This window comes from Streptomyces sp. NPDC028305 (assembly GCF_055569495.1).
Genome location: NZ_JBVHTN010000006.1, coordinates 390,286 through 447,956, shown reverse-complemented (window position 1 = coordinate 447,956; position 57,671 = coordinate 390,286). Strand labels below are relative to the sequence as shown.

The 57,671-nt window shown below is 69.6% G+C and carries 50 protein-coding genes and 3 tRNA genes (1 of these 53 running past the window's edge); 32 read left to right on the top strand and 21 right to left on the bottom strand.

What is annotated here, in order from left to right; genetic code table 11:
• The first annotated feature begins 12 nt into the window (after positions 1-12).
• The 3 genes from ACZ4WQ_RS27425 to ACZ4WQ_RS27415 all read left to right on the top strand — a co-directional run bounded on the left by ACZ4WQ_RS27425 (position 13) and on the right by ACZ4WQ_RS27415 (position 3,289).
• Positions 13-741, top strand: a complete 729-nt coding sequence (locus ACZ4WQ_RS27425; RefSeq protein ID WP_311726004.1) for a PadR family transcriptional regulator — start codon at positions 13-15, stop codon at positions 739-741.
• 50 nt (positions 742-791) lie between these two features.
• Positions 792-1,874: an inositol-3-phosphate synthase gene (locus tag ACZ4WQ_RS27420; protein WP_311726003.1), complete on the top strand. Its 1,083-nt coding sequence runs from the start codon at positions 792-794 to the stop codon at positions 1,872-1,874.
• 83 nt (positions 1,875-1,957) lie between these two features.
• Entirely contained in the window at positions 1,958-3,289 is a 1,332-nt protein-coding gene (locus ACZ4WQ_RS27415; RefSeq protein ID WP_311726002.1) for an MFS transporter, read from the top strand.
• Between the two features lie 4 nt (positions 3,290-3,293).
• Here the strand turns inward: ACZ4WQ_RS27415 and ACZ4WQ_RS27410 are convergent, their stop codons facing one another.
• A complete protein-coding gene (locus tag ACZ4WQ_RS27410) occupies positions 3,294-4,784 on the bottom strand; it encodes a CCA tRNA nucleotidyltransferase (RefSeq protein WP_398376213.1) in 1,491 nt (496 codons plus the stop codon).
• Between the two features lie 179 nt (positions 4,785-4,963).
• On the opposite strand from ACZ4WQ_RS27410, the gene ACZ4WQ_RS27405 reads away from it, so the two are divergent.
• The 7 genes from ACZ4WQ_RS27405 (at position 4,964) to trxA (ending at position 14,800) form a co-directional block, all read left to right on the top strand.
• On the top strand, positions 4,964-7,324 hold the full coding sequence (locus ACZ4WQ_RS27405; RefSeq protein ID WP_468022492.1) for a DUF6049 family protein: 2,361 nt from the start codon (positions 4,964-4,966) through the stop codon (positions 7,322-7,324).
• Between the two features lie 48 nt (positions 7,325-7,372).
• The gene (gene murJ, locus ACZ4WQ_RS27400; protein ID WP_398376216.1) at positions 7,373-9,736 is read left to right on the top strand and encodes a murein biosynthesis integral membrane protein MurJ; all 2,364 of its coding nucleotides are present in this window, start codon (positions 7,373-7,375) and stop codon (positions 9,734-9,736) included.
• A 110-nt stretch (positions 9,737-9,846) separates the two neighbouring features.
• The gene (locus tag ACZ4WQ_RS27395) at positions 9,847-11,586 is read left to right on the top strand and encodes a protein kinase family protein (protein ID WP_361189462.1); all 1,740 of its coding nucleotides are present in this window, start codon (positions 9,847-9,849) and stop codon (positions 11,584-11,586) included.
• A gap of 28 nt (positions 11,587-11,614) precedes the next feature.
• Complete coding sequence (sigM, locus tag ACZ4WQ_RS27390; protein WP_361189460.1) at positions 11,615-12,304, top strand: RNA polymerase sigma factor SigM; 690 nt, start codon at positions 11,615-11,617, stop codon at positions 12,302-12,304.
• The gene (locus tag ACZ4WQ_RS27385) at positions 12,301-13,305 is read left to right on the top strand and encodes an anti-sigma factor family protein (protein ID WP_468022491.1); all 1,005 of its coding nucleotides are present in this window, start codon (positions 12,301-12,303) and stop codon (positions 13,303-13,305) included. Before sigM ends, ACZ4WQ_RS27385 begins: the two co-directional genes overlap by 4 nt.
• 174 nt (positions 13,306-13,479) lie before the next feature.
• Positions 13,480-14,433 carry a thioredoxin-disulfide reductase gene (gene trxB, locus ACZ4WQ_RS27380; RefSeq protein WP_311725995.1) on the top strand — a complete coding sequence of 318 codons (954 nt, stop codon included), beginning with the start codon at positions 13,480-13,482 and terminating at the stop codon, positions 14,431-14,433.
• 37 nt (positions 14,434-14,470) lie between these two features.
• A complete protein-coding gene (trxA, locus tag ACZ4WQ_RS27375) occupies positions 14,471-14,800 on the top strand; it encodes a thioredoxin (protein ID WP_311725994.1) in 330 nt (109 codons plus the stop codon).
• A 91-nt stretch (positions 14,801-14,891) separates the two neighbouring features.
• Here the strand turns inward: trxA and ACZ4WQ_RS27370 are convergent, their stop codons facing one another.
• From ACZ4WQ_RS27370 to rpmH, 9 genes are all read right to left on the bottom strand, one after another.
• A complete protein-coding gene (locus ACZ4WQ_RS27370; protein ID WP_055545947.1) occupies positions 14,892-15,509 on the bottom strand; it encodes a GNAT family N-acetyltransferase in 618 nt (205 codons plus the stop codon).
• Positions 15,510-15,817: 308 nt separating this feature from the next.
• Positions 15,818-16,945: a ParB/RepB/Spo0J family partition protein gene (locus ACZ4WQ_RS27365; protein ID WP_311725993.1), complete on the bottom strand. Its 1,128-nt coding sequence runs from the start codon at positions 16,943-16,945 to the stop codon at positions 15,818-15,820.
• Positions 16,942-18,036 (bottom strand): ParA family protein, encoded by a 1,095-nt coding sequence (locus ACZ4WQ_RS27360; RefSeq protein WP_311726193.1) that lies wholly within the window; start codon positions 18,034-18,036, stop codon positions 16,942-16,944. Before ACZ4WQ_RS27360 ends, ACZ4WQ_RS27365 begins: the two co-directional genes overlap by 4 nt.
• A 280-nt stretch (positions 18,037-18,316) precedes the next feature.
• Positions 18,317-19,030 carry a 16S rRNA (guanine(527)-N(7))-methyltransferase RsmG gene (rsmG, locus tag ACZ4WQ_RS27355; protein ID WP_014177963.1) on the bottom strand — a complete coding sequence of 238 codons (714 nt, stop codon included), beginning with the start codon at positions 19,028-19,030 and terminating at the stop codon, positions 18,317-18,319.
• Between the two features lie 157 nt (positions 19,031-19,187).
• On the bottom strand, positions 19,188-19,697 hold the full coding sequence (locus tag ACZ4WQ_RS27350; protein ID WP_311725992.1) for a Jag family protein: 510 nt from the start codon (positions 19,695-19,697) through the stop codon (positions 19,188-19,190).
• Positions 19,698-19,711: 14 nt separating this feature from the next.
• Positions 19,712-20,866, bottom strand: a complete 1,155-nt coding sequence (gene yidC / locus ACZ4WQ_RS27345; protein ID WP_311725991.1) for a membrane protein insertase YidC — start codon at positions 20,864-20,866, stop codon at positions 19,712-19,714.
• Positions 20,867-20,869: 3 nt separating this feature from the next.
• On the bottom strand, positions 20,870-21,187 hold the full coding sequence (yidD, locus tag ACZ4WQ_RS27340; protein ID WP_065962016.1) for a membrane protein insertion efficiency factor YidD: 318 nt from the start codon (positions 21,185-21,187) through the stop codon (positions 20,870-20,872).
• The gene (gene rnpA, locus ACZ4WQ_RS27335) at positions 21,184-21,567 is read right to left on the bottom strand and encodes a ribonuclease P protein component (RefSeq protein WP_352130617.1); all 384 of its coding nucleotides are present in this window, start codon (positions 21,565-21,567) and stop codon (positions 21,184-21,186) included. The genes yidD and rnpA overlap by 4 nt, the downstream gene beginning before the upstream one ends.
• A gap of 24 nt (positions 21,568-21,591) precedes the next feature.
• Positions 21,592-21,729, bottom strand: coding sequence for a 50S ribosomal protein L34 (gene rpmH, locus ACZ4WQ_RS27330; protein WP_003956500.1), 138 nt, complete (start codon positions 21,727-21,729; stop codon positions 21,592-21,594).
• Positions 21,730-22,187: 458 nt separating this feature from the next.
• On the opposite strand from rpmH, the gene dnaA reads away from it, so the two are divergent.
• The 11 genes from dnaA to ACZ4WQ_RS27275 all read left to right on the top strand — a co-directional run bounded on the left by dnaA (position 22,188) and on the right by ACZ4WQ_RS27275 (position 36,668).
• Positions 22,188-24,089 (top strand): chromosomal replication initiator protein DnaA, encoded by a 1,902-nt coding sequence (gene dnaA, locus ACZ4WQ_RS27325; protein WP_468022490.1) that lies wholly within the window; start codon positions 22,188-22,190, stop codon positions 24,087-24,089.
• A gap of 895 nt (positions 24,090-24,984) precedes the next feature.
• Positions 24,985-26,115: a DNA polymerase III subunit beta gene (dnaN, locus tag ACZ4WQ_RS27320; RefSeq protein ID WP_311725988.1), complete on the top strand. Its 1,131-nt coding sequence runs from the start codon at positions 24,985-24,987 to the stop codon at positions 26,113-26,115.
• Positions 26,116-26,205: 90 nt separating this feature from the next.
• Complete coding sequence (gnd, locus tag ACZ4WQ_RS27315) at positions 26,206-27,084, top strand: phosphogluconate dehydrogenase (NAD(+)-dependent, decarboxylating) (RefSeq protein ID WP_468022489.1); 879 nt, start codon at positions 26,206-26,208, stop codon at positions 27,082-27,084.
• 45 nt (positions 27,085-27,129) lie between these two features.
• Positions 27,130-28,332 (top strand): DNA replication/repair protein RecF, encoded by a 1,203-nt coding sequence (recF, locus tag ACZ4WQ_RS27310; protein WP_358846720.1) that lies wholly within the window; start codon positions 27,130-27,132, stop codon positions 28,330-28,332.
• On the top strand, positions 28,329-28,862 hold the full coding sequence (locus tag ACZ4WQ_RS27305) for a DciA family protein (RefSeq protein WP_311725985.1): 534 nt from the start codon (positions 28,329-28,331) through the stop codon (positions 28,860-28,862). Before recF ends, ACZ4WQ_RS27305 begins: the two co-directional genes overlap by 4 nt.
• Positions 28,863-29,207: 345 nt before the next feature.
• A complete protein-coding gene (gene gyrB, locus ACZ4WQ_RS27300; RefSeq protein ID WP_398375639.1) occupies positions 29,208-31,250 on the top strand; it encodes a DNA topoisomerase (ATP-hydrolyzing) subunit B in 2,043 nt (680 codons plus the stop codon).
• Positions 31,251-31,294: 44 nt separating this feature from the next.
• Positions 31,295-33,910 carry a DNA gyrase subunit A gene (gene gyrA, locus ACZ4WQ_RS27295; RefSeq protein WP_398375641.1) on the top strand — a complete coding sequence of 872 codons (2,616 nt, stop codon included), beginning with the start codon at positions 31,295-31,297 and terminating at the stop codon, positions 33,908-33,910.
• A gap of 144 nt (positions 33,911-34,054) precedes the next feature.
• Entirely contained in the window at positions 34,055-34,645 is a 591-nt protein-coding gene (locus ACZ4WQ_RS27290) for a DUF3566 domain-containing protein (RefSeq protein WP_311726192.1), read from the top strand.
• A gap of 61 nt (positions 34,646-34,706) precedes the next feature.
• Positions 34,707-34,780: transfer RNA gene (locus ACZ4WQ_RS27285), tRNA-Ile, on the top strand.
• 186 nt (positions 34,781-34,966) lie between these two features.
• Positions 34,967-35,101, top strand: coding sequence for a DLW-39 family protein (locus tag ACZ4WQ_RS27280; protein WP_003958712.1), 135 nt, complete (start codon positions 34,967-34,969; stop codon positions 35,099-35,101).
• A gap of 178 nt (positions 35,102-35,279) precedes the next feature.
• Positions 35,280-36,668 (top strand): hypothetical protein, encoded by a 1,389-nt coding sequence (locus ACZ4WQ_RS27275; protein ID WP_358846723.1) that lies wholly within the window; start codon positions 35,280-35,282, stop codon positions 36,666-36,668.
• A gap of 40 nt (positions 36,669-36,708) precedes the next feature.
• On the opposite strand, the gene ACZ4WQ_RS27270 is transcribed toward ACZ4WQ_RS27275, so the two are convergent.
• Both ACZ4WQ_RS27270 and ACZ4WQ_RS27265 read right to left on the bottom strand, forming a co-directional pair.
• Positions 36,709-38,310, bottom strand: a complete 1,602-nt coding sequence (locus tag ACZ4WQ_RS27270; protein ID WP_468022488.1) for a serine/threonine-protein kinase — start codon at positions 38,308-38,310, stop codon at positions 36,709-36,711.
• 48 nt (positions 38,311-38,358) lie between these two features.
• Positions 38,359-38,904 carry a helix-turn-helix domain-containing protein gene (locus tag ACZ4WQ_RS27265; protein WP_014177978.1) on the bottom strand — a complete coding sequence of 182 codons (546 nt, stop codon included), beginning with the start codon at positions 38,902-38,904 and terminating at the stop codon, positions 38,359-38,361.
• Positions 38,905-39,021: 117 nt separating this feature from the next.
• On the opposite strand from ACZ4WQ_RS27265, the gene ACZ4WQ_RS27260 reads away from it, so the two are divergent.
• Positions 39,022-39,094 (top strand) — tRNA-Ala (locus tag ACZ4WQ_RS27260).
• Between the two features lie 275 nt (positions 39,095-39,369).
• On the top strand, positions 39,370-40,515 hold the full coding sequence (locus ACZ4WQ_RS27255; protein ID WP_311725980.1) for a response regulator: 1,146 nt from the start codon (positions 39,370-39,372) through the stop codon (positions 40,513-40,515).
• Between the two features lie 10 nt (positions 40,516-40,525).
• On the opposite strand, the gene ACZ4WQ_RS27250 is transcribed toward ACZ4WQ_RS27255, so the two are convergent.
• Positions 40,526-41,236 carry a DUF5324 family protein gene (locus ACZ4WQ_RS27250; protein WP_398375645.1) on the bottom strand — a complete coding sequence of 237 codons (711 nt, stop codon included), beginning with the start codon at positions 41,234-41,236 and terminating at the stop codon, positions 40,526-40,528.
• 302 nt (positions 41,237-41,538) lie between these two features.
• Here ACZ4WQ_RS27250 and ACZ4WQ_RS27245 point away from each other — a divergent pair, with 302 nt between their 5' ends.
• Together ACZ4WQ_RS27245 and ACZ4WQ_RS27240 are read left to right on the top strand one after the other, a co-directional pair.
• On the top strand, positions 41,539-42,072 hold the full coding sequence (locus ACZ4WQ_RS27245) for a peptidylprolyl isomerase (RefSeq protein ID WP_311725978.1): 534 nt from the start codon (positions 41,539-41,541) through the stop codon (positions 42,070-42,072).
• Positions 42,073-42,204: 132 nt separating this feature from the next.
• Positions 42,205-43,092, top strand: a complete 888-nt coding sequence (locus tag ACZ4WQ_RS27240; protein ID WP_311725977.1) for a rhomboid family intramembrane serine protease — start codon at positions 42,205-42,207, stop codon at positions 43,090-43,092.
• Between the two features lie 319 nt (positions 43,093-43,411).
• On the opposite strand, the gene crgA is transcribed toward ACZ4WQ_RS27240, so the two are convergent.
• The gene (crgA, locus tag ACZ4WQ_RS27235) at positions 43,412-43,669 is read right to left on the bottom strand and encodes a cell division protein CrgA (protein WP_311725976.1); all 258 of its coding nucleotides are present in this window, start codon (positions 43,667-43,669) and stop codon (positions 43,412-43,414) included.
• Positions 43,670-43,814: 145 nt separating this feature from the next.
• Here crgA and ACZ4WQ_RS27230 point away from each other — a divergent pair, with 145 nt between their 5' ends.
• The 6 genes from ACZ4WQ_RS27230 to ACZ4WQ_RS27205 all read left to right on the top strand — a co-directional run bounded on the left by ACZ4WQ_RS27230 (position 43,815) and on the right by ACZ4WQ_RS27205 (position 48,741).
• Positions 43,815-44,582: a DUF881 domain-containing protein gene (locus ACZ4WQ_RS27230; protein WP_311725975.1), complete on the top strand. Its 768-nt coding sequence runs from the start codon at positions 43,815-43,817 to the stop codon at positions 44,580-44,582.
• A gap of 62 nt (positions 44,583-44,644) precedes the next feature.
• On the top strand, positions 44,645-45,331 hold the full coding sequence (locus ACZ4WQ_RS27225; RefSeq protein ID WP_468022487.1) for a class E sortase: 687 nt from the start codon (positions 44,645-44,647) through the stop codon (positions 45,329-45,331).
• Between the two features lie 52 nt (positions 45,332-45,383).
• The gene (locus tag ACZ4WQ_RS27220) at positions 45,384-45,575 is read left to right on the top strand and encodes a hypothetical protein (RefSeq protein ID WP_352130763.1); all 192 of its coding nucleotides are present in this window, start codon (positions 45,384-45,386) and stop codon (positions 45,573-45,575) included.
• Positions 45,572-46,222 carry an aminodeoxychorismate/anthranilate synthase component II gene (locus ACZ4WQ_RS27215; protein ID WP_311725973.1) on the top strand — a complete coding sequence of 217 codons (651 nt, stop codon included), beginning with the start codon at positions 45,572-45,574 and terminating at the stop codon, positions 46,220-46,222. The genes ACZ4WQ_RS27220 and ACZ4WQ_RS27215 overlap by 4 nt, the downstream gene beginning before the upstream one ends.
• Before the next feature lie 371 nt (positions 46,223-46,593).
• On the top strand, positions 46,594-47,925 hold the full coding sequence (locus ACZ4WQ_RS27210; protein ID WP_468022486.1) for a class E sortase: 1,332 nt from the start codon (positions 46,594-46,596) through the stop codon (positions 47,923-47,925).
• 75 nt (positions 47,926-48,000) lie between these two features.
• A complete protein-coding gene (locus ACZ4WQ_RS27205) occupies positions 48,001-48,741 on the top strand; it encodes a class E sortase (protein WP_398375652.1) in 741 nt (246 codons plus the stop codon).
• 123 nt (positions 48,742-48,864) lie between these two features.
• Here the strand turns inward: ACZ4WQ_RS27205 and pknB are convergent, their stop codons facing one another.
• The 6 genes from pknB to ACZ4WQ_RS27175 all read right to left on the bottom strand — a co-directional run bounded on the left by pknB (position 48,865) and on the right by ACZ4WQ_RS27175 (position 57,037).
• Entirely contained in the window at positions 48,865-50,889 is a 2,025-nt protein-coding gene (gene pknB / locus ACZ4WQ_RS27200) for a Stk1 family PASTA domain-containing Ser/Thr kinase (protein ID WP_311725970.1), read from the bottom strand.
• Between the two features lie 168 nt (positions 50,890-51,057).
• Positions 51,058-52,527 carry a peptidoglycan D,D-transpeptidase FtsI family protein gene (locus ACZ4WQ_RS27195; protein ID WP_385346715.1) on the bottom strand — a complete coding sequence of 490 codons (1,470 nt, stop codon included), beginning with the start codon at positions 52,525-52,527 and terminating at the stop codon, positions 51,058-51,060.
• Positions 52,524-53,948, bottom strand: coding sequence for an FtsW/RodA/SpoVE family cell cycle protein (locus ACZ4WQ_RS27190; RefSeq protein WP_311725968.1), 1,425 nt, complete (start codon positions 53,946-53,948; stop codon positions 52,524-52,526). The genes ACZ4WQ_RS27195 and ACZ4WQ_RS27190 overlap by 4 nt, the downstream gene beginning before the upstream one ends.
• A 22-nt stretch (positions 53,949-53,970) precedes the next feature.
• Entirely contained in the window at positions 53,971-55,593 is a 1,623-nt protein-coding gene (locus ACZ4WQ_RS27185; RefSeq protein ID WP_311725967.1) for a PP2C family protein-serine/threonine phosphatase, read from the bottom strand.
• Between the two features lie 75 nt (positions 55,594-55,668).
• Positions 55,669-56,193, bottom strand: a complete 525-nt coding sequence (locus tag ACZ4WQ_RS27180; protein WP_311725966.1) for an FHA domain-containing protein FhaB/FipA — start codon at positions 56,191-56,193, stop codon at positions 55,669-55,671.
• Between the two features lie 10 nt (positions 56,194-56,203).
• Entirely contained in the window at positions 56,204-57,037 is an 834-nt protein-coding gene (locus ACZ4WQ_RS27175) for a DUF3662 and FHA domain-containing protein (RefSeq protein WP_358846731.1), read from the bottom strand.
• A 325-nt stretch (positions 57,038-57,362) separates the two neighbouring features.
• On the opposite strand from ACZ4WQ_RS27175, the gene ACZ4WQ_RS27170 reads away from it, so the two are divergent.
• Positions 57,363-57,449 (top strand) — tRNA-Leu (locus ACZ4WQ_RS27170).
• A gap of 175 nt (positions 57,450-57,624) precedes the next feature.
• Here ACZ4WQ_RS27170 and ACZ4WQ_RS27165 read toward each other — a convergent pair.
• Positions 57,625-57,671 carry the 3' end of an FMN-dependent NADH-azoreductase gene (locus ACZ4WQ_RS27165; protein WP_361189423.1) on the bottom strand. 607 nt of this gene lie beyond the right edge of the window, so the window shows 47 of its 654 coding nt (coding positions 608-654); its start codon lies beyond the right edge, outside the window — the gene reads right to left on this strand; it ends in the stop codon at positions 57,625-57,627.

The window sequence follows — 57,671 nt, the reverse complement described above, 5'->3', positions numbered from 1 at the left end:
GAGGAGGCGGGTGTGGGCAGACGCTCGGGTGTGCTTGAGTTCGCCGTCCTCGGCCTGCTCCGCGAGTCCCCGATGCACGGCTACGAGCTGCGGAAACGCCTGAACACCTCGCTCGGGGTGTTCCGTGCGTTCAGCTACGGCAGTCTCTATCCCTGCCTCAAGACGCTGGTCGCCAACGGATGGTTGATCGAGGAGCCTGGCAGCGCGCCCGAGGAAGCCCTCGCGGCGACGCTCGCCGGCCGCCGCGCGAAAATCGTCTACCGGTTGACGGCGGAGGGGAAGGAGCGCTTCGAGGAGCTGCTCGCCCACACCGGCCCGGACGCGTGGGAGGACGAGCACTTCGGCGTCCGCTTCGCCTTCTTCGGACAGACGTCGCGGGATGTGCGGATGCGGGTCCTTGAGGGGCGGCGCAGCCGCCTCGAGGAGCGCCTGGAGAAGATGCGGGCCTCTCTCGCCCGCACCCGTGAGCGGCTCGACGACTACACCCTCGAGTTGCAGCGGCACGGGATGGAGTCGGTGGAACGTGAAGTCCGCTGGCTCAACGAGCTGATTGAGAGCGAGCGGGCCGGGCGCGATCAGCGCGGCGGCCCCGCGGGCCAGGACCGGCCCCAGAAGCTGGAGCAGGGCCGGTCCCCCGAGCTGGCCCCGTCAGGAGAGCAGGACCAGTCAGAAGATACGGGCGGCCTGCCCCGGCACCGGGGTGGTTCCCGGCCGGATCCGTCCGATGACACCACCAAATGAGGCCCCGCACCCCGCAGGGCTTCGTCGAGTACACACAGGGAGCAACCGGAATGGGTTCGGTTCGCGTAGCCATCGTCGGCGTGGGCAACTGCGCCGCCTCGCTGGTGCAGGGCGTCGAGTACTACAAGGACGCCGACCCGGCCACCCGCGTGCCGGGTCTGATGCACGTGCAGTTCGGCGACTACCACGTGCGTGACGTGGAGTTCGTGGCCGCCTTCGACGTGGACGCGAAGAAGGTCGGCCTCGACCTCGCCGACGCGATCGGCGCCAGCGAGAACAACACCATCAAGATCTGCGACGTGCCCTCGACCGGTGTCACCGTGCAGCGCGGCCACACCCTCGACGGCCTGGGCAAGTACTACCGCCAGACGATCGACGAGTCCGAGGAGACTCCGGTCGACGTCGTCCAGATCCTCAAGGACAAGCAGGTCGACGTCCTGGTCTGCTACCTCCCGGTGGGTTCCGAGCAGGCGGCGAAGTTCTACGCCCAGTGCGCCATCGACGCCAAGGTCGCCTTCGTCAACGCGCTTCCGGTCTTCATCGCCGGCACCAAGGAGTGGGCGGACAAGTTCACCGAGGCGGGTGTCCCGATCGTCGGGGACGACATCAAGTCGCAGGTCGGCGCCACGATCACGCACCGGGTCCTGACGAAGCTGTTCGAGGACCGCGGTGTGGTGGTGGAGCGCACCATGCAGCTGAACGTCGGCGGCAACATGGACTTCAAGAACATGCTGGAGCGCGAGCGCCTGGAGTCCAAGAAGATCTCCAAGACGCAGGCCGTCACCTCCCAGATCACGGACCGCGAGCTGGGCGAGGACAACGTCCACATCGGCCCGTCCGACTTCGTGGCCTGGCTGGACGACCGCAAGTGGGCCTACGTCCGGCTCGAGGGCCGCGCGTTCGGCGACGTCCCGCTGAACCTGGAGTACAAGCTCGAGGTGTGGGACTCCCCGAACTCCGCGGGCGTCATCATCGACGCGCTGCGCGCCGCGAAGATCGCCAAGGACCGCGGCATCGGCGGCCCGATCCTCTCGGCCTCCTCGTACTTCATGAAGTCGCCCCCGGTGCAGTACTTCGACGACCAGGCGCGGGAGAACGTGGAGAAGTTCATCAAGGGTGAAGTCGAGCGCTAGCGAGACAGAGTGCTGAGCGCGGCTTGATCACGGGCCTCCGGGTAATCCACCCGGAGGCCCGTGTGGTGTGTGAGGCTGGCGCCATGCCCGTTGTGCGTGATCTCCGCGTACTGCTACAGCTGCGCGACTTCCGGCGTCTCCTGGCCGTTCGTCTGCTGTCCCAAACGGCCGACGGCGTCTATCAGGTCGCGCTGGCCGCGTACGTGGTCTTCTCCCCCGAGAAGGAGACCTCGGCCGCGGCGATCGCCTCTGCCATGGCGGTCCTTCTGCTCCCCTACTCCCTGCTGGGCCCGTTCGCCGGCGTGCTGCTGGACCGGTGGCGCCGCCGACAGGTCCTGCTCCATGGCAACGCCCTGCGCTCCGCGCTGGCCGCCGGCACGGCGGTTCTGGTCCTCGCGCAGGTTCCCGACTGGCTCTTCTACGTCTCCGCGCTGTCGGTCACCGGCGTCAACCGTTTCGTCCTGGCCGGGCTCTCCGCCTCGCTGCCGCGAGTCGTCGACAGCCAGGAGCGCCTGGTGATGGCCAACTCCCTGTCCCCGACAGCGGGAACGCTCGCGGCCACCGCCGGTGGCGCCCTGGCCCTCGTGGTGAGCATCGCGGTCCCGGACGGCTCATCGTCCGACGCCGTGGTGGTCCTGATGGGGTCGGCGCTCTATCTCAGTGCCGCGGTCGCGGCACTGAGAATGCCGCCCGGACTTCTGGGACCCGATCCATCCGCGCTCCAGCCGCGCCTGGGCGCGGCCCTGCTGAGTACCGTGCGCGGCCTGGCCGCCGGTCTGCGTCACCTGTGGGAGCGCCGGGATCCCACTGTGGCTCTGGCGGCGATGACATCGATGCGCTTCTGCTACGGCGCGCTGACGGTGATGGTGCTGATGCTCTGCCGGTATGCGTGGGCACGGACCGAGTCGGAGGGCCTGGGGCTTCTGGGGCTCGCCGTGGCCGTCTCGGGGGCGGGATTCTTCGCGGCGGCGGTGATCACTCCGGGGGCGGTGGCCCGGCTGAGCCCCACCTCACACCCGGACGGCAGGCTGCGCTGGATCACGGTGTGTGCCGCGTCCGCGGCCGTGCTGGTGCCGGGACTGGGGCTGCCCTTCGAGCTCACTCCGATGCTGGCCGCCGCCTTCGTCCTCGGTCTCATCACCCAGGGAGCCAAGATCGCCACCGACACCGTGGTGCAGTCCTCGATCGCCGATGACTTCCGCGGCCGGATCTTCTCCCTGTACGACGTGCTCTTCAACGCGGCCTTCGTCGGGGGAGCCGCGATCGCCGCACTGACGCTGCCGCCCGACGGCCGCTCGGCCACCCTGGTGATCCTGGTGGCCACGCTCTACGCGGCGACCGCCCTCGGCGTCATGTTTCACGTGAAACATGACGAGCGCGAGGCCGCACAGGCCGATGTTTCACGTGAAACCTGATGGGTCAGCCCTGAGGCTCAGCCGCCCACCACTCCTGGAGTGCCACGACCACGGCGTCCCGCTCCATGGGGCCGTGCTCCAGCCGCAGCTCCAGCAGATGCTTGTACGCCTTACCGACCTGCGGGCCCGGCCCGATGCCGAGAATCTTCATGATCTCGTTGCCGTCCAGGTCCGGCCGGATGGCATCGAGCTGCTCCTGCTGCTGCAACCGCCCGATGCGCTCCTCCAGCCCGTCGTACGCGCGCGACAGAGCGGCCGCCTTGCGCTTGTTGCGCGTGGTGCAGTCCGAGCGGGTCAGCTTGTGCAGCCGCTCCAGCAGGGGGCCCGCGTCCCGTACATAGCGCCGGACCGCCGAGTCCGTCCACTCACCCGTGCCGTAGCCGTGGAAGCGCAGATGCAGCTCGACCAGGTGGGAGACGTCCTTCACCAGCTCATTGGAGTACTTGAGCTTGATCATCCGCGACTTGGCCATCTTGGCGCCCACCACCTCGTGGTGATGGAAGGAGACCCGGCCGTCCTTCTCGAATCGGCGCGTGCGGGGCTTCCCGATGTCATGCAGCAGAGCCGCCAGCCGCAGCACCAGGTCGGGCCCGTCCTTCTCCAGGGCGATGGCCTGCTCCAGCACGGTCAGCGAGTGCTCGTACACATCCTTGTGGCGGTGGTGCTCATCACGCTCCAGGCGCAGCGCCGGAAGCTCCGGGAGGACATGGTCGGCGAGCCCGGTGTCGACGAGGAGCCGCAGCCCCTTGACAGGATGGGCGGCCAGGATCAGCTTGTTGAGCTCCTCGCGCACCCGCTCGGCCGAGACGATCTCGATCCGGCCGGCCATCGCCTTCATCGCGGCGACCACCTCGGGCGCCACCTCGAAGTCGAGCTGGGCCGCGAAGCGCGCGGCGCGCATCATCCGCAGCGGGTCGTCGGAGAAGGACTCCTCAGGGGTGCCGGGTGTACGCAGCACCCTCGCGGCGAGGTCCTCCAGACCGTCGTGCGGGTCGATGAACTCCTTCCGCGGGAGCGCGACGGCCATGGCGTTCACCGTGAAGTCCCGACGGACCAGGTCCTCGTCGATGGAGTCGCCGTACGAGACCTCGGGCTTCCGCGACGTACGGTCGTACGCTTCCGACCGATAAGTCGTGATTTCGATCTGGAACCCCTGATTCGCCCCGTCTCCGTTCCGGCCCTCCTTGCGGCAGCCGACCGTGCCGAAGGCGATGCCGACCTCCCAGACCGCGTCGGCCCATGGGCGGACGATCTTCAGCACATCCTCCGGCCGCGCGTCCGTGGTGAAATCCAGATCGTTACCGAGACGGCCCAGCAGCGCGTCCCGCACCGATCCGCCGACCAGGGCAAGGCTGAACCCGGCCGCCTCGAAGCGGCGGGCAAGGTCATCGGCTACGGGAGAAACTCGCAGAAGCTCGCCCACGGCGCGACGCTGCACCTGGCTGAGCTCGTTGGTCGACTGCGAGTGGTTGCTGTCAGTGTTGGCGTTCGGCACAACAGAACAGGGTACGTGGCCACAGGCCCCGGAGCCTCCTCGTCGATCCAGGCATCGAACCGGTGACGATCTTGTGGAGCCCTCCACAGCACTTCATCACAGCGAGCATCGTTACCATTTCGTGGACGCATATTGCGGTGACCACTGACGACTACTGACGACGAGGGACGGGCGAGCGCGTGGCCGAGCCGGCAGAGCTCCAGGGGACAACTTCCGCTCGCGCCCGCCGGTGGCTGCGGCGCTCAGGGGCGCTGCTCGCCGCGGCGCCCCTGCTGGCGGGTGTCCTACAGATCCCGGCGGCCCCCGGCGCCCACGCCCAGCCCGCCCCGGCCCAGGCCAAGGCCACCGGTTCGCGCACCGTCGACGTCGCCATCGACTCGCTCACCCCGACCACGCCGTCGAAGAGCGACACGCTCACCATCGCCGGGACGGTTACCAACAAGGGCCGCTCGACGATCAACGCCTCCTACGTCAGCCTCCGGGTCGGCCCGACCATGAACGGCCGCAACGACATCGACACGGCCGCCAAGCGCAAGGACTACACGGTCGGCCTCGACGGCACCGAGGTCGCCGGCAAGTACGAGCAGAAGATCGGCAACCTGCCCGCCGGCATCAGCCGTGACTTCACCCTCTCCATACCGGTGAAGGAGCTGAACCTCGGCGGGAGCGGCGTCTATCAGCTCGGTGTCTCCCTCACCGGCCAGACGCGGAGCCAGCCCTGGCCCCAGGTGATGGGCATCGAGCGGACCTTCCTGCCCTGGCAGCCGACCGCGGCCGCCAAGAGGAGCAAGCTCACCTTCCTGTGGCCGCTCATCTCCTCCACCCACCTCACCGCCCGCACCGGCGCCGATGAGCAGCAGACGCCGATCTTCCAGAATGACGACCTCGCGGCGGAGCTCGCCCCCGGCGGACGGCTCCAGCAGCTCGTGGCCCTGGGCAAGAACCTGCCCGTCACCTGGGTGATCGACCCGGACCTGCTCGCCACGGTCGACGCGATGACCAAGCCGTACGAGGTGCAGGGCCAGACGGAGGACGAGACGACGGACGGCCGGGGCCAGGCCGTGGCCAAGCAGTGGCTCAACGACCTCCAGCAGGCCATCGAGGGTCACCAGGTGGTGGCCCTGCCCTTCGCCGACCCGGACCTCGCCTCGCTCGCGCACCGCGGCAAGGCCACGGGCGCCCTCAGGCACCTCCAGACCGCCACCGCGCTCGCCTCGATGACCGTGGACACTGTTCTGCATGTGAAGCCCCGTACGGACTTCGCGTGGCCGGTGAACGGCGCCGTCGACTCCTCGATCGTGGACGTCGCCACCTCCGCCGGCGCACACAACATCATCGCCCGCAGCGACAGCCTGCGCGAGACCGGCGATCTGCCCTACACGCCCACCGCGGCCCGCCAGATCGGCGGGGGCAATACGGCGGTGGTCGCCGACGCCCGGCTGTCCACCGCCTTCATGGGCGACATGACGAGGGCGGAGAACGCCACCCTCGCCGTCCAGAAGTTCCTCGCCCAGACCCAGATGCTCACCCTCCAGGTGCCGGACAAGCAGCGCAGCGTCGTCGTGGCCCCGCAGCGCATTCCCACCACCAGCCAGGCCCAGGCGATGGCGGCGGCCCTGGGCGGGCTCTCCGGCCGCTGGACGCAGCCTGCCACTCTGGGGGAGGCCGCCAAGGCCCAGCCCGACCCGCGCGCCACCCAGCGGGTGCCCTCAGCCCGCTCGTACCCGGCCGCGCTGCGTCGCCAGGAGCTGCCGACCGACGGATTCCGCAAGATCCAGCAGACCCAGGCGACCCTCGACCGGTTCGAGGAGATCCTCACCGCCAAGGACCGCGTGGTCACCCCGTTCGGCAGCGCGATCACGCGGGAGATGTCCACCTCGTGGCGCAACGACCCACGGGGCGCGACCGGCTTCCGTGACTCCGTCCAGGCCTACCTCCAGGGGCTCACCGAGAAGGTGCGCCTCGTCAAGAAGACGGACATGACCCTGTCGGGGCGCAGCGCCACGATTCCGGTGACCGTCCAGAACAACCTTCTGCAACCGGTCCAGCTGCGGCTGGTCCTGCGGTCCGGCCAGGGCAACCGCCTGGCGGTCGGCGACCCCCAGGTGGTCACGGTCCAGGGCGGGCACAGCCAGTCGGTGAAGTTCGGCACCACGGCCAACGCGAACGGACGTGCCTGGGTGACCGCCCAGATGTACACCGTGGACGGCCAGGCGTACGGCCCCGAGATGTCCTTCACGGTGAATGTCACCGAAATCACGTCCACGGTCATTCTGGTGATCGCGGGTGGGGTCCTGCTGCTCGTCCTCGCCGGGATCCGGATCTACCTCCAGCGCAAGCGGTCCGCCGCCAGGAGTGATGGAGACGCAGCGGGGAACGGCGAGAAGCAGGACGGAGAGGCGGCCGAGGGTGAGCGGGCCGAGCCCGGCGAGGACGAGCGTCCGCGCGCCACGGTGCCCGGGCAGCCGAGTGACCCGGTGCCGGACACCGGATCGCAAAGCGCTGGCCCATCCGGCTCGGGTGAGAAAGTGGACCATTGAGCAATGGCGTGGCCGGCCGGCCGCAGCGGACGATGAGGTGGGGTAGCGATGAACGCGCCGTATGACGGTGATCGCGGCCAGGGCGCGGGCAATGACCCCGCCGGCCGGGTACCGCCGCCGCAGAGCGGCCCGCACGCCCACCAGAGTCCTTACGAACCGGAGCCGCACCAGCAGGATCCGTATCTGGGGGACCCCCGCGACATCTCCTACAGCCAGCTGCCGTACGTGCAGGACCCCTATATGCAGGATCCGTACGTCACCGGCTCCTTCACGCCGTACCCGTACGCGGCGCAGGACTCCTACGCCCATGACCCGCTGACGGATCCGCTGTACGACCGGGGCGGGTACCAGGCGCCCCCGTCCGGCGGGTACCAGCAGCAGCCCTACCAACAGCCGCCCGCCGCCCCGCACGGACACGACCCGCGCCTGTGGCCGGCCGAGCCGGCAGCCGCCGCTGACGGCCCCGCCCACCAGCCCTATGGCGGCAACCTCGACGCCACGCAGTACCTGGGCACCGGCCCGCAGGCCGGCTACGCCGCCGAGGAACAGCAGCAGCCGGACGCGTTCGCACACCTCTTCCGCGACCAGCAGCCCTACGAGCCCCAGCGCCCCCAGCAGCCCGCGGCCGGGTATCCGCCCGCGGGATCACCGCAGGGGCAGGCACCGGCGCCCGAGCCGACCGGCCCCGTTCCCGCCCAGCCGGCCGCCCCCGCGGGGGCGGCCGCGGCGGTGGCCGAGCCGGAGACGGCCGAGCCGGAGAAGAAGCGCTCGGGCGGCCGAGCGGGAAACCTGCTGAAGTCCAGCGCGGTGATGGCGGCCGGAACGCTGGTCTCCCGGCTCACCGGCTTCGTCCGCCAGCTGGTGATCGTCGCCGCCATCGGCGCCGCCACCCTCGGCGACACCTACGCCGTCGCCTACCAGCTGCCCGCGATGATCTACTTCCTCACCGTGGGCGGCGGCCTCAACTCGGTCTTCGTCCCGCAGCTCGTCCGCTCCATGAAGGAGGACGAGGACGGCGGCGACGCCTACGCCAACCGCCTGCTGACCCTCGTGATGGTCGTCCTCGCGGCCCTCGTCGCCGTGTCCGTGTTCGCGGCCCCCACGCTGGTCCGCACGCTCTCGCCGTCCATCGCGGGCAATCCCCACGCCAATGCGGTGGCGATCACCTTCGCCCGCTACTGCCTGCCCACCATCTTCTTCATGGGCGTGCACGTCGTGGTGGGCCAGATCCTCAACGCCCGGGGCAGCTTCGGCGCCATGATGTGGACCCCGGTCCTCAACAACATCGTCGTCATCGCCAGCTTCGGCCTGTTCATCTGGGTCTTCGGCACCGCCAGCACCTCCGACATGGGGGTCACCAACATCACCCCCGAAGGGGTCCGGCTGCTGGGGATCGGCACCCTCCTCGGCCTCACCGTCCAGGCGCTGGCGATGTTCCCCTATCTCCGGGCCGCCGGCTTCCGCTTCCGGCCCCGCTTCGACTGGCGCGGCCACGGCCTGGGCAAGGCCGCCAAGCTCGCCAAGTGGACCGTCCTGTTCGTCCTGGCCAACCAGGCCGGCAACGTCGTGGTGACCCGGCTCGCCACCGCGGCCGGCGCCAAGGCCGACAACCAGGGCTTCCCCGGCACCGGCCTCATCGGCTACCAGAGCGCCCAGCTCATCTGGGGCATGCCGCAGGCGATCATCACGGTCTCCGTCATGGCCGCCCTGCTGCCCCGGATCTCCCGCGCGGCCCACGACGGGGACACCGGCGCGGTCCGCGACGACATCTCGCAGGGCCTGCGCACCTCCGCCGTCGCCATCGTCCCGCTCGCCCTCGGATTCGTCGCGCTCGGCATCCCCATGTGCACCCTGATGTTCGGCTCCTCCGGCACCGAACAGGCCCGCTCCATGGGCTACATCCTCATGGCGTTCGGCCTCGGACTCATCCCGTTCTCGGTGCAGTACGTCGTCCTGCGCGGCTTCTACGCCTACGAAGACACCCGCACCCCCTTCTACAACACGGTGATCGTCGCCGCCGTCAACGCCGCCGCCTCCGGGCTCTGCTACGTCATCCTCCCCGCCCGCTGGGCCGTGGCGGGCATGGCCGCCTCCTACGGCCTGGCCTACGCCATCGGCGTGGGCGTGGCCTGGAAGCGGCTCCGCAAGCTCCTGGGCGGCGATCTGGACGGGCGGCACGTCGTCCGCACCTACACCCGTCTGGTGGGCGCCGGCATCCCCGCCGCCGTCCTCGGCGGCGTGGCCTCCTACGCCATCACCGGGGCGCTGGGCGCCGGCCCGACCGGCTCCCTAGCGGCTCTGGCGGGCGGCGGTCTCGTTCTTATCGCGGTCTTCTACATTGCGGCGAAACGGATGCGCGTTGCGGAGCTGACCGCCATGGTCGGTATGGTCCGCGGACGACTTGGTCGCTGATCGTTCAGCACAACCATCGTCTGCCATCGTGTGTCGTGCATAGCGGCGGACTGTGGGCACAATTGTCTTGGCTCGGAGTAGGCGCAACGGATGGGGAGGCAGGAACGACGGTGGCGGAACGGAGCACGGCTGCCGTCGACGTGGCCGACAACAGCGGAGATGAAGCGCTGACCGCCGAGGCGGGCAAGGCCACGTCCGACGGGGTGGGAACCGAAACGAAAGCCGACACGGAAGCGAAGAAGGCCGCGGGCACCGACACCAAGGGCGCCGCGGCCGACACAAGCAGCCCAGAGCTGCACAGCGGCCACAAGTTGGCCAGACGCTACCGGCTGGAGGAATGCGTCACCCGTCTGGACGGATTCAGCAGTTGGCGTGCCGTGGACGAGAAACTCCGCCGCGCCGTCGGAGTCCATGTCCTGCCGGCCGACCACCCGCGGGCGCGCCCGGTGCTGGCCGCCGCCCGTTCGGCGGCGCTGCTCGGCGACCCCCGATTCGTCCAGGTCCTCGACGCCGTCGAGGAGAACGACCTCGTCTATGTGGTCCACGAGTGGCTTCCCGACGCCACCGAGCTCACCGCCGTGCTCGCCTCCGGGCCGCTCGAGCCGCATGAGGCCTACCAGCTCGTCAGCCAGGTGTCCCAGGCCATGGCCGCAGCCCACCGCGAGGGCCTGGCGCATCTGCGGCTCAACCCGGGCTCCGTCCTGCGCACCGAGTCCGGCCAGTACCGCATCCGCGGCCTCGCCGTCATGGCCGCCCTGCGCGGCATCACCTCCGACCACCCGCAGCGCACCGACACCGAAGCCATCGGCGCGCTGCTGTACGCCGCCCTGACCCAGCGCTGGCCGTACGAGAGGGACGCCCACGGCCTCTCCGGGCTGCCCAAGGGCGTCGGCCTGATCGCTCCCGACCAGGTCCGCGCGGGGGTCCACCGCGGTCTGTCCGAGCTGGCGATGCGCGCGCTCGTCAATGACGGCGCCACGGCCTCCCGGCAGGACCAGCCCTGCACCACCCCCGAGGAGCTGTCCAAGGCCGTCGCCGCCATGCCGCGGATCCGCCCGCCGGAGCCCGTCTTCACGACCCCCGACGCCTTCCAGCGCACCACCTACCAGCAGGGTGCCTACGGCCAGCCGCCCCACCGCGGCCGCCAGCCCCTCGCCCCCCGCCCGGCCGCTCCCATGCCGCCCCCGCCCCCGCTTCAGACCCGCACGGGCAAGGCCCTCAAGTGGACCGTCTCCGCCCTGCTGATCGCGGCCCTCGGCCTCGGCAGCTGGCAGCTCGCGGACACGCTCCTCAAGGAGGAGAAGAAGTCCCCGCCCAGCAGGTCTCAGCAGAACGGGAACGACGACAAGCCCACGAAGCCGGCCAGCAAGCCAATCAAAATCGTCAATGCCAGGGAGTTCGCCCCCGACGGCAGCCCGCAGAAGCCCGCCCAGGTCAAGCTCACCTACGACGGGGATCCCTCGACCTCCTGGCGCACCAACAGCTTCATCGACGGTCCGGAATTCGCCCCGAGCGTCAAGAAGGGCGTCGGAATCATCTACGACCTCGGCTCCGAGCAGACGCTGAGCGGCGCCTCCATCGGGCTGCACTACGGAGGCTCCTACACGGAGATCTCGCTGTACGCCACGGATTCCCTCTCCCCGTCCGTCTCGGCGTCCGACCCCGTCGGTTCGTTGAAGAAGCTCGATTCGGCCAAGGTCACGAGCAAGTCCGCCGAGCTGAAGATCAAGAGCAACGTGAAGACCCGCTACGTCCTCGTCTGGCTCACGGCGCTTCCCTACTCCGCCCCGGAGCCGAACTTCGACAACCCCTACAAGCAAGCCATCACGGACGTGAAGTTCACCGGCTGAGTCGGCCGGGCGGGGAGGGGGCTCCAGGGTGGACAACGCCAGATTCGGCGACACGAGCGACGGCGAGCTCCTCAAGCGCCATGTCACCGGCGACCCGGATGCCTTCGCCGAACTCGTGCGGCGCCACCGCGACAGACTCTGGGCGGTGGCGCTGCGCACGCTCGGCGACCGCGAGGAAGCCGCCGACGCGGTCCAGGACGCGCTCGTGTCCGCCTACCGGGCCGCTCACACCTTCCGGGGCCAGTCGGCCGTCACAACGTGGCTGCACCGCATCACCGTGAACGCCTGCCTGGACCGGGCCCGCAAGGCCGCCTCCAGGCGTACATCCCCCATTGCCGAGACGGAGCGGCTGGAGCAGCTGCTCGAACCTCATGAATCGGCCGCCGCTCCGGCGGAACGCGGAGATCTTCACCGCGAGCTGATCCGTGCGCTGGGCACCCTGCCCCCCGAGCAGCAGGCAGCACTCGTGCTCGTCGATATGCAGGGCTACCCGGTGGCCGAGGCCGCGAAAATCCTGGAGGTCCCCACCGGCACGGTCAAAAGCCGCTGCGCCCGGGGACGCGCACGCCTGCTGCCGCTGCTGACCCATCTCCATCCGAACGGGAGGGGTAGCGGCTCGCCGGGCGGGGCAAGGAACCGGACGCAGGGGACTTCCGTCCCACCGGCGGCAGGACCGAACGACGCAGATGCCGTGAAGGGCGGAGGTGGCCGAGCGTGACATCGTCGACCGACACGGATGAGCACCCGGAGGTCACGGAGATCTCCGCGCTCGCCGAGGGGCTGCTGCCCCCCGACCGCACCTCCCAGGTGCGCGACCATCTCGCCGCCTGTGTGCTGTGCGCCGAGGTAAGAGACTCCCTGGACGAGATCCGATCGCTTCTGGGGACCCTGCCCGGCCCCGTGCAGATGCCCGCCGACATCGCGGGCCGTATCGACGCGGCACTCGCAGCGGAAGCCCTCCTCGACGCGACCGCCCCGGACGACCGCATCGGTGTTTCACGTGAAACGCCGACCCTCGGCACATCGTCGCCCGATACGATCGCCCCGGACGACGGCGCCTACGTTTCACGTGAAACGGCGAAGCCGACGCGCTCCCGGAAAGCGATCGGCGAAGTGGAGCCGATCTCGCCCGGCGCCGCCGAGCGGCCGACGGGTCGCCCCCGAGCCGCCACCGGACCGGGACGCCGGAAGTCCGGGCCCGACACCCGGCCCACTCGGCCCCGACGCTGGCCCAGGACCGTGCTCGGCGCCGCCTGCGCGGCTGCCGTGATCGGCCTCGGCTCCTTCCTCGTCCAGTCGGGCTCCACCAACCCGAGCAACGACGTGGCCGACACACAGACGTCGAAGAAACGGGTCTCATCCGACGACGCGGCAGCGCTCTCCGCGGCGACCCTCAAGTCACGGGTGCATGCCCTCCTCGCCGACCAGAAGACGTCCACCGCGTCCGGAGACGTGAGGGCGCAGGACACTCCGGATATGCCGCTGCGCGCCGAGGACCCCCCGGTGCCGTCCTGTGTGCAGGCGGGGACCGGCCGCTCCGAGGTCCCGCTTGCCGCACAGAAGGACACCTACGCCGGCAAGGACGTCTTTCTTGTGGTGCTGCCGCACCCGGCCGACAGCGACCTCGTCGACGCCTTCGTGATCGACTCGGCCTGCGTGGCGCAGTCGCCGTCGCCCGCCGGTGCTCGCCTCGTGGCCCGCACCTACCCGCGGGACTGACCCCGCGCCTGCCCGCGAGGCTGAGGAACACGGCACACGGCGGGCCGCCTGACACCACACGGGAATGCGGGCCCCGTAGGATCCGTTGGGTGGGATGGCGGCGGTTTTCCGGAGAGCGCCGGACGTCGCCGCCCAGTCAGTAGTCGGCACTCGGCAGAGACAAGGAAGACATCCGTGAGCGACGTCCGCAACGTGATCATCATCGGTTCCGGGCCCGCGGGCTATACGGCCGCGCTCTACACCGCCCGGGCTTCCTTGAAGCCGCTGGTCTTCGAAGGCTCCGTGACCGCCGGTGGTGCGCTGATGAACACCACCGACGTGGAGAACTTCCCCGGCTTCCGTGACGGGATCATGGGCCCCGACCTGATGGACAACATGCGGGCACAGGCGGAGCGCTTCGGCGCCGAGCTGATCCCCGACGACGTTGTCTCGGTCGACCTCAGCGAGGACATCAAGACCGTCACCGACTCCTCCGGCACGGTCCACCGGGCCAAGGCGGTCATCGTCACCACCGGCTCGCAGCATCGCAAGCTCGGCCTGCCCCGCGAGGACGAACTCTCCGGCCGTGGCGTCTCCTGGTGCGCCACCTGTGACGGGTTCTTCTTCAAGGACCAGAACATCGCCGTCATCGGCGGTGGCGACACCGCGATGGAGGAAGCGACCTTCCTCTCCCGGTTCGCCACGTCGGTCACCGTGGTCCACCGCCGTGACACGCTCCGGGCCAGCAAGGCGATGCAGGACCGCGCCATCGCCGACCCCAAGATCTCGTTCATCTGGGACAGCGAGGTCACCGAGATCCACGGGGACAACAAGCTCTCCAGCCTGACCCTGAAGGACGTCAAGACCGGCGAGACCTCCGAGCTGCCGGCGACCGGTCTGTTCATCGCCATCGGCCACGATCCGCGCACCGAGCTCTTCAAGGGCCAGCTCGACCTGGACGACGAGGGCTACCTGAAGGTCGCATCGCCGTCCACCCGGACCAACCTGCCGGGTGTCTTCGCCGCGGGTGACGTCGTGGACCACACCTACCGCCAGGCGATCACCGCGGCCGGCACGGGCTGCTCCGCCGCCCTGGACGCCGAGCGGTACCTCGCGGCTCTCGCCGACAGCGAGAACGCCACCGACTGACCCCTTCCCCCGCACCAAACCGATAAAGGAGAGAACCATGGCCGGTGCCACGGTGACCGTGACAGACGCCGACTTCGAGGAGAAGGTCCTCAAGAGCGACAAGCCGGTGCTCGTCGACTTCTGGGCCGCGTGGTGCGGTCCGTGCCGCCAGATCGCTCCGTCCCTGGAGGCCATCGCGGCGGAGCACGGCGACAAGATCACCATCGCCAAGCTCAACATCGACGAGAACCCCACGACCGCCGCGAAGTACGGCGTGATGTCGATCCCGACGCTGAACGTCTACCAGGGCGGCGAGGTCGCCAAGACCATCGTCGGTGCCAAGCCGAAGGCCGCCATCGAGCGCGACCTGGCCGACTTCATCGGCTGACCCGTCAGCCGTCGCTCCACAACGAAGGGGCTGCCCGCTTGGGGCAGCCCCTTCGTGTTTCACGTGAAACCACGGCCTCACATCTGCGGCTTCACAGCGGCCGGAGGGCGGGCTCCTTCTGGACCGCCCCGAGCAGCCGGTCCAGAGCCAGCTCGACGTCCTCCTTCCAGGAGATCGTCGTTCGCAGTTCCAGCCTCAGCCGCGGATACCGGGGATGCGGCCGCACCGTCTTGAATCCCACGGCGAGCAGATGATCCGCGGGCAGCACACACGCGGGCTCCTTCCAGGTGGCGTCCCCGAAGGCCTCGATCGCCTTGAACCCGCGCCGTATCAAATCCTTGGCCACCGTCTGCACCATCACCCGGCCCAAGCCCTGTCCCTGATATCCGGGCATCAGCCAGGCCGTCATCAGCTGAACGGCGTCCGCCGCCACCGGGCTCGTCGGAAAGGCCGTGGATCGCGGCACATACGCCGGAGGCGCGTAGAGCACAAAGCCCACCGGCACATCGTCGACATAGACCACCCGGCCGCAGGAACCCCACTCCAGCAGAACGGCCGAGATCCAGGCTTCCTTCTCCAGCTCCGGACGTCCGGCTCTTACCGCGGCCTCGCCGCTGACCGGGTCGAGCTCCCAGAAGACGCAGGCGCGACAGCGCTTGGGGATGTCCGGAAGGTTGTCCAGCGTGAGCGGTACGAGCCGACGCCCCATGAAGCCAGTCCCTCACTTCCGTCGCCGGCCGCGTTGCGAGCGGCCGACAGCGCACTACGCCCCCTGAGCAGACTGCCGACGAATCCGCCGACCGCCCCCAGTCCCAATCCCGTTGCCAGCAGCCCGGTACGGCTCACCGACCGCATGGCCTTGCCTTCCGCATAAGACGCCTCCACAGGGATCCGCCCTACCTGTTCGCATCGTATCCGTGCCGACATTGCACCGATACCGCCCTTGAGCAAAGAGCGGGTCGTGTTCCGACCTCGCCGGAAAACGACCCGCCCCGCTCTGTCCGTAAGACCTGTGTCCTACTCGTCCTCGTCCGCCGCGTCCGAGAGCCGCTGCTCCAGGACCGGTCCCTCGCCCGGGGCAAGCGCTCCGAGAATGCGCTCCAGATCCTCTATCGAGGCGAACTCGACGACGATCTTCCCCTTCTTCTGACCGAGGTCCACCTTCACCCGGGTCTCAAAGCGGTCGGAGAGCCTGGAGGCGAGATCCGTGAGCGCGGGGGAGACCTTCGTCCCGGCTCGTGGCCCCTTGCCCTTCTGCGCCCTGCCCGGCCGCGAGCCCATCAGGGTCACGATCTCCTCGACCGACCGTACCGAGAGCCCCTCGGCCACGATCCGGTACGCCAGCCGGTCCTGCTCTTCCGGATCATCGACGCCGAGCAGCGCACGGGCGTGGCCCGCGGAGAGAACCCCCGCGGCCACCCGGCTCTGCACCTTGGGGGACAGCTTCAACAGCCGGAGCGTATTGGAGACCTGGGGGCGGGAACGCCCGATACGGTCCGCCAGCTCGTCATGCGTGCAGTCGAAGTCCTTCAGCAGTTGGTCGTAGGCGAACGCCTCTTCCAAGGGGTTGAGCTGTGCGCGATGCAGATTCTCCAGCAGCGCGTCCAGCAGAAGCTTCTCGTCCTCGGTGGCCCTGACGATCGCGGGAATCTTCTCCAGGCCCGCCTCCCGGCAAGCCCGCCAGCGACGCTCCCCCATGATGAGCTCATAGCGCTCGGGAGCCAACTGCCGCACCACGATGGGCTGAAGAAGCCCGACCTCCTGGATCGAGGTAACCAGCTCGGCCAGAGCATCCTCGTCGAACACCTCACGCGGCTGCCGCGGATTCGGGGTGATGGAGTCCAGCGGCAGCTCGGCGAAGTGCGCTCCGGCCACCTCCTCCACGACGGGCTGAACCGCCTCCTCCTGCTGCGGCAGCGCGACGTCGCTGTCCTCCACAACGACACGGGAGGGCAGCGAGGCGACCTTGGCCGCTGCCACACCACGCTCCTGTGTCAGCACCGGGACCGCCGACGGGGAGGTGGAGACCCCCGTCGCGGTGACCGTTCCCGCCACCGGCGCGGGCCCGGAGCCATCCGTCCCCTTCGGCGCGGGAGGGATCAGAGCCCCGAGCCCACGGCCCAGTCCTCTGCGTCGCTCACTCACTGAATCCCCTCCTGCATGGTGTGCTGGTCGTGCTGGCTGATCGATGGGAGGGCGTGGGCGCGCTGGGCGTCATAGTGGACCTCGCCCCCTCCGGCCCCTCTGAGTGCGATCTCCCGGGCCGCTTCGAGGTAGGACAGCGCTCCGCTGGACCCCGGGTCATAGGTGAGGACGGTCTGCCCATAGCTGGGAGCCTCGGAGATACGCACCGACCTCGGAATGCTCGTCCGCAGCACCTCATGGCCGAAGTGGCTGCGGACCTCATCGGCGACCTGCGAAGCCAGCCGGGTCCGGCCGTCGTACATCGTGAGCAGGATCGTCGAGACATGAAGCTTGGGGTTGAGATGCCCGCGCACCAGGTCGACGTTGCGCAGCAGCTGTCCCAGCCCCTCCAGGGCGTAGTACTCGCACTGGATCGGGATCAGGACCTCCGCCCCGGCGACGAGTGCGTTGACCGTCAGCAGACCGAGAGAAGGGGGGCAGTCGATCAGGATGTAGTCCAGCGGCTGCTCATAGGCCTGGATGGCCCGCTCCAGCCGGCTCTCCCTCGCCACCAGCGAGACCAGCTCGATCTCCGCACCCGCCAGGTCGATCGTGGCCGGAGCGCAGAACAGTCCCTCCACATCGGGCACGGGCTGCACCACATCGGACAGCGGCTTGCTGTCCACCAGCACGTCATAGATCGACGGGACCTCGGCGTGGTGATCGATACCCAGCGCCGTCGAGGCATTGCCCTGTGGATCGAGGTCGATGACCAGCACTCGGCCGCCGTGGAGTGCGAGAGAAGCGGCCAGATTGACCGTGGTGGTGGTCTTGCCGACCCCGCCCTTCTGATTGGCGACCACGATCACCCGGGTCTGCTCCGGCCTGGGAAGTCCCTCGCCCGCGCGACCGAGGGCTTGGACCGCCAGTTCCGCGGCGCGGCCAATGGGGGTGTCGTCCATCGGGGGCAGTGTTTCACGTGAAACATCCTCCCCCGCCGATTCGGTACGGGGGCCGGGGACCGGGTCGGTCATCGGCCCCGCGATGTTGGCGTCGGACCGCAAGGATTCACTCTCCTCGACATCAGGCTCGCGATGAACAGAGCCTGCCATGCTTTTGGGGTTGTGAACCAGCGAGGCCCGTTCTCCTGTGGATGAATCCACATCCCGTCGGGGCCGACGGTCGCGCGGCAGTGCGGCCGCGCGCCCACGACTGATGATTCCATGCAGCAAGGAGCGACGTTTCACGTGAAACACGATGCACGGACAGCCTCACCGATTCGTGGCGACACTCCGGTATGCGTAGTTTTGGCAGCTTGTATGGAGCAGCCGAGCCCGTCCTATGGAGCAATGCCGACTACGACCTCGGCAGTGGCACCGCCCGGGGGCCCGCTCAGCGGCGGCGCCGGGGGCCCTTCCGGGCCGCCTTGGCCCGCTTGGCCGCGAAGCGCACACCGCCGGGGCTCTCGCCGACCTCGACCCGCACCACAGTGGAGAGAGGGTCCACGATCCCCTCGCCGACATGGAGCACCGAAGTCCCGACCACCCCGAGCTTGCTCAGCGCGGCACGGGCTTGTTTCAGCTCCTCCTCCGCCGTATCTCCCTTGAGCAGCAGCATCTCCCCGTACGGGCGCAGCAGGGGAACGCCCCAACCGGCCAGCCGGTCCAGTGGGGCCACGGCGCGCGCCGTCACCACATGCATCGGGGGGAGCTTCCCCAGGACCTCCTCGGCCCGGCCCCGCACCACCGTCACATGGTCCAGCCCCAGCAACTCGACAACTTCCTGGAGGAAGTTCGTACGGCGCAGCAGCGGCTCCAGCAGCGTGATCCGCAGGTCCGGGCGCGTCAGGGCGAGCGGAATGCCGGGCAGCCCGGCGCCCGAGCCCACATCGCACACGGTGACCCCTTCAGGGACCACCTCGGAGAGCACCGCGCAGTTCAGCAGATGACGCTCCCACAGCCGCGGCACCTCACGCGGACCGATCAGACCGCGGGTGACTCCGACGTCGGCGAGCAGTTCCGCGTACCGGACGGCCTCCAAGAAGCGCTCACCGAATACCTCCCGTGCCTCCTCGGGCGCCGGGGGGAGCTCCGCTGCTTCCGTCACGGGGACCGTCCTTCCATACCGAACACTGTGGTGACCGAACACTGTGGTGAACACTGTGGTGAACGCTGATGCGAGGCTGACAGCTGATGCAAGGCTGACAAGATTCGGCCCCGCCTGCGAACAGACGGGGCCGTGTGGATCATGAGGCTGGACCGGTTCAGACCGGAAGCACGACCACGCGACGCTGGGGCTCCTCGCCCTCCGACTCGCTGCGCAGTCCGGCCGCCGCCACCGCGTCGTGCACGACCTTCCGCTCGAACGGCGTCATCGGCTTCAGCTTCACCGGCTCACCGGTGCCCTTGGCCTCCTCCGCGGCCTTGGTGCCCAGCTCGGTGAGCTCGGCACGCTTACGGGCCCGGTACCCGGCGATGTCGAGCATCAGCCGACTGCGGTCGCCGGTCTCCCGGTGCACCGCGAGCCGGGTCAGCTCCTGGAGCGCCTCCAGTACCTCACCGTCCCGGCCCACCAGCTTCTGCAGATCACGGCTGGTCGATTCACTGATGATCGACACCGCGGCACGGTCGGCCTCGACGTCCATATCGATGTCGCCGTCGAGGTCCGCGATGTCCAGCAGCCCCTCGAGGTAGTCGGCCGCGATCTCCCCTTCCTGCTCGAGGCGGGTCAGGGTGTCGACACCCTCGGCAGCAGGGGTGGTGCCTTCCGTCACGGATGGACTCCTTCTTACTTCTTGGACGGGTGCTTGGGACGCTGCTGGCCCTTACGCTGCCCGGACTTGGCAGTGCGGGCGGAGCCGGAAGCCGAGCCGCCGGCCGGCTTACCGCCCTGCGCCCCCTTCTTCTGCGCCACGCTGCGCTGCTGCTTCTCCGGCGCGGAGTCGGCCGACTTTTCCAGCGAGGGCTTCTCGGCCGTCTCCTGGGACTGCGCCGTGGCCTTGGCGTGGCCCGAGGCGGTCTGGCGCTGCGACTTGCTCTGGCGCTTGGGCTGCTGCCGGTTCGCACGAGCCGTCTCGGCCGCCTTCTTGGCCTCGACCTCGGCCGGCTCCTCCTTGAGCTGGCCCTTGGCCCGCAGCCGCTCCTGGCGGGCCTTGTAGGCGACGCTACCGGGGGTCGGGTTGCGGCGGATGATGAACATCTGCTGGCCCATGGTCCACACGTTGGTGGTCAGCCAGTAGACGAGGACACCGACAGGGAAGTTGATACCGAAGACGGCGAACATCACCGGGAAGACGTACATCAGCATCTTCTGCTGCTGCATGAACGGCGTCTTCACCGTCAGGTCGACGTTCTTGGTCATCAGCTGGCGCTGGGTGAAGAACTGCGACGCCGACATCAGGACGATCATGATGACCGTCACGACCCGGACGTCCGTCAGCGTGGCGCCGAGGGACTCGACCTGCGAGGCGGACGACATGAACTTCACGGACAGCGGAGCGCCGAAGATGTGCGCCTGACGGGCGCTGTCCAGCAGCTGCTGGTCGATGAAGCCGACCGTGCGGTTGTTCGCGATGTGGTTCAGGACCTGGTACAGCGAGATGAAGAACGGCGACTGCGCCAGGATCGGGAGACAGCTCGAGAGCGGGTTGGTACCCGTCTCCTTGTAGAGCTTCATCATCTCTTCGGACTGGCGCTGCCGGTCGCTCTTGTAGCGCTCCTGGATCGCCTTCATCTTCGGCTGGAGCGCCTGCATGTTCCGCGTCGCCTTGATCTGCTTCACGAAGAGCGGGATCAGGCAGATACGGATCAACACGACCAGAGAAACGATGGACAGACCCCACGCCCAGCCACTGTTCTTGTCGAAGATGAGGCTGTAGAACGCGTGGAACTGGACGATGATCCAGGAAACTACGTCATAAAGAGGACTGAGGATCGTGTCCACGAATCAGGCTCCTTGGGCGTTGGGCTGGGTCTCGGGCTGTGCGGCAGGCTCCCCGGCGGGATGACCGCCGAGGCGGTTGCGCAGCCGCTGGTGCCAGACCGGACGCTTTCGGGGAGGAACGTGGTCGACGCCACCGAGCGACCACGGATTGCAGCGCAGGATGCGCCACGCCGTCAGCGCCGTTCCTTTCACCGCGCCGTGCCGGTCAATGGCTGTGTAGCCGTAGTGCGAGCACGACGGGTAGTACTTGCAGACCGGTCCCAGCATCGGGCTGATGGTCCACTGGTACAGCTTGATCAACCACAGCAGCGGGTACTTCATCGCGGCACCCCTCCCAGTAGCCGCCGCACCGCGGTGTCGAGGTCGCGCGCCAGCTGGTCGTGGCCCGCCTCACCCGAACCGGGCAGCGCCCGTACGACCACAAGGCTACCTGCGGGAAAAAGTTCGAGGCGGTCGCGCATGAGATGGCGCAGTCTCCGCTTCACCAGGTTACGCACGACTGCACCGCCGACCGCCTTGCTCACGACGAAACCCGCACGCGCCGGGGGAGCACTCTCCCCAGGTGCGTGCGGGTCCGTTTCACCGCTGGCAAGACCGCTGCGATAGTGCACGACGAGAAGCGGGCGTCCGGCCCTGCGCCCTCGGCGTACCGCGGCTGCAAAGTCCTCGCGCCGCCTCAGCCGTTTTTCGGTAGGCAGCACGTCATGGACCTTGGGTCAGGCTGCTCAGGCCGACAGACGGGCGCGACCCTTGCTACGGCGGGACGCGAGAATCGCGCGGCCGGCACGGGTACGCATACGCAGCCGGAAGCCGTGGGTCTTCGCGCGGCGGCGGTTGTTCGGCTGGAAGGTGCGCTTGCTCACTCGGGGGCTCCAGAAATGAATCGGGTGGTGGCGGGACATCGCCTGGCTGTCACCGTGCGCCCACGAGTAGCTCGCAATACGCCCGAGTGCACCGCTTCATGATCTCCGAACCCAGGGTTCGCGATCCTTGCCCATCGGAGGCAGGCGGCAGCAGCCATCGACAACTCGACCTGGTTACGGTACGCGCGATTACGCCGTCCGGTCAAACCGACAGCGCCCGGCGGCGCGGCCGTGCCGCGCGCCGACCGGGAACGCGAACCCCGCGCTTCCGGGGGCAGGGGAACGCGGAGCGACATCGCATGGCACATTTGTACACACCCTGTGGACAACGACTTGAACCGCGTACCTCGGCCTGACTACCGTGGCTGGGCTCCGATTCCTTCCCGCCCGTCCCGAGAACCGCATATTCGTGGGAACTGTCGGCGTCCCCCCACCCAGCGAGTGAGAGAGCGTGCCCTGTGGCTGACGTACCTGCCGATCTTGCCGCAGTGTGGCCACGTGTGCTCGAGCGGCTGCTAGGAGAGGGAGCCGGCCAGGGCGGACAAGGCGTCGAGGCCAAGGACGAGCACTGGATCCAGCGATGCCAGCCGCTCGCCCTTGTCGCGGACACTGCGCTGCTGGCCGTGCCCAACGAATTCGCCAAGGGCGTGCTGGAGGGCCGCCTGGCCCCGATCGTCAGCGAGACGCTCAGCCGCGAGTGCGGCCGCCCGATCCGGATCGCGATCACCGTCGACGACTCCGCCGCCGAACCGGTGGTCCCGCAGCAGCCGCAGCGCGACACCTACGAGGCCTACGACAACCGCGACAGCTACGACGCCCGGGACGGCTACGACGCCCGGGACGGCCGCGACGGCCGCGACGGCTACGACGGCCGCGACGGTTACGGCCGCCCGGCGGGGGACGAGCTGCCGACGGCCCGCCCCGCCTACCCCGGCTATGAGCAGCACCGCCCCGAGCAGCAGCACCGCCCCGAGCCCGGCGCCTGGCCCCGGCCCCGCGACGAGTACGGCTGGCAGCAGCCCCGACTCGGCGGCTTCCCCGAGGGCGATCCGTACGCCTCGCAGCGTCCCCAGCCCGGCTATGACCAGCCGCGCTACGACCAGCAGCCGCACTCCGATTACCGGGGCCCCGGCGCGGAGCGGCCGGCGCCCGGGCCGCTCCCGGGCGCCGGCCCTGGTCCCGATCGGTCGCCCTACGAGCAGCCGCGCCGGGAGCTCCCCGATCCGCTCGAGCGGTCCCGCGGCGGCCCGCCCGCGCTGCCCTCGCAGACCGGCGCCCCCGGCCCGCTCGCCGCGCAGCCCGCGCCCGCGCCCGGCCCCGGTGAGCCGACCGCGCGCCTGAACCCGAAGTACCTCTTCGACACCTTCGTCATCGGCGCGTCCAACCGCTTCGCGCACGCCGCGGCGGTCGCCGTCGCCGAGGCGCCCGCCAAGGCCTACAACCCCTTGTTCATCTACGGGGAGTCCGGGCTCGGCAAGACCCACCTGCTGCACGCGATCGGGCACTACGCGCGCAGCCTCTACCCGGGGACGCGGGTGCGCTATGTGAGCTCCGAGGAGTTCACCAACGAGTTCATCAACTCCATCCGCGACGGCAAGGCGGACGCGTTCCGCAGGCGCTACCGCGACATGGACATCCTTCTCGTCGACGACATCCAGTTCCTCGCGAGCAAGGAGTCGACGCAGGAGGAGTTCTTCCACACCTTCAATACGCTCCACAACGCCAACAAGCAGATCGTGCTGTCCTCCGACCGGCCGCCCAAGCAGCTGGTGACCCTGGAGGACCGGCTCCGCAACCGCTTCGAGTGGGGCCTGATCACGGATGTGCAGCCGCCGGAGCTGGAGACGCGCATCGCGATCCTGCGCAAGAAGGCGGTGCAGGAGCAGCTGAACGCGCCGCCGGAGGTGCTGGAGTTCATCGCCTCCCGTATCTCTCGCAACATCCGTGAGCTGGAGGGGGCGCTGATCCGGGTCACGGCCTTCGCCAGCCTGAACCGCCAGCCGGTGGACCTCGGCCTCACCGAGATCGTGCTGAAGGACCTGATCCCCGGCGGCGAGGACGCCGCCCCGGAGATCACCGCCACCGCGATCATGGCCGCGACCGCCGACTACTTCGGGCACACGGTCGACGATCTGTGCGGGGCCTCGCGCAGCCGGGTGCTGGTCACCGCGCGGCAGATCGCCATGTATCTGTGCCGTGAGCTGACCGATCTGTCGCTGCCCAAGATCGGGGCGCAGTTCGGCGGGCGGGACCATACGACCGTGATGCACGCGGACCGCAAGATCCGGGCTCTGATGGCCGAGCGGCGCTCCATCTACAACCAGGTGACCGAGCTGACGAACCGCATCAAGAACGGCTGACAGAGACGGCTGCGGCGCGGCTCGCGCGCCGGATTCCGCCCAGGGCGCTTGGGGAGAAACGACTCCCGCAAGCGCCCTTCGTCGTTCCGGACCCCCCTCCGGCCGGGCCCGGCTCCTCCCGCCGGCCGCCTCGCCGCGGCGCACCCCCGTCCCGGCCTGTTCGATTCCGTGCCCTCGGACGCGGCTTCTCCACAGATCCACGGCCGATCCACCGTCCACACCCTGGGGATGCCCCGGTTGTCCAGACTGTGTCCACAGGGGCGGCCGCCGGAGCGGCATCAGGGGAGGTCAGCGGGGTGTGGAATTGTGACAATCGACAGTCCACAGACTGTGGACGACCGGGATACCCACAGGGCTCGCTCCGCGTTGTCCACCGCCCGCCCACAGCCGGAGCCCCGTCACCCACAGCTTCTCCACACCCTCATCCACTGTTCGGCAATGAAACAGGCGTGGTCACCGAGATGAGTGAAAGGCGTCACACCAACGAGCCGGGTTGGGCTGTGGGGAAGGTGGGTAAAACTGGGGACGCAGCTGGGGAGAACCAGGGCTCGCCTGTGCATCGGGTGTGCAGAACTCTTCGGCGTCCACAGAAGACCGCGGTTGTCCACTGCCGCCGCCCACAGGGTCAGTGGATAAAAAATCGGTGCTGACCTGCGAGAAGTCAGTTGTCCACCGTTTCCACAGGGCCTACTACTACGACCACTCAGTTGGAGCGGGAAATTCGCTTCGAAGTGGGGCCTGTGCACAACCGGGCACCGAGCCGCCCGACACCTCGGGCGCCGATTTGACCCGGAGCCGCACCGACTGTCGGCGGCGTACGTCAGACTGGTCTCCGGCGATTGCGCCGACGACGAAGGCCAGCAGGGCGAGCCAGCAACAGCAGGAGGCGGTTCCGGTGAAGATCCGGGTGGAGCGCGATGTACTCGCGGAGGCAGTGGCCTGGGCGGCCCGCAGCCTTCCGGCCCGTCCACCGGTGCCCGTCCTCGCAGGCCTTCTGCTGAAGGCGGAAGACGGTGCCCTCAGCCTCTCCGGCTTCGACTACGAGGTCTCGGCCCGTGTGTCGGTCGAGGCCGATGTGGAAGACGGCGGCACGGTCCTGGTCTCCGGCCGTCTCCTCGCCGACATCTGCCGCGCTCTCCCCAACCGCCCTGTGGAGATCTCCAGCGACGGTGTGCGGGTGACCGTCGTCTGCGGCTCGTCGCGATTCACACTCCACACCCTCCCTGTGGAGGAGTACCCGGCCCTGCCGCAGATGCCGACGGCGACCGGCACCGTGCCCGGCGATGTGTTCGCCGCCGCCGCGGCGCAGGTGGCCATCGCGGCCGGCCGCGACGACACCCTGCCGGTGCTCACCGGTGTGCGGATCGAGATCGAGGGCGACACGGTCACGCTGGCCTCCACCGACCGCTACCGCTTCGCGGTCCGCGAGTTCCTGTGGAAGCCCGAGACGCCGGACATCTCCGCGGTCGCGCTGGTGCCCGCCAAGACGCTCCAGGACACCGCCAAGTCGCTGACCAGCGGTGACACGGTGTCTCTCGCGCTGTCCGGCTCGGGCGCCGGCGAGGGCCTGATCGGCTTCGAGGGCGCCGGGCGCCGGACCACGACCCGGCTGCTCGAAGGCGATCTCCCGAAGTACCGCACGCTCTTCCCGACCGAGTTCAACTCCATCGCGGTGATCGAGACGGCTCCGTTCGTGGAGGCCGTCAAGCGCGTCGCGCTGGTCGCCGAGCGCAACACCCCGGTCCGGCTGACCTTCGAGCAGGGCGTGCTGATCCTGGAGGCCGGGTCGAGCGACGACGCACAGGCTGTGGAGCGCGTCGACGCCCAGCTCGACGGCGACGACATCTCGATCGCCTTCAACCCGACGTTCCTGCTGGACGGGTTGAGCGCGATCGACTCCCCGGTCGCCCAGCTGTCCTTCACCACGTCGACCAAGCCCGCGCTGCTCAGCGGCAAGCCGGCCGTGGATGCCGAGGCGGACGAGGCGTACAAGTACCTGATCATGCCGGTGCGTCTCAGCGGATGAGCGGGTGTTGCCCACAGCTGAGCGGCAACACGTGGGCGTAGGCTCGGACTCAGGTGCGAAACGCAATGACTACGGCATAAAGGATCACTGATGGAGCTCGGTCTCGTCGGTCTCGGCAAGATGGGCGGCAATATGCGCGAGCGCATCCGCCGCGCAGGTCACACCGTCATCGGGTACGACCGCAACCCGGACGTCGCCGATGTCCACAGCCTCGGCGATCTTGTGGACAGGCTGAAGGGACCGCGCGTGGTGTGGGTCATGGTGCCGGCCGGCATCGCGACCCAGACCACCATCGACGAGCTGGCCGAGCTGCTGTCGCCCGGCGACATCGTGGTCGACGGCGGCAACTCCCGCTGGACCGATGACGAGAAGCATGCCGAGCAGCTGAACGCCAAGGGCATCGGCTTCGTCGACTGCGGCGTCTCCGGCGGCGTCTGGGGCCTGGAGAACGGCTACGCGCTGATGTACGGCGGGGCCGCCGAGCATGTGGCGAAGGTTCAGCCGATCTTCGATGCGCTCAAGCCCGAGGGCGACTTCGGCTCGGTCCACGCCGGGAAGGTCGGTGCCGGCCACTTCGCGAAGATGGTCCACAACGGCATCGAGTACGCGATGATGCAGGCCTACGCCGAGGGCTGGGAGCTGCTGGAGGCCGTGGACTCGGTCACCGACGTCCGTGAGGTCTTCCGCTCCTGGCGGGAGGGCACCGTCATCCGCTCCTGGCTGCTGGACCTCGCGGTCAACGCCCTGGACGACGACGAGCACCTGGAGAAGCTGCGGGGCTACGCGGAGGACTCCGGCGAGGGCCGCTGGACCGTCGAGGCCGCGATCGACAACGCCGTACCGCTGCCCGCCATCACGGCCTCGCTCTTCGCCCGGTTCGCGTCCCGCCAGGACGACTCCCCGCAGATGAAGATGATCGCCGCACTGCGCAACCAGTTCGGCGGCCACGCGGTCGAGAACAAGAAGTAACCAGCCCCCGCAAGGGAGCCGCCGGGGGAGGTCGGCACCGCCACCATGCATGTCACGCATCTGTCACTCGCCGACTTCCGCTCGTACGCCCGGGCCGAGGTCCCCCTGGGGCCGGGCGTCACGGCTTTCGTAGGGCCCAACGGCCAGGGCAAGACCAACCTCGTCGAGGCTGTCGGCTATGTGGCCACGCTCGGCAGCCACCGCGTCTCCTCCGACGCCCCGCTGGTGCGGATGGGCGCGGACCGGGCGATCGTGCGGGCCGCGATCGTCGAGGGAGAGCGGCAGCAGCTGGTCGAGCTGGAGCTGAACCCCGGCAAGGCCAACCGGGCCAGAATCAATAGATCCTCCCAGGTCAGACCGCGTGATGTGCTCGGCATTCTGCGTACGGTCCTGTTCGCGCCCGAGGATCTGGCCCTGGTCAAGGGGGATCCCGGCGAGCGCCGTCGCTTCCTGGACGAGCTGGTCACCGCCCGTTCGCCGCGCATGGCGGGGGTCCGCGCCGACTACGACCGGGTTCTCAAGCAGCGCAACACCCTGCTCAAGACCGCCGCGCTGGCCCGGCGCCACGGCGGCCGCGGCTCCGGCGGTGATGCGGCGCTGTCCACTCTGGACGTATGGGACCAGCATCTGGCGCGGGCCGGTGCCGAACTGCTCGCCCAGCGCCTCGATCTGATCGCCGCGCTTCAGCCGCTGGCCGACAAGGCGTACGAGCAACTGGCCCCGGGGGGAGGCCCGGTGGGGTTCGACTACCGCAGCTCCGTCGGTGACGGCCTGGCGGCCTCGGGCACCCGCGAGGAGCTGTACGAGCAGCTCTCGGCCGCGCTCACCGCCGCCCGCAAGCAGGAGATCGAGCGCGGGGTGACGCTGGTCGGCCCGCACCGCGACGATCTGATCCTCCGGCTGGGCGAGCTTCCGGCGAAGGGCTATGCGAGCCATGGCGAGTCCTGGTCGTATGCGCTGGCCCTGCGCCTGGCCTCGTACGACCTGCTGCGCGCGGATGTCACGTGGGGGGCCGGCGGGCCATCCGCCGAGGGCGGAGGCGCCGGGGCGGGCCGGCGGGCGGGCGAGCCGGTGCTGGTGCTCGACGACGTCTTCGCGGAGCTCGACGAGCGGCGCCGGGAGCGGCTGGCCGAGCTGGTGGCTCCCGGGGAGCAGGTGCTGGTCACGGCGGCAGTGGAGGACGACGTCCCCGGTGTGCTGGCGGGCGCCCGCTATGCGGTGTCCGAAGGGGAGGTGCGGCCCCTGTGACCGAGCAGTCCGGGCCCCCGCCCACCCCGCCGGAGCCCTCGGGGGTCGACCTGGCGCGGGTGGCGCTGCGCGCTGCCAAAGAGCAGGCGCGCGCCCGTGGTGCGGCGGCGCAGCAGAAGAAGCAGGCGCGCCGAGGGGGCTTGCGCTCCGGCGCGCGCGCGGACGGGCGCGATCCGCTGCCGCTCGGCGCCGCGATCAGCCGGCTGATCACCGAGCGGGGCTGGGAGACCCCGGCCGCCGTCGGCGGGGTGATGGGCCGCTGGCCCCAGATGGTGGGGCCTGAGGTGGCGCAGCACTGTGAGCCGCTGCGGTACGACGAGGACGCGCGGGTGCTGACGGTGCGGTGCGACTCGACGGCGTGGGCGACCCAGCTGCGCCTGCTGGCCCCGCAGCTGGTGGCCCGGCTCAACGCGGATCTGGGCCAGGGCACGGTGAAGCTGATCAAGGTCTTGGGCCCGGGCGGCCCGGCCCGGCGTTACGGATCGCTGCGCGCCCCCGGCAGTACGGGCCCCGGGGACACCTACGGCTGACCTGGCGGTCTGTGTGCCCCTGTGCGCCCCCCGCGGGGCCGGGTGCGGGGGCGGTGCGGGTCGGCTGTGCAGGGGGTGGCCGCTGGGGCGTCTGTCATGGTTGCCGGTGGTTGACGTCCCGAAGCGCTGAGTGGCGGTGTGAGCCTCTTGGACCCCGTCCCCAGATATGGGGAGTCGGTGGTGACCGGTTCAGGGCGGCACATGCGGACTCAGGCACCGGCAAGCCCCCATTCTTGTCGGCGCTACCGGTAGACTGGGCGCGTACACCGTCGCCGCTTGCGCACCGAGCGCTTGCGGAAACATGTTGAACGACGCAGCCGCTCCTGCCTGCCCCGGAGACGGCTCGTGCTGTGCCAGAAAGGGCGCTTCGTGGCCGATTCCGGCAACCCCAACGAGAACATCCCGTCCGAGATCCCGTCCAAGGGCGGCGATGAGGCTCTGGCCTCGCCGTCTTACGACGCCAGTGCGATCACCGTCCTGGAGGGCCTGGACGCGGTCCGCAAGCGACCCGGTATGTACATCGGTTCCACCGGTGAGCGCGGCCTCCACCACCTCGTCCAAGAGGTGGTGGACAACTCCGTGGACGAGGCCCTGGCCGGTCACGCGGACAGCATCGAGGTGACGATCCTGCCCGATGGCGGGGTCCGCGTGGTCGACAACGGCCGCGGTATCCCGGTCGACCTCCACCCGGTGGAGAAGAAGCCGGCCGTCGAGGTCGTGATGACCGTGCTGCACGCGGGCGGCAAGTTCGGCGGCGGCGGCTATGCCGTCTCCGGCGGTCTGCACGGCGTCGGCGTCTCCGTGGTCAACGCGCTGTCGACGAAGGTGTCGGTCGAGGTCAAGCGGGACGGCTTCCGCTGGACCCAGGACTACAAGCTTGGTGTCCCCACCGCGCCGCTGGCCAAGAACGAGCCGGTCGCGGAGACCGGCACGACGGTCACCTTCTGGGCCGACCCGGATGTCTTCGAGACGACCGAGTACTCCTTCGAGACGCTGTCGCGGCGCTTCCAGGAGATGGCGTTCCTGAACAAGGGCCTGACCATCTCGCTGAAGGACGAGCGCGCGGCCCATGTGGACGAGGAGGGCAAGCCGCTCTCCGTGAAGTACTGCTACGAGGGCGGCATCGTCGACTTCGTGAAGTACCTGAACTCCCGCAAGGGGGAGCTGGTCCACCCCACGGTCGTCGGCTTCGAGGCCGAGGACAAGGAGCGGATGCTCTCGGTCGAGATCGCGATGCAGTGGAACACCCAGTACAGCGAGGGTGTCTACAGCTTCGCGAACACCATCCACACCCATGAGGGCGGTACCCACGAGGAGGGCTTCCGCGCCGCGCTGACGTACTTGATCAACAAGTACGCGCGGGACAAGAAGCTGCTCCGGGAAAAGGATGACAATCTCACTGGTGAGGACATCCGTGAGGGTCTGACCGCGATCATCTCGGTCAAGCTCGGCGAGCCGCAGTTCGAGGGCCAGACGAAGACGAAGCTGGGCAACACGGAGGCGAAGACCTTCGTCCAGAAGATCGTCCACGAGCATCTGGCCGACTGGCTGGACCGCAACCCCAACGAGGCGTCGGACATCGTCCGCAAGTCGATCCAGGCGGCCACGGCCCGGGTCGCGGCCCGCAAGGCCCGCGATCTGACCCGCCGCAAGGGGCTGCTGGAGACCGCGTCACTGCCGGGCAAGCTGGCGGACTGCCAGTCCAACGACCCGTCCAAGTGCGAGATCTTCATCGTCGAGGGTGACTCCGCCGGCGGCTCGGCCAAGGCCGGCCGCAACCCGCAGTACCAGGCGATCCTGCCCATCCGAGGCAAGATCCTCAACGTCGAGAAGGCGCGGGTCGACAAGATCCTCCAGAACAACGAGGTCCAGGCGCTGATCTCGGCGTTCGGCACCGGTGTGCACGAGGACTTCGACATCAGCAAGCTCCGCTATCACAAGATCATTCTGATGGCGGACGCCGATGTCGACGGCCAGCACATCAACACCCTGCTGCTCACCTTCCTCTTCCGCTTCATGCGTCCGCTGGTCGAGGCGGGCCATGTCTTCCTGTCCCGCCCGCCCCTCTACAAGATCAAGTGGGGCCGGGACGACTTCGAGTACGCGTACTCGGACCGCGAGCGGGACGCGCTGATCCAGGCCGGCCGCGAGCAGGGCAAGCGCATCAAGGAGGACTCGGTCCAGCGCTTCAAGGGGCTGGGCGAGATGAACGCCGAGGAGCTGCGCGTGACCACCATGGACGTCGATCACCGCGTCCTGGGCCAGGTCACCCTGGATGACGCGGCGCAGGCCGACGACCTGTTCTCGGTCCTGATGGGCGAGGACGTCGAGGCCCGGCGCTCGTTCATCCAGCGCAACGCCAAGGACGTCCGCTTCCTCGATATCTGAGTCGGCCCCGAGCAGCCGCAGACGACAGAAGGACTTGACCAGCAATGGCCGACGAGAACACCCCGAACACGCCTGAAGACACCGCCCAGGGGGCTGCCGCGACGCTCCGCGTCGAGCCGGTGGGCCTCGAGACGGAGATGCAGCGCTCGTATCTCGACTACGCGATGAGCGTGATCGTGAGCCGTGCGCTGCCCGACGTCCGGGACGGCCTCAAGCCGGTGCACCGGCGTGTGCTGTACGCGATGTACGACGGCGGGTACCGCCCCGAGAAGGGCTTCTACAAGTGCGCCCGCGTCGTCGGCGACGTCATGGGCACGTACCACCCCCACGGCGACTCGTCCATCTACGACGCCCTGGTGCGGCTGGCCCAGCCGTGGTCCATGCGGATGCCGCTGGTCGACTCCAACGGCAACTTCGGCTCCCCGGGCAATGACCCGGCCGCGGCCATGCGCTACACCGAGTGCAAGATGGCCCCGCTGTCCATGGAGATGCTCCGGGACATCGACGAGGACACCGTCGACCTCCAGGACAACTACGACGGGCGCAACCAGGAGCCGACGGTCCTGCCGGCCCGCTTCCCGAACCTGCTGATCAACGGCTCGGCGGGGATCGCGGTCGGCATGGCCACCAACATCCCGCCGCACAACCTCCGCGAGGTGGCCGAGGGTGCCCAGTGGTTCCTGGCCAACCCCGAGGCCACGCCGGAGGAACTGCTCGACGCCCTGATCGACCGGATCAAGGGCCCGGACTTCCCCACCGGCGCCCTGGTCGTCGGCCGCAAGGGCATCGAGGAGGCGTACCGCACCGGCCGCGGCTCGATCACGATGCGCGCGGTCGTGGAGGTCGAGGAGATCCAGGGCCGCCAGTGCCTGGTGGTCACCGAGCTGCCGTACCAGGTCAACCCGGACAACCTGGCGCAGAAGATCGCCGACCTGGTGAAGGAAGCCAGGATCGGCGGCATCGCGGACGTCCGCGACGAGACGTCCTCGCGGACCGGCCAGCGCCTGGTCATCGTGTTGAAGCGGGACGCGGTCGCCAAGGTCGTCCTCAACAACCTGTACAAGCACACCGATCTCCAGACGAACTTCGGCGCGAACATGCTGGCGCTGGTCGACGGGGTGCCGCGCACCCTCTCGCTGGACGCCTTCATCCGCAACTGGGTCGCCCACCAGATCGAGGTCATCGTCCGCCGGACGCGCTTCAGGCTGCGCAAGGCGGAGGAGCGGGCCCACATCCTGCGCGGTCTGCTCAAGGCGCTGGACGCGATCGACGAGGTCATCGCGCTGATCCGGCGCAGTGACACGGTGGAGATCGCGCGTACGGGCCTGATGGACCTGCTGACGATCGACGAGATCCAGGCCAACGCGATCCTGGAGATGCAGCTGCGGCGGCTCGCCGCCCTGGAGCGTCAGAAGATCATCCAGGAGCACGACGAGCTTCAGGCCAAGATCAATGAGTACAACGCGATCCTGGCCTCGCCCGAGCGGCAGCGGCAGATCATCAGCGAGGAGCTGACCGCGATCGTCGAGAAGTACGGCGACGACCGGCGCTCCAAGCTGATCCCCTTCGACGGCGACATGTCCATCGAGGACCTGATCGCCGAGGAGGACATCGTCGTCACGATCACCCGCGGCGGCTATGTGAAGCGGACGAAGACCGAGGACTACCGCTCGCAGAAGCGCGGCGGCAAGGGCGTGCGCGGCACCAAGCTGAAGCAGGACGACATCGTCGACCACTTCTTCGTCTCGACCACCCACCACTGGCTGCTGTTCTTCACCAACAAGGGACGGGTCTACCGGGCGAAGGCCTACGAGCTGCCGGACGCGGGCCGGGAGGCGCGCGGCCAGCACGTCGCGAACCTGCTGGCGTTCCAGCCGGACGAGCAGATCGCGCAGATCCTGGCGATCCGGGACTACGAGGCGGCGCCGTATCTGGTGCTGGCCACGAAGTCGGGGCTGGTGAAGAAGACCCCGCTCAAGGACTACGACTCGCCGCGGTCGGGTGGCGTGATCGCCATCAACCTCCGGGAGACGGAGGGCGGCCAGGAGGATGAGCTGATCGGGGCCGAGCTGGTTTCGGCCGAAGACGATCTGCTGCTGATCAGCAAGAAGGCACAGTCGATCAGGTTCACGGCCACGGATGAGTCGCTGCGGCCGATGGGGCGGGCGACCTCCGGCGTCAAGGGCATGAGCTTCCGCGAGGACGACGAGCTCCTCTCGATGAATGTCGTCCGTCCCGGTACGTTCGTGTTCACCGCCACCGACGGCGGGTACGCGAAGCGGACGAATGTTGACGAGTACCGCGTCCAGGGCCGTGGCGGCCTCGGCATCAAGGCCGCCAAGATCGTGGAGGACCGCGGTTCTCTGGTCGGGGCGCTGGTGGTCGAGGAGACTGATGAGATCCTTGCGATCACGCTCGGCGGTGGCGTAATCCGTACGCGGGTGAACGAGGTCAGGGAGACGGGCCGTGACACCATGGGCGTCCAACTGATCAACCTGGGCAAGCGCGATGCCGTCGTGGGCATCGCCCGGAACGCCGAGGCCGGTCGTGAGGCTGAAGAGGTCGAGGACGAGTCCGAGACCGTGAGTGAGGCAGCCGAGGGGGCCGCGTCCGAGGCGGCCGAGGGCACACCGCCCCCGGCCGACGAGACCGAGGAGTAAGTCGTGAGTGGAGCCACGGGTGCCGCGGCGGGCGGCGGAGCGGGTGCCGGTCAGGGGCCGGTGCCGGGAGCCGCACCCGCCGGGGGCGTATCGTCCGCTTCGGCGGGCGCCCGTGGCCCCGCCACCGACTCCCATGGGGGAACAGTGACGGACATCAGGCAGCCGCAGCCGCCGTACGAGGGTTACTCGAGCAGCCCGCTGCCCGGCGAGCGGGGGCAGCAGCCGCCCGCGCAGCCGTACCACCCGCCGCAGGCGTACGCCCCGCCGGCCGCCGGCGCGGCGCACGCCGCCCGGGGCGGCACGGGGCAGCAGCCGACCGCGGTGCGCCGGCCGCGCTCCGAGTCGGGCGCCCGCCCGGCCCCGCGTACGCGCAAGGCGCGGCTGCGGGTCTCCAGGGCGGACCCGTGGTCGGTGATGAAGGTCAGCTTCCTGCTCGCGATCGCGCTGGGCATCTGCACCGTGGTCGCCGCGGCGGTGCTGTGGATGGTCATGGACGGAATGGGCGTCTTCAGCGCGGTGGGCGGGACGCTCAGCGAGGCCACGGAGTCCAAGAAGGGCACCGGCTTCGACCTGGAGTCGTTCCTGTCGCTGCCGCGGGTGCTGGTCTTCACCTCGGTCATCGCCGCGATCAACGTGGTGCTGGCGACGGCGCTGGCCACCCTGGGAGCCTTCATCTACAACCTGTCGGCGAGCTTCGTCGGCGGGGTGGAGGTCACGCTCGCCGAAGACGAGTAGCGGCCGTCCGTAACCGATTTTGGGACAGGGCTGGTCGTGCGCTAATCTTTCGGTGCAGCGCGGGGCTATAGCTCAGACGGTTAGAGCGCTTCCCTGATAAGGAAGAGGCCACAGGTTCAAGTCCTGTTAGCCCCACCGGCGAGATCAGCCCGGACGGAGATCTTCTCTCCGCCCGGGCTGATTCCGTAGAGGCGCCCCGGTAGTTGATGAAACGGTCCTCGGTCGACCAATGCCGGGCATAGGTCACCGAACGGTATCGGCCGGTGTGTATCATCGGGCGCCAGAGGTCCCCTACGTCAAGGAAAGAGACGAGGTAGCGCGGTGAAGAAGCTTCTCCTGGTCGCACTGGCCGCCATCGGCGGGCTCCTCGTGTACCGCCAGATCCAGGCGGATCGCGCCGAGCAGGATCTGTGGACGGAGGCGACCGACTCCGTGCCCGCAGGTTCGGGTGTGTGAGACCAACAGCTCTGTACAGGGCCTCGACCGCTGGAGCGGTCGAGGCCCTGTCGGCTTTACTGGCGGCCGTCGCGGAAAACGCGGCGATCCGGACCCTGTATTCACTCTTGCAAATGAATGGCTTGCATAAGCAAAGTTGAACGGGCCGTGCGGCCGGGACGACGAGGAGTGACCCCCGATGGATGACCGCAGCAAGGTCAGGACCGGCCTCGCCGCGGTGGCGGCGCTGTGCGTGGTGGCCACGGTGCCCGGGCCGGTCGGCCCGGCCTGGGCCGCGCCCGCGGACGGGGCCGGCGAGGCCCGGCCGTACCGGACCGCGGGGACCTCGGTCCAGGGCACCGGCGAAGCCGAGGGAGCCCCGCTGCTGAAGCCGGGGCGCGGCTACGTCGACAGCATCGCCGGAGGTGAGAAGCGTCACTACAGCGTCCAGTTGGACGCCACCTCCGGCGCGTATGTCTCGGCCGTCGCGGCGCCCCGGCCGGGGGCGGGCGTGGCCTCGTACCGCGACGGGCTCAAGGTGACGCTGGAGAGCCCCGACGGCACCATCTGCGGCAACTCCGACCGGAAGATCGAGGCGACCGGCGTGGCCTATCCGCTCGCCGACTACGCCGCGCGGCAGGTCGCCCCGGGCTCCGTGGCCTCCTGCCGGAAGGCGGGCCGGTATCTCGTCACGGTGGCACGCCCGGCCGGCTCCCAGGACCCCGCCCGCTGGCCGCTGGAGCTCCGGCTGATGGTGGAGCCGCCGGTGAAGGGCGGGGACAAGGAGCAGGCTCCTGAGGGCAGTTGGCGCACCACGCCGCCGGATCCGCCCACGGGCAAGGCCCGGTGGCGGACGGGCGGCACGGCGTTCAACGACGCGCGTCCGCTGTCCACAGGGGTGTGGGCGGACCAGATCAGGCCGGGCGAGACCCACTTCTACCGGGTTCCGGTCGACTGGGGACAGCGGCTCGACGCCACCGCCGAACTGTCCGCCGCGAAGACGGGAGGGACGGCCGGTGTGAACGACGCACTGGGGCTCAGGGTCTTCAACCCGGCGCGCGGCCTGACGAAGAAGAGCTCTTTCGTCGCCTACGAGGGCCAGGAGGCGCGGACGGAGGTGAGCACCATCCCCGTGGCGTACGGCAACCGCACCGCGCGCGCGGAGTATTCGGTGCGCACCACGAGCTTCGCCGGGTGGTACTACCTGGCGGTCACCGTGAGCCCGGACGTGGCGCGGTTCTTCGATGACGTCGTGCCGCTCACCCTGCGGGTGCGGGTCTCGGGCACCCCGAAGCCCGGTCCGACGTACGACGGGGACGCGGTCCGGGCGGGCTTCGGCCTCACGGACGCCGACCGGCGGGAGGCCGCGCAGGGGCCGCAGACCACGGACGACGCCACGGGGGTGCGCGCCGGGACGGACAACGGCCGGCTGCGGATGGTGGGCTATGTGAGCTACGCCGTGGGCGGGCTGCTGCTGCTCGGGCTCGGAGGGTGGACGCTGGCGGCCCGGCGGCGCGCCCCGGCGGCCGTGGCCGCGGCGCCGGGGCCGGGCAGGCACCGGCGGTACGGGCCGCCGTCGTCCTGGTAGTCCGGCTCGGCCGTGCGGTGCCCGGTCGGCCGGGGGCCGGTCAGCCCGCGGCCAGTAACGCCCAGGTGCCGACCGCGAAGCACAGCGCCGCGGCGACCAGGATCGCGATCACTGCCTTGCGGGGCGGTCCGGGGCGGCGGTGGGCGGTGGCGGAGGGAACCTGCGGCTGCGGAGCGGTGTATGGACGAGTGGAAGGGAATTCGTGCCGGGCCGCCGGAGCGGGAGCGGTGGCCGGAGTGGGAGTGGGGGTGGGCGCATGCGTGGGCGGGAGGCCCGGCCGGCGCGGATCGAGCGGGGACCGCGGCGGCTGTGGAGGGCGTGCGGGCGCCGGATGAGGGGTTGGATGAGGGGTCGGCGGCTGCGGGACCCCGGAGTACGGGGTGTGGGGGGCGTAGGGGGCTTGGGGCCGTGGTGGTGGCGGCAGCGGGGTGTGCGGCTCGGGCACCCGCGGCTGGGGTGCCGACGGCGGCTGTGGGGTCGGGTGCGGGGCCGACTGTGGCGTGATCCCCGTGTGTGGCGTCTGGGGCTGTGGCGGGGGCAGTTGGAAGCTGCCGGTGTCCGACATCGACGGCCGCGAGACGGACGGCCGCGAGACGGACGGCCGCGAGACGGACGGCTGGGGGTCGGACGGCGGGGGTGTCACGGGCCCCTGGGGAGCCGGTGGCCGGGGCGTCGGGCCGGTGCCCGCACCGTCCGCGTCCCTGGCTGTCCCCCGGTCGGTTTCCGTGCCGGTCTTCGTAGCCGAGGCTGCCCGCCCGGCCGGGCGGGTGGGGCCGTCGGACCCGAACCCCTCGGGGAGCGGCCCGAGATGGTCGAAGACCTCGATGACGTCGTCGTCGAGGGTGGGTTCCGGCAGCATCTCGGTGGCCGTGAGAAGCGCCTTGCGCGCCCCTGTGGCCGTGCGGAAGCGGTCCTCGGGATCGGGCTGGAGCAGATTCGCTATCACCTGCCACAGCGGCTCGGGCACCCCTTCGGGCGCGTTGGGCACGCCCTGCTCGAACACCTTGATCAGGGCGTCCGCGTCCGGCTTGTGCCCGCTGAGCAGATACAGCGCCACCAGCCCGACCGCGAAGAGGTCGGCCGGGAAATCCGGCTCCTCGCCCATCATCTGCTCGGGCGCGAAGTAACCGGGCGTCCCCATGACGAAGTTGGCCTCGGTGAGCCGGGGTTCCCCCTTCGTCAGCGCGATGCCGAAGTCGGACAGCCGCAGATGCGGCCGACCGGTCCCGGTGGCCTCCAGCAGGATGTTCGCGGGCTTGATGTCGCGGTGCACCACGCCTTCCGCGTGCACCGCCGCAAGGCCGGAGAGCAACTGGTCCACCAGCGTGCACACATAGCGCGGCGGCAGCGGGCCGTAGTCACCGATGAGGTGCGCCAGCGAGCCGCCGCCCACCAGGTCCATGGTGAACAGCACTTTGTCGTCGTCCGCCGCCCAGCTGGCCGGTGCCAGCACATAGGGGTGGTCGATGCGCAGCGCCTGTTCCCGGACGAATCGCAACAGGGTGTGCGCATCGCGCTGCTGCAACACCTTCGCCGCGACATACCGACGGCGCCGGTGGTCCCAGACGCGCCACACGGCGCCCACGCCACCGCGCCCGATCGGGTCGACCAGCTCGTACCGGCCCGCGAAGACTTCACCCATCGCGCGGCCCCCGCCCACTCATCGGCTCGTCAGCAGTCCGTCAGCCCATCAGTTCTGGTGCGCCTCGTAGTGGGCGACCGCCTCGGCGGTCCGCCCTGCGCCGTACACCCGGAGAAACTCTGCCAGCTCCGGGTGCGTGGGGGCGAGGGTGTCGGCGGCGTCGATGATGTCGCCCGCGGCGGAGACCGAGCGCAGCAGCGACTGGATCTCGCGGACCACGCGCCGCACGGTCGGGGCGCCGGTGCTCGCCGTGGTCTGGGTGGTGTTCAGGACGGAGCCTCCCGCGGACTTCTTGATCTCTTCCATGCGCTCGGCGGCCTCCGCGGCGCTGACCCGGCCGTCCGCGGCCTGGCTCGACAGCTCTTGCAGGGCCTGTACCCGCTGGACGACAGCCGGGTTGCCGATCTTCGCGCGCTGGCCGCTCATCAGCTGCGAGAGCATCGGCGCGGACAGACCGAGGACGGCGGCGAGGCGGGCCTGGTTGAGGCCGAGGTCGTCGATGAGACGGCGGAAGAGCGCCCCCAGCGGTTCCCCGTACCAGCTGCGTTGCAGCTCCCGTGCGCGGGCGGTGGCATCCTGCTGTGCTGCGTCCATTCGCTCTCCCCTTCGCTTCGCGGCAGCGAATCTTGCGTGGCATCCTACGGAGGGCGGTACGCGCGAGCGATACCCGGTCGGGAAAGGCGGTCACGACCAGGTATCCTGATCGGCGACGGGGCCTTAGCTCAGTTGGTAGAGCGCCGTCTTTGCATGGCGGATGTCAGGAGTTCGACTCTCCTAGGCTCCACTTTCGTCACCGGCCAGGACACCGATGTGTGCCCTGGCCGGTTTGTCGTGCCGCCATCGCCGCGTACGGTCCCTCGGCCTGATTCCGCTCGGCCGGGTTCCTCGGCGCGCTCCAGGGCTGCCGTTCCGGGGCATTGTCCTCCCGCATGTTGCCCGATGTTGCCGCTCTCGCGGTTGTCGCGTGCAACACCACGTCGATCCCCCACGCTGGCCTCAACTCGGGCAAGCGGTCCGGGAGTCGTCTGGTCGGCGCGATCAGCCGTGCAGGGAGACAAGATGCGTGAGCTGCGGCCATTGGGTGATGGTCTGAGCGAGGAATGCCGGGAATTCGCCCTGGCACTGCGGAACCTGTTCAAGGGGCTGGATGTCTCGGTGCGCAGATACGCCGCGCGCAGGCACCGCGATCCGGGCACGCTCTCGCGCTATCTGAGCGGGATGCGCATCCCGCCGTGGGAGTTCGTCCAGGACCTGTTCACCGATCTCGCCGAGCGGCGGGGCGCCGCGGCGACCCCGGCCGCCATCGAGCTGGTGCGGGAGCTGCACCGGGCCGCGGTGCACACGAGCGGGTCGCCCGGCCACGCGATGGAGATCCTCCAGCATCAGCTGGCGGACGCCGACCGGGAGGCCCGGGCGTCCAGCGTGAAGGAGGACGTGCTCGGTGAGGCTCTGCTGGACCGCCAGCACCGCATCGCCGATCTCGAGGTGCGGCTGAGCCAGCTGGAGTCGGAGTGGGCGGCCGAGCGGATGCGGGCGGACACGCTGGAGCTGGGCCTTCCCGATCACGCGGAGCTGATCAAGGAGCGGGACATGCTCCGGCGCGAGGTGAAGCGCCTCGCCGAGGAGCTGGAGGATGTGCGGCTGCGCGGCATGCTGGCGGAGGACCGCTGCCAGATGCTGGAGCGGCAGCTGGCCATGGTGGAGTCCCAGCGCCCCGCGGCGGCCCCGGGGCCGGAGGAGGTGCCGGACGCCCCCGCGGGGCCCGCGATGGCCAAGCCCTGCTCGGGGCTCCGTCCGAAGATCCTCGTGGTCGACGACCAGCACAACAACCTGCTGGCCATGGAGGCCGTGCTGGCCACACTGGACCAGGAGCTGGTGACCGCGGCCTCGGGGCAGGAGGCCCTCAAGGCGCTGCTCGACCACGACGACTTCGCGGTGATCCTGCTGGATGTGCAGATGCCGGAGATGGACGGCTATGAGACCGCGGCCCATATCCAGCGGCGGTCCCGTAACCGGGACATCCCGATCATCTTCCTGACCGCGATGGGTGCCGATCCGGAGCACTCCTCCCGGGGATACGCGGCCGGGGCGGTGGACTACATCGCCAAGCCGTTCGATCCCTGGGCGCTGCGCGCCAAGGTCTCCGTCTTCACGGAGATCTTTCTGGAGAGGCGCCGGTACAGCGAGCGCGCCGCCGCCCACTGACCGGCCCGGTTCAGCGCTCCTTCTTCTCGTCCGCCTGCTTGGCCTGCGCCTCGGGGTCGAGCGCGGACTGGTCGCTGCCGTCCACCGACGTCAGCGGCTCGCGCCCGCCCACCTCGGTCGCCGCCGGGGGCTCGACCAGCCAGTCGGGGTTGGCCTGCCTGTTCCACCACTTCCACGCGGCGAGGGCAACGGCGCCCACGAGGCCGACGAAGATCGCGCGCTTGGCGATGCGGCCGGTGCGTGCCCTGCGGCGGTGCCGCCTGGCGAGCCTGTTGATGTCGGCCGCGGTCACGTTCCCGTGCAGGGCGGCGAGGGCCGCGGCGCTCCGGATGAGGGCCTCCTCGCGCATCGGCCCGGCGGCGGTGCGCACCCCGGCGATCGCGAGCTGGACGCGCGGCGCGGTGTACCGGGCGGCCCGGCGCGCCGCCCTGCGGGTGCGGGCGGTGGCGCGGGTGGCGGCGGCGTCGACCCCTCGGGGCAGGGTGCCGCGGGCCTGGGTCAGCCGCGGTGCGATGTGCACGTGGTACTGGACGCCGGCGGTGTGGCGGGCGTGGTGTGCGGCGTGCGTAACCTTCGGCGCCAGCTGTACGCGGGCCGTGTGCGCGTAGCGCGCGGCGGTGCCCTTGGCCGTGCCGGCGTAGGGTGCCACCGCCTCCGCGGCGTGCAGGAAGCTGCCCTTGGCGGTGCCGGTCGCGGCTCGCACGCTGTCCATGCGGGTCACGGGATCCTCCTCCTCGGTGGCGGTGCTGTCGGTCGTGAGGCGTTCTGTCCTTAAAGTGTTTTATATGGTGTTCTGGTCATTATGAAGATCATGCCGGTTCGCGGGGCGCCGGGCACGCGTGGTCGGGCATCCGGGGCACACGGGCGACCCGGGCACGTGCGGCTTCCCGTCCGGGGCAGGTACGGGTTCCCGCCCGAGGCGGCATGAATCGTGTGCGCCGCGCGCGGCTTCGGCGGGTACGCGTCCGTCCGGCGTCCGTGCGAGGATCGGGGGACCGCAGTGAAACCTATGGAAGGTAGATCGTGGCTGAGCAGCTCTACGCCACCCTGAAGACGAACAATGGCGACATCGTGGTCCGGCTGCTGCCGAACCACGCCCCGAAGACGGTCAAGAACTTCGTGGAGCTCGCCGAGGGCACCCGTGAGTGGACCCACCCGGCGACCGGTAAGCGGGCCAAGGAGAAGCTGTACGACGGCACCGTCTTCCACCGCGTGATCAGCGGCTTCATGATCCAGGGCGGTGACCCGCTGGGGAACGGCACCGGTGGCCCCGGCTATGAGTTCGGCGACGAGTTCCACCCGGACCTGTCGTTCAACAAGCCGTACCTGCTGGCCATGGCCAACGCCGGCCCGGGCACCAACGGCTCGCAGTTCTTCATCACCGTCGCGCCCACCACGTGGCTGACCGGCAAGCACACCATCTTCGGTGAGGTCGTCGACGAGGCGAGCCAGAAGGTCGTGGACGCGATCGTGGGCACCTCGACCAACCCGCGGACCGACCGGCCGCTCAACGACGTCGTCATCGAGTCGGTCGTCGTGGAGACCCGCGAGGGCTGACCTCGTACGGGTCCGTTCCGGGCCGCACAGGACCCGGTGACGGGAACTTCGCGCCCCGCCTGTCCGTCTTGACGGCAGGCAGGCGGGCGCGTGGGCCCGGTGCGAGCATGGAGTGCAGGGCAAGGGGAGACGATGGAGGACCAGGCGGTCTGCTGCTACCGGCACCCGCAGCGGGAGACCGGCATAAGCTGTGTCCGCTGTGAGCGGCCGATCTGCCCGGAGTGCATGATCAGCGCCTCGGTCGGTTTCCAGTGCCCGGAGTGTGTGCGCGGCGGTGGACAGGGCTCCTCCGCCGGCCCCGCTCCGGCGGGGCACGCGGTGCGGGATGCCAGGCCGCGCACGATAGCGGGCGGCGCCCTCACCTCCGATCCGCGGCTGCTCACCAAGATCCTCATCGGGATCAACCTCGCCGTGTGGTTCATGGCGCTCGCGGTCGGCGACCACTTCGTCAACGCCCTCGATCTGGTGGGCCGGGCGTACGACCCGGGCACCAACAGCCTGGTGGGCGTCGCCGAGGGTCAGTGGTACCGGCTGCTCACCTCGGTCTTCCTGCACCAGCAGCCCATCCACATCGCCTTCAACATGCTGTCGCTGTGGTGGCTCGGCGGGCCGCTGGAGGCGGCGCTCGGCCGGGCCCGCTATCTCACGGTGTATCTGCTGGCCGGACTGGGCGGCAGCGCGCTGTCATATCTGCTCGCGGCGCAGAACCAGCCCTCGCTGGGCGCCTCCGGTGCGATCTTCGGTCTGCTGGGTGCGACGGCGGTCCTGATGCGCCGCCTCCGGTACGACATGCGGCCGGTCATCGCGCTGCTCGTGCTGAATCTGCTCTTCACCTTCACCTGGGCCAACATCTCCTGGCAGGCCCATGTGGGCGGGCTGGTGGTCGGCACGGTGGTGGCGTACGGGATGGTGCACGCGCCGCGCGAGAAGCGCGCGCTGGTGCAGCAGGGCACCTGTGTACTGGCGCTGCTCGTGATCGTCGCGATGGTGTGGGTGCGCACGATGGAGCTGACCGGCTGACCGGCTGACCGGCTGACCGGTCCGCTGGCGGGCCGGCCTGCCGGTGCACGGGCCGGTGCACGGGTTGGCCTCCGGGATATCCACAGCGCAGTTGTCCACAGCGGGCGGCCGATCTTGTGCAAGCTGTGGAGAACATCAGTGCGGGTCCGCACTCGTCTGCGTTTGCGCAGGCAGAGGCCGGTGTCAACGATCGAACGGAAGTGCTCGGCCGATCACACCGGCGTCAATGCGGCGGAAGTTATCCACAGATCTTCTGAGTTTTCCCCGGCTGTGGATAACTCTGTGGACGACCAGGGTGCGGAGGATCGGAGAGCCGATCCTACTTCCACTGAGTGGAGACCACGAACCCGGCGGCGATGAAGCCGAAGCCGACCACGATGTTCCAGTTGCCCAGGGATTCGACAGGCATGTCCCCGGTGGTCACATAGAACATCACGATCCAGGCGAGGCCGATGAGGAACATCGCCAGCATCAGCGGAGCCACCCAGCGGCGGCCGCTGTTCAGACTGATGCTAGTGGCCTGCTTCGCCGGCGGCGGCGTGAAGTCGTCCTTCTTGCGGATCCGTGACTTCGGCACGAGGAACTCTCCTGTCGATGCGCTGCGTAACCGCGCGGATTGGTACGGACGGCGCCGGGTCGGGACCGGCCGGGGGACCACGCCCTTCCCTTGTGGGCGTCAGTTAGCGTAGTCCTTCCGCGGCGTCGTAAGGAGTAAGGGTACGTTGAGCAATTCCGCCGGCACCCCCACCCCGGGCCCCCGCCGCCCCGCCTTCCGCCCCGTCCGTCTGCTGACCGCCGCGGTCTTCGCGCTCGCCGGACTGATCTTCTGGACCAGCTTCAACACCGCCCAGGGCACCAATCTCCGCAGCGACGAGTCCATGCTGCGGCTGTCCGACCTCATCCAGGAGCGCAGCCGCAAGAACGCCCAGCTCGACGACGGCGCCGCCCAGCTGCGCTCGCGGGTCGACGCCCTCGCCCGCCGCGACAACGGCGCCACCGACGCCGAGCGCCGCGAGCTCGCGGCGCTGGAGCGGGCCGCGGGCACCGAGAAGCTCACCGGAACGGGGCTCTCCGTCACCCTCACCGACGCCCCGCCGAACGCCACGGCGAAGATCCCCGGAGTGCCCGAGCCGCAGCCCAACGACCTCGTCATCCACCAGCAGGACCTCCAGGCCGTGGTCAACGCGCTGTGGCAGGGCGGCGCCCGGGGGATCAAGGTCATGGACCAGCGGCTGATCTCGACCAGCGCAGTGCGCTGCGTCGGCAACACCCTGATCCTCCAGGGCCGGGTCTACTCGCCGCCGTACACGATCACCGCCGTCGGCGACCGGGGCAAGCTGCGCGCCGCCCTGACCGCCTCCCCCGCCATCCAGAACTACCGCAGCTACGTCGAGGCGTACGGGCTCGGCTGGAAAGTCGCCCAGCACGACCGCGTGACTCTGCCCGGCTACTCCGGCACAGTGGACCTGCACTACGCCCAGCCCCAGTGAGCTGAACCCGGAAAACCCGGCAAGCGCGGCAAACGCCGCGAACACGGACAGGTATGCGGCCGATGAGGGTGCGACTGGTCATCAGGACGCTCAGTGAGGCGTGCCTCACCGTCGGCACCGTGATCGTCCTCTTCGTCGTCTACATCCTGTACTGGACCGGGGTCCGCGCCGACCGCGCGATGGACGGGGAGATCGACCGGCTTCAGGACCGATGGGCGACCGGCCCCGTCGGCGGCGCGGCGACGGCGGCGCAGGGCCGGGCCGAGCCGCGGCCGTACCGGGACGGCTCCTCCTTCGCGATCATGTACATCCCGCGCTTCGGCACCGACTGGGTCAAGCCGGTCCTCGAGGGCACCGCGACCGACACCCTGAGGAAGGGCCTGGGCCACTACGCGCGCACCGCCCGACTCGGCGCCCGGGGCAACTTCGCCGTCGCCGGGCACCGCCGCACCTACGGCGACCCGTTCAAGGACTTCCCCCGGCTGCGCCCCGGCGACGCCGTGGTGCTGACCGACGGCGCGACCTGGTACACGTACCGCATCGACCAGCGGCCCTACCGCACGCTGCCCACCGACGTCGGCGTGATCGACCCGGTGCCGCGCAAGTCCGGATTCCGTGGCCCGGGCCGCTATCTGACCCTCACCACCTGTGAGCCGGAGTGGGGGCACAGCCACCGGCTGATCGCATGGGCACATCTGGACGCCACCCGTCCAGTGACCGAAGGCAAGCCGGAAGCTTTGCTCCACTGACCCACCGGCCCCAGGCCCGGCCCCTTACTCTGGTGCAGTCGACTTCTTCGTCGTGGGTAGGGATGGCATGTACGGCTGGATCTGGCGGCATCTGCCGGGTAACGCATGGGTGCGGGCGCTGATTTCGCTCGTCCTGGTGCTGGCGATCGTCTTCGTGCTCTTCCAGTACGTCTTCCCGTGGGCGGAGCCCCTGCTTCCGTTCGGCGACGTGACGGTCGACGAGGGAATGGCGGGCCCCCGGTGAGCGCACGCATCCTGGTCGTCGACAACTACGACAGCTTCGTCTTCAACCTGGTCCAGTACCTCTACCAGCTCGGCGCCGAGTGCGAGGTGCTGCGCAACGACGAAGTGGCCCTGGGCCACGCCCAGGACGGCTTCGACGGCGTCCTGCTCTCCCCGGGCCCCGGCACCCCCGAAGAGGCGGGCGTCTGCGTCGACATGGTGCGGCACTGCGCGGACACCGGAGTGCCGGTCTTCGGCGTCTGCCTGGGGATGCAGTCCATGGCCGTCGCGTACGGCGGGGTCGTCGGGCGCGCTCCCGAGCTGCTGCACGGCAAGACCTCGCTCGTGACGCACCAGGGTGCCGGGGTCTTCCGCGGCCTGCCGTCGCCCTTCACCGCCACCCGCTACCACTCGCTGGCCGTCGAACGGGACACCGTCCCGGACGAGTTGGAGATCACGGCCTGGACGGAGACGGGCATCGCGATGGGGCTGCGCCACCGTCGGCTGCGCGTCGAGGGCGTGCAGTTCCATCCCGAGTCGGTGCTCACCGAATGGGGTCACCGCATGCTCGCCAACTGGCTTGAGGAGTGCGGCGACACGGGGGCGGTGGGGCGGTCGGCGGGCCTGGCCCCCGTGGTGGGGACGGTCGGCGGCAAGGCCGGCGAGTGACCGCACTGCGCCCCGAGCGCGAGGGCGCGCCCCAAGGCGCCCAGGAGCCCGACCCCTACGCGTCGTACGAGCCGAGCGGGCCGCACGACGCCTATGACGATGCCTACGGGGAGACGGACGCGTTCGCGGCGGCTGTGGAGGGGCTGGACGACCCCCTGACCGACCCGCTGCCGAGACCCTCGCCGGGGCTGGTACCGGGGATCGTGACCGGGCCCGCCCCGGGGCCTGTGGCCGGGCCCACAACAGGGGCCACACCAGGGCCCACACCAGGGCCCGCCACAGGGCCGAACACAGGGCCGAACACAGGGCGCGCCACGGGGCCCGACAGACGGCCCGGAGCAGGGGCCGCACCAGGACCCACCACGGGGCCCGTGACGGGAGCCGCCAGAACGGCCGCTGCCGGGCCTGTGGCGGGGCATACGGCCCCGTCTGTGCCAGGACCCGCCCCAGCCTCCGAGGGGCCCTCTGGAGGCCCGTCCCGGGCCCGTCACCGCCGCGCCCCCGCGCCACCCGCCGGGCCCGCCGATCCGGAGGCGACGGCCGTGCTGTCGCCGGTGCCCGCGGCGGAGGCTCCGGCGGCTCCGACGGTTCCGGCAAGGGGATCCGGCCGGCGGCGGGCTCCGGCGGCCGACGACGAGACCGTGGCGCTGCGCGCGGTCCAGCCTCTCCAGGGCGACGACCAGACGGTGCTGCTGCGGCAGGTCCAGGCGCCCCCCGCGCCGGCGGAGACGGGCGGGGCGGAATCCGCCGGCCCGAGGTCCGGCGACGGCGGGGGCGAGCCGGGCGCCGCGGCCGGCCCGCAGGACCCGCCGTCCGGGGGCCGGGCCGCCCGTCGGCGGGCCGCGCAGGCGGCGGCCAGGCGCGGCGGCGGCAGAGGGGGGGCCCGCGCGCGCGGCGGGGCGGGCGGCAAGGACGACAGCGCTACGAGTACCGCCGCCGCCGAGGCCGGGAGCGAGCTGCGGACGACGGCGGCCGCCCCCCGCACCCGTATGGAGGCCAAGCGCGCCGCCCGGGCGCGCAAGGACAGCCCCGCCGTCGTCGTGAGCCGTCTCGTCGGTGAGCTGTTCATCACCGTCGGCGTGCTGATGCTGCTTTTCGTGACGTACCAGCTGTGGTGGACCAACATCCGGGCTCACCAGCAGGCGAACGGCGCCGCGAACAGCCTCCAGAAGAAGTGGGACCGGGACGGCGCCGGGAACCGCGATCCGGGCACGTTCTCGCCGGGCGAGGGGTTCGCGATCCTCTACATCCCCAAGCTGGACGTCAAGGCCCCGATCGCCGAGGGGATCAGCAAGCTGAAGGTCCTCGACCACGGCATGGTCGGCCACTACAACGAGGGCAAGCTGAAGACCGCCATGCCCTGGGACAAGAAGGGCAACTTCGCGCTGGCCGGGCACCGCAACACCCACGGCGAGCCGTTCCGGTACATCAACAATCTCAAGCCCGGCGACAAGATCGTCGTGGAGACCCAGAGCGCGTACTTCACCTACGAGATGACCAGCATCCTGCCGCAGACCCCGCCCTCGAACACGGGGGTGATCGGTCCGGTGCCGCCTGGCTCAGGCTTCACGAAGCCGGGCCGCTACATCACCCTGACGACCTGCACCCCCGAGTTCACCAGCAAATACCGCATGATCGTCTGGGGCAAGATGGTCGACGAGCGGCCGCGGAGCAAGGGCAAGCCTGACGCGCTGGTCCAGTGAGCGAGCACGGCCGGGAACTCAGCAAGACCGGGGAGCCAGAAAGACCCGGAAGACCGGGGAAAGAGGTACGACGCGGTGGCACGGACCGACCAAGACGAGCAGCGGGACGAGCACCCCGCCGAGGCCGCGAGGCAGCGCCGCCCCCGCGGGCGGATAGCCGCGGCCGTCGGCATCCTGGGCGAGCTGCTGATCACCGCGGGGGTGCTCCTCGCCCTCTTCGTCGTCTACTCGCTGTGGTGGACGAATGTGCTGGCCGACCGTGAGGCGAAGAAGCAGGGCGACCGGGTGCGCAAGCAGTGGGCGCAGCAGCAGCAGGGGCCCGGCAAGCTCGACACCAAGGACGGCATCGGCTTTCTGCATGTGCCGGCGATGCACAACGGCGAGGTGCTGGTGAAGAGGGGCACCGCGACGGAGACGCTCAACGACGGCGTGGCGGGCTATTACACCAAGCCGGTGAAGTCGGGGATGCCGTGGGACAAGAAGGGGAACTTCACCCTGGCGGCACACCGGGACGGGCACGGCGCCAAGTTCCACAACATCGACAAGCTGCACAAGGGCGATCCGATCGTCTTCGAGACCCGGGACACCTGGTACATCTACAAGGTCTACGCGGAGCTGCCCGAGACCTCGAAGTACAACGTGCGGGTGCTCAGCCCGGTCCCGAAGGAGTCGGGGAGGACGAAGGCGGGCCGCTACATCACGCTCTCCACGTGCACGCCGGTCTACACCTCGCTCCACCGCTACATCGTCTGGGGCGAACTGGAGCGCACGGAGAAGGTCGACGCGGACCGCACGCCCCCCAAGGAGCTGCGCTGACCGCGCGCGCCCGGTCCGGCTGACGCCGGTCCGGCCGACGGAGCAGCGAGAAGCCCCGGCCGCCCGATTCCCGGGCGCCGGGGCTTCTCGCTGTCGTGGCTGCTACCGCACTGCGCGGACGCGCTATGTGGAGGGTCCGCCGGACGGGCCGCCGAACGGGATGGAGCCGCCGTTGCCGTTCCCGCCGTTGTCACCGCCCCCGTTGTCGCCCTGCCCCTGGATGGCGGTCAGGTTGACGATCTGACCCTTGGCCACCTGGGAGCCCTCCTGCGGGTCGGAGAACACCACCGTGGCGTTGTCGTCCTGCGATCCGGTGACGTTGCCGACGGTGAGACCGGCGCCCTCGATGGCCTTCTTGGCGTCCTTGAGCTTCAGGCCGCGCACCTGAGGCACCGCGACGTTGTCCTGCTGCGCGGGCGCCTTGGCGACGGTCAGGGTGACGGTCGAGTTGGGCAGGACCTCCGAGTTGCCTTCGGGGTTCTGGCTGATGACCGTCCCCGCCTCGACGCTTGCGTTCTCGACCTCCGTGGTCGTCACCTGGAGGCCCTTGCCCTCGAGCGTCGACTTGGCGTCCTCGAGCTTCTGGGTGGTCACATCGGGGACGACGATCTTCGACTGCTCCCGGGCGACGGTCAGGGTGATCTCGGTGCCCCGCGGGACCTTCTTGCCGCCCTCGGGGTCCTGGGCCGTGACCTTGCCGGGGGTCTGGTCGGACTCCTCGGTCTTCTTGGTGACCTCGAAGCCCTTGGCCTTGAGCTGCCTCTCGGCGCTCTCGTACTGGACGTTGATGACGTCCGGGACCTCGACCTTCTCGGCCGGCTTGGGGCCCTTGGACATGGTCAGCTCGACCGTGCCGTTGCGGTCGACGGCCTTCGGGCCCTCCTCCACGCTCTGCTTGCAGACCGTGTTCTTCTTCTCTTCGCAGAAGATGGGGTCGCCGGTCACCTCGACCCTGAAGTTGCCGTTGTTGGCGCTGTCCTTGGCTTCGGCGAGGGTCATACCGACCATCCGCGGCACATCGACCTTGTCGCCGGCCCCGTTGCCGCTGAAGATCGCTTTGCCGATGAAGATCGCTCCGACCAGCACCAGGATTCCGGCCAGGACCAGCAGGATCGTCGAGAGGTTGCTCTTCTTCTCGGGCCCGCGCCTGCGGTCGGGGCGCTCGTCGTAGCCGAAGCCCCCGTCGTCGTCGCGCACCGGCGGCAGCATCGAGGTCGGCGCGCCGGCGTCCTGCGACCGCAGCATGGTCGTGGGCTGGTCCTCGCCGCCGTAGCCGACCGCGCCCAGCGCGGCGGTGGCGGCGACCGGCTGGCCCTCCAGGGCCGCCTCGATGTCGGCGCGCATCTCGTCGGCCGACTGGTAGCGGTAGTCCGGGTCCTTGACCAGGGCCCGCAGGACGATCGCGTCCATCTCCGGGGTGATCTCCGGATCAAACGCGCTCGGCGGCTGCGGTTCCTCCCGTACGTGCTGGTAGGCGACGGCCACCGGGGAGTCGCCGATGAACGGCGGACGCACGGTCAGCAGCTCGTACAGCAGACAGCCGGTGGAGTAGAGGTCGCTGCGCGCGTCGACGGTCTCGCCCTTGGCCTGCTCGGGGGAGAGGTACTGGGCGGTGCCGATCACGGCGGCGGTCTGGGTCATGGTCATGCCGGCGTCGCCCATGGCCCGGGCGATGCCGAAGTCCATCACCTTGACCTGGCCGCTTCTGGTGAGCATCACGTTCGCCGGCTTGATGTCACGGTGGACGATGCCGTTGCGGTGCGAGTACTCCAGGGCCTGGAGAATCCCGGTGGTCATCTCCATGGACCGCTCGGGGAGCAGCTTTCTGCCGGAGTGCAGCAGCTCCCGCAGGGTGGACCCGTCGACGTACTCCATCACGATGTACGGGATCGAGACGCCGTCGACGTAGTCCTCGCCGGTGTCGTAGACCGCGACGATCGCGGGATGGTTGAGCGAGGCGGCCGACTGGGCCTCTCGGCGGAACCGGGCCTGGAAGGACGGGTCACGGGCCAGATCCACCCGCAGCGTCTTCACGGCGACAGTGCGGCCGAGGCGGGTGTCGTGGGCGAGGTAGACCTCGGCCATGCCACCGCGGCCGAGCACAGAGCCCAGCTCATACCGGCCGCCGAGGCGACGCGGCTCTTCCATAGCTACTCCAGCCCTCTTCCGTCATTCCCGGCCGCACCCGTGGGGGCCCGGCGGTGTGCTGCTCGGGCATACCGTACCCGGGACGCCGCGCCGGACCCGGCCTCGGTCGCTACTTGATACGTGACCGGTACGACGACGTGCGGGATCGGCATCAAGACGTGACCGGGGTCACTTCTGGCTGTCGAGCACCGCCTTCATCACGTCCTTGGCGATCGGCGCGGCGAGCTTGCCGCCGGCGATGTCGTCGCGGAGGGTGTCGGAGCCCTCGATGACGACCGCGACCGCGACGGGCGAGGAGCCGTCCTTGCCCTTGGCGTAGGAGATGAACCACGCGTAGGGGTTCTTGCTGTTGGCGACGCCGTGCTGGGCGGTACCCGTCTTGCCACCGACCGTGACGCCCGGGATCTGGGCGGCGGTTCCGGTGCCGGACTTGACGACCGTCTCCATCATGTCCTGGAGCTTGCGGGCGGTGTCTTCGGAGACCGGGTTGCTCATCGTCGCGGGCTCGGTCTGCTCGATGGTGTTGAGGTTCGTGTCGCGCAGCTTGTCGACCATGTACGGCTTCTTCAGGTCGCCGTCGTTGGCGATCGCCGCGGCGACCATGGCCATCTGGAGCGGGGTGGCGCGGGTGTCGAACTGGCCGATGGAGGACAGGGCGTTGGAGGGCCGGTCCATCTCCTCGGGGTAGACGCTCGCGTCGGCGCGGACGGGGGTGAAGACCTCGTCGTTGAAGCCGAACTTCTTGGCCTGCTCGAGCATCTTCTCCTTGCCGAGGTCGTCACCGAGCTTGCCGAAGACGGTGTTGCAGGAGATGCGGAGGGCTTCCCTGAGGCTGACGTTCTTGCACTGGATGCTGCCCTCGTTCTTCAGGTTCTGGGTGGAGAGCGGCAGTTTGAACGGCACCGGCGAGTCGGTGGGCTCGTCGATGTTCTCGTACTTGCCGTTTTCCAGCGCCGCGGCCGCGGTGACGACCTTGAAGGTCGAGCCGGGCGGGTAGGTCTGACGCAGCGCCCGGTTGAGCATCGGCTCGTCCGGGTTGTTCTTCTTCTGGAGCGCCTGCCAGGCGGACTCGTCCTTCTTGCTCGCCCCGGCGATGGTGGACGGGTCGTAGCTGGGGGTGCTGGCCAGCGCGAGGATCTTGCCGGTGCGCGGGTCGATCGCGGCGACGGCGCCCTTCTTGTTGCCCAGGCCCTTGAACGCCGCTTCCTGCGCCTTGGCGTTCAGGGTGGTGATGACGTCGCCGCCGGTCTTGTCCTTACCGGTGAGCATGTCGATGGTGCGGTTGAAGAAGAGCCGGTCGTCGTTGCCGGTGAGGATGCCGTCCTCGAGGTTCTCGATCTGGTTGGTGCCGTAGACCTGCGAGGCGTAGCCGGTGACCGGCGCCCACATCTCGCCGTTCTTGTAGGTGCGCTTGTACTTGTAGTTGATGCCGTTGGTCTCGGCGGACCCGGTGATCGCCCGGCCGTCGACGATGATGTTGCCGCGCGGCTGGCTGTAGCGGGCGATGTCGACGCGAAGGTTCTTCTTGTGGTTCTTGAGCTCGTCGGCCTGGACGTACTGGATCCAGTTGTCCCGCAGCAGCAGGGCGAAGACGAGGAGGCCGCAGAAGATCGCGATTCGGCGCAGGGGCTTGTTCACGGTCGGACCACCTGGGTCATCTCGGCGTCGGTGGACGGGGCGGGGGCCGGTGCCGGGCGGCGGGCGGTGTCGCTGATCCTGATGAGGATCGCGATGAGCGCCCAGTTGGCGAGGACGGACGATCCGCCGTAGGCGACGAACGGCATGGTCATACCGGTCAGCGGGATCAGGCCCATCACACCGCCGGCGACCACGAAGACCTGGATGGCGAAGGCCGCGGAGAGCCCGATGGCCAGCAGCTTGCCGAACGGGTCGCGGGCGGCGAGAGCGGTGCGTACGCCGCGCTCCACGATCAGGCCGTACAGCAGCAGGATCGCCATGGTGCCGGCCAGGCCCAGCTCCTCGCCGACGGTGGCGAGGATGAAGTCGGAGTTGGCGGCGAAGCCGATGAGGTCGGAGGCGCCCTGGCCGAGCCCGGTGCCGAAGACGCCGCCCGAGCCGAAGGACATCAGGGCCTGGGCGATCTGATCGGTGGTGGCCCAGCTGGGCCGGGGGTTGTCGTAGACGGCGAAGGGGTGCAGCCACGCCATCACACGGACCTTGACGTGCGGCTCGAAGGACGCCACGCCGACCGCGCCGACCGCCGACATCAGCATGCCGAAGACGATCCAGCTGGTGCGCTCGGTGGCCACGTACAGCATGACCACGAACATGCCGAAGAACAGCAGCGAGGTGCCCAGGTCGGTCTCGAAGACGAGGATGAGGATGCTCATCGCCCATACGACGAGGATCGGGCCCAGGTCACGGCCGCGCGGCAGGTACAGGCCCATGAAGCGGCGGCTGGCGAGCGCCAGCGCGTCCCGCTTGACCATCAGGTAGCCGGAGAAGAACACCGCGATGATGATCTTCGCGAACTCGGCGGGCTGGATGGAGAAGCTGCCGACCCTGACCCAGATCCGGGCGCCGAAGACGGGCGGGAAGAAGACCGGGAGGATCAGCAGGATCAGCGCGCCGATCATGGAGATGTAGGTGTAGCGCTGGAGGATCCGGTGATCCTTGAGGAAGATCACCACGCCGACGAACAGCGCCACGGCCATCGCCGAGTAGATCAGCTGGTTGGGGGCCGCGGCCGAGAAGACCTGGTTGGCGTTCTCGGCGCGCTGGGCCAGTCGCCGGGACTGGTCGAGGCGCCAGATGACCACCAGGCCGAGGCCGTTGAGGAGGGTCGCGATCGGCAGCAGCAGCGGGTCGGCGTAAGGGGCGAACTTACGCACCACCAGGTGGCCGACCCCGGCGAGCAGGCCGAGGCCCAGGCCGTAGCTGAGCATGCCCGAGGGCAGCTCATCGCTGAGGGCCAGGCCCGCGTTGGCGTAGGCGAAGACCGGGACGATCACCGCGAAGACCAGCAGCGCCAGTTCGGTGTTGCGCCTGCTCGGCGGGCCGACCGTGCTGATGGTGGTCGTATTGCTGGTACTGCTCATGGATCTACAGCCCCCTACGGCTTCACTGTTGGGTGCTGCTGCACTGCGGGACCAACTTCTGCTCTTCCTCGGAGAGGGTGGGGCCGGGCTTGGACGTGGCGGTGGTCGAAGGCGTGGACGAGGGTGTGCTCGACGCCTTGCCGCTCCCGCTCCCGCCGGTACTCGGCGCCTGTGACTGTCCGGGCGCCGGCGGCGTGGTGGCCTCGCCCGCGCGCGTCGTGATCTCGGTGTCGGTCTGAGCCTTGTTGCCGGAGGACCCGCCGGACTTGTTCTTGTCCTTGTCCTTGGTCAGGTCCTGCTGCTTCTCCTCGGCCTGGCGCTGCTCGTCGGTCTTCCGGCAGGCGCTGGCGAGGGTGGCCAGGTCCTTGGTCTTGGCCTTGGCCTGGCCGAGGCTGCTGACCGCGATGGTGTCCTCGACGCGGCTGCGCTGGTCCACCGGGAGGTACTTGAGTTCGATCTCACGGTGGTCCTCATGGACCTTGTTGAGCTTGATCCAAGCGAGGTCCTGGCTGATGCCCTGGTAGATCGCCACGTGGTCGCCGTTGACGCCCACGTAGTACTGCTTCTGCGTCCAGCGGTAGCCGCCATAGAGGCCGCCGCCGACTACCGCGAGACCCAGGGCGACGTACAGCGAGCGCTTGACCCACTTCCGCGCGCCGCCCTTCTTGGCGAAGTCGGCGTCCGCGTACGCCCCGTAGCTGCCCTCGGGCGGTCCGCCGAGCGACGGGTCGCCGCTCCCCGGCGGGCCGAAGCCGCCCTGGGGATCCCCCGGGTGCGGAACGCCCCGGTTGCGCCCGAGTTCGGCGGCGCGGCCCGCGGGTGTGTGCGCGGCGCCGCCGTCCCCGAGGGAGGTCTGGTTCTCGGCGACCGCGCCCACGATGACCGGGGTGTCGTTCAGCTGCCCGGCGAGGGTGTCGCTGCCGTCGACGTCGAGGACGTCGGCGACGATGCAGGTGATGTTGTCGGGGCCGCCGCCGCGCAGCGCGAGCTGGATGAGCTCCTGGATCGTCTCGTGCGGGCCGTGGTAGCTGGCGAGGGTGTCCTCGAGGGTCTGGTGGCTGACCACGCCGGACAGGCCGTCGGAGCAGATGAGATAGCGGTCACCGGCCCGGACCTCGCGGATGGACAGGTCGGGCTCGACGTGGTCGCCGCTGCCCAGGGCGCGCATCAGCAGGGAGCGCTGCGGGTGGGTGCCCGCCTCCTCCTCGGTGATGCGGCCCTCGTCGACGAGGCGCTGCACCCAGGTGTGGTCCTGGGTGATCTGGGTGAGTACGCCGTCGCGCAGCAGATACGCGCGCGAGTCGCCGACGTGGACGAGGCCGAGCCGCTGGCCGGTCCACAGCAGGGCGGTGAGCGTGGTGCCCATGCCCTCCAGCTGGGGGTCCTCCTCGACCATGATGCGCAGCTGCTCATTGGCGCGCTGAACGGCGGTGCCCAGGGAGGTCAGGATGTCCGAGCCGGGGACGTCGTCGTCGAGCTGGACGAGGGTGGAGATCACTTCCGAACTGGCGACCTCGCCGGCGGCCTGGCCGCCCATGCCGTCGGCGATGGCGAGCAGCCGGGGGCCGGCGTAGCCGGAGTCCTCGTTGCCCTCCCGGATCATGCCTTTGTGCGATCCGGCGGCGAAACGCAGTGACAGACTCATGCGCACCTCGCCCGTCGGCTCCGGGTACAGCCCCTTGCCAACCACGCTGCCCACCCTCCGGTCGTCATGGTCGTACTACTTCCGCAGCTCGATGACGGTCTTGCCGATACGGATCGGCGCGCCCAGCGGAATCGGTGTCGGTGTGGTGAGTCGGGTCCGGTCGAGATATGTGCCGTTGGTGGACCCGAGGTCCTCGACGATCCACTGGCCGTCGCGGTCCGGGTAGATCCTGGCATGCCGGCTGGAGGCGTAGTCGTCGTCCAGCACGATGGTCGAGTCATGGGCCCGGCCGAGGCTGATGGTCTGGCCCTGGAGGGCGACCGTGGTGCCCGCGAGCGTGCCCTCGGAGACGACCAGCTTGGTGGGGGCGCCGCGGCGGCCGCGGCCGCCACCCCGGCCTGCGGGCTGCTGGCGCTGGGGCGGAGGCGTCGCCGCCTGCCGCTGCTGCGGCCGGTCGGGGGCGCCGCGCCGCGCCGAACCGCGCTGGGTCACGCGGGTCCCGAACAGGTCGCTACGGATGACCTGGACGGCCACGATGACGAACAGCCACAGTACGGCGAGGAAACCCAACCGCATGACCGTGAGGGTCAGCTCTGACATTGCCCCCGCTTCACCCTTCGGCTTGCCGGTAAACGATGGTGGTGCTGCCCACGACGATGCGCGAGCCGTCGCGGAGCGTAGCGCGTGTGGTGTGCTGCCCGTCTACCACGATGCCGTTGGTCGACCCCAGATCCTGGATGGTCGGGGGTGTTCCGACCCGGATCTCGCAGTGCCGGCGCGAGACGCCGGGGTCGTCGATCCGTACGTCGGCGTCGGTGCTGCGGCCCAGGACCAGGGTGGGCCGGGAGATCTGGTGGCGGGTGCCGTTGATCTCGATCCACCGGCGGGTCTGCCCCCCGTACGACTGCGTGCCGACACCGGGACCGCCCGGGCGGGGCGCGGTGCGGCCGCCGGGCGGCGGCGCGGAGGGCATGGGGGGCGCGCTCGCGGGCTGCGGGGGGTAGCCGTAGCCGCCGGGGCGCTGCTGGGGCGCGGCGGGGCCGCGGCCCTGCGACGGGCTCTGGGACTCGCTGGACGCCAGGGTGCGGCTGCGCACGCGGTACAGGCCGGTGTCGAGGTCGTCGGCCTTCTGGAGACTGACCTTGATGGTGCCCATGAACGTGTAGCGCTGCTGCTTGGCGTAGTCGCGCACCATGCCCGCGAGTTCATCGCCGAGCTGGCCCGAGTACGGGCTGAGCCGCTCGTAGTCGGGCGCGCTCAGTTCGACGATGAAGTCGTTGGGGACGACCGTCCGGTCGCGGTTCCAGATGCTGGCGTTGTTGTCGCACTCACGCTGGAGCGCGCCCGCGATCTCGACCGGCTGGACCTCGGACTTGAACACCTTGGCGAAGGTGCCGTTCACGAGACCCTCGAGACGCTGCTCGAAGCGCTTCAGTACTCCCACGGGGCACCTCCTTCCTCAATCGTGCTCAGTGTCGTCCTCATACTGCTTACTGATCGTATCCACGCGTCGGGAAATCGGGTGGTTCCCCTTCCTGGCCCTGTGGAGCAGTGTCACCTCTCACAGGGATCGTAGAGGTGCCTTCATGACAGTGTCCCGCAACCGGGTCGCTATCCGGTCGGGCGGGTGCGGGGGCGCCGGGAACGCGTGTGAATCCACCCTGCGTGGCGTGCTAATGTTCTGGATGTCGGAAGGCGCACCGCACAGACCGAACGGGCCGGAGCAAACGGGTGGGGAGGGCGGCGGCGAGCCAAACGGCAGCACCCATGCGCGGGTGGCGGAATAGGCAGACGCGCTGGATTCAGGTTCCAGTGCCCGAAAGGGCGTGGGGGTTCAACTCCCCCCTCGCGCACCAGTCGAAGTGGGCCTCTCCTGTGTGACGAAAGTCGCGCCGGAGGGGCCCACTTTGCGTTGGGGATGTGCCTCAGGTCACGGCCCGTGTGATACGTGGCGTCGCCGGGGCGCGGGGGAGAGCCCGGAGACCCGCCGGGCGGTCGGCGCGGCGGGTCGGGCAGGTGTCCGGATCTGGATCAGGCGGCGAACCGGGTGGCGAGGGTCTTGGCCTTGGCGGCCGCCT

Coding starts and splice junctions, on each gene's coding strand:
- ACZ4WQ_RS27255 (WP_311725980.1), top strand. CDS start 39,370: ATGCGTGAGCTGCGGCCATTGGGTGATGGTCTGAGCGAGGAATGCCGG.
- murJ (WP_398376216.1), top strand. CDS start 7,373: ATGAACGCGCCGTATGACGGTGATCGCGGCCAGGGCGCGGGCAATGAC.
- gnd (WP_468022489.1), top strand. CDS start 26,206: ATGGAGCTCGGTCTCGTCGGTCTCGGCAAGATGGGCGGCAATATGCGC.
- ACZ4WQ_RS27240 (WP_311725977.1), top strand. CDS start 42,205: ATGGAGGACCAGGCGGTCTGCTGCTACCGGCACCCGCAGCGGGAGACC.
- pknB (WP_311725970.1), bottom strand. CDS start 50,889: ATGGAAGAGCCGCGTCGCCTCGGCGGCCGGTATGAGCTGGGCTCTGTG.
- ACZ4WQ_RS27190 (WP_311725968.1), bottom strand. CDS start 53,948: ATGAGCAGTACCAGCAATACGACCACCATCAGCACGGTCGGCCCGCCG.
- ACZ4WQ_RS27415 (WP_311726002.1), top strand. CDS start 1,958: ATGCCCGTTGTGCGTGATCTCCGCGTACTGCTACAGCTGCGCGACTTC.
- ACZ4WQ_RS27265 (WP_014177978.1), bottom strand. CDS start 38,904: ATGGACGCAGCACAGCAGGATGCCACCGCCCGCGCACGGGAGCTGCAA.
- yidD (WP_065962016.1), bottom strand. CDS start 21,187: ATGAAGTACCCGCTGCTGTGGTTGATCAAGCTGTACCAGTGGACCATC.
- ACZ4WQ_RS27225 (WP_468022487.1), top strand. CDS start 44,645: ATGAGGGTGCGACTGGTCATCAGGACGCTCAGTGAGGCGTGCCTCACC.
- ACZ4WQ_RS27180 (WP_311725966.1), bottom strand. CDS start 56,193: ATGTCAGAGCTGACCCTCACGGTCATGCGGTTGGGTTTCCTCGCCGTA.
- trxA (WP_311725994.1), top strand. CDS start 14,471: ATGGCCGGTGCCACGGTGACCGTGACAGACGCCGACTTCGAGGAGAAG.
- gyrA (WP_398375641.1), top strand. CDS start 31,295: ATGGCCGACGAGAACACCCCGAACACGCCTGAAGACACCGCCCAGGGG.
- ACZ4WQ_RS27270 (WP_468022488.1), bottom strand. CDS start 38,310: ATGGGTGAAGTCTTCGCGGGCCGGTACGAGCTGGTCGACCCGATCGGG.
- ACZ4WQ_RS27360 (WP_311726193.1), bottom strand. CDS start 18,036: ATGGCAGGCTCTGTTCATCGCGAGCCTGATGTCGAGGAGAGTGAATCC.
- ACZ4WQ_RS27420 (WP_311726003.1), top strand. CDS start 792: ATGGGTTCGGTTCGCGTAGCCATCGTCGGCGTGGGCAACTGCGCCGCC.
- ACZ4WQ_RS27370 (WP_055545947.1), bottom strand. CDS start 15,509: ATGGGGCGTCGGCTCGTACCGCTCACGCTGGACAACCTTCCGGACATC.
- recF (WP_358846720.1), top strand. CDS start 27,130: ATGCATGTCACGCATCTGTCACTCGCCGACTTCCGCTCGTACGCCCGG.
- ACZ4WQ_RS27185 (WP_311725967.1), bottom strand. CDS start 55,593: ATGAGTCTGTCACTGCGTTTCGCCGCCGGATCGCACAAAGGCATGATC.
- ACZ4WQ_RS27275 (WP_358846723.1), top strand. CDS start 35,280: ATGGATGACCGCAGCAAGGTCAGGACCGGCCTCGCCGCGGTGGCGGCG.